73 protein-coding genes, 2 tRNA genes and 2 pseudogenes (1 of these 77 running past the window's edge) are annotated in these 54,353 nt (G+C 41.9%); 50 read left to right on the top strand and 27 right to left on the bottom strand.

What is annotated here, in order from left to right; translation table 11 throughout:
- Nucleotides 1-915, top strand: the 3' portion of a protein-coding gene (locus GYY70_RS09985) for a U32 family peptidase (RefSeq protein ID WP_174832321.1). It extends 9 nt beyond the left edge of the window; the window shows 915 of its 924 coding nt (coding positions 10-924); its start codon lies beyond the left edge, outside the window; the stop codon is at nt 913-915.
- Entirely contained in the window at nt 902-1,339 is a 438-nt protein-coding gene (locus GYY70_RS09980) for an SCP2 domain-containing protein (protein WP_025331468.1), read from the top strand. Before GYY70_RS09985 ends, GYY70_RS09980 begins: the two co-directional genes overlap by 14 nt.
- 75 nt (nt 1,340-1,414) lie before the next feature.
- Here GYY70_RS09980 and ubiG read toward each other — a convergent pair whose 3' ends face one another.
- The 4 genes from ubiG to GYY70_RS09960 form a co-directional block, all read right to left on the bottom strand.
- Nucleotides 1,415-2,164: a bifunctional 2-polyprenyl-6-hydroxyphenol methylase/3-demethylubiquinol 3-O-methyltransferase UbiG gene (gene ubiG, locus GYY70_RS09975; protein WP_174832259.1), complete on the bottom strand. Its 750-nt coding sequence runs from the start codon at nt 2,162-2,164 to the stop codon at nt 1,415-1,417.
- A gap of 5 nt (nt 2,165-2,169) precedes the next feature.
- Nucleotides 2,170-3,792 (bottom strand): glycosyltransferase family 39 protein, encoded by a 1,623-nt coding sequence (locus GYY70_RS09970; RefSeq protein WP_238791927.1) that lies wholly within the window; start codon nt 3,790-3,792, stop codon nt 2,170-2,172.
- Nucleotides 3,793-3,946: 154 nt separating this feature from the next.
- Nucleotides 3,947-5,359: an amino acid permease gene (locus tag GYY70_RS09965; protein WP_370521211.1), complete on the bottom strand. Its 1,413-nt coding sequence runs from the start codon at nt 5,357-5,359 to the stop codon at nt 3,947-3,949.
- 310 nt (nt 5,360-5,669) lie between these two features.
- Nucleotides 5,670-6,740 (bottom strand): metallophosphoesterase, encoded by a 1,071-nt coding sequence (locus tag GYY70_RS09960; RefSeq protein ID WP_174832257.1) that lies wholly within the window; start codon nt 6,738-6,740, stop codon nt 5,670-5,672.
- A 306-nt stretch (nt 6,741-7,046) separates the two neighbouring features.
- Between GYY70_RS09960 and GYY70_RS09955 the strand changes: the two genes are divergently transcribed.
- Nucleotides 7,047-7,122 (top strand) — tRNA-Arg (locus GYY70_RS09955).
- Between the two features lie 314 nt (nt 7,123-7,436).
- On the top strand, nt 7,437-8,330 hold the full coding sequence (locus GYY70_RS09950; protein WP_174832256.1) for a DMT family transporter: 894 nt from the start codon (nt 7,437-7,439) through the stop codon (nt 8,328-8,330).
- Between the two features lie 95 nt (nt 8,331-8,425).
- Here GYY70_RS09950 and GYY70_RS09945 read toward each other — a convergent pair whose 3' ends face one another.
- The 3 genes from GYY70_RS09945 to GYY70_RS09935 form a co-directional block, all read right to left on the bottom strand.
- Entirely contained in the window at nt 8,426-8,749 is a 324-nt protein-coding gene (locus tag GYY70_RS09945) for a rhodanese-like domain-containing protein (RefSeq protein WP_041880359.1), read from the bottom strand.
- A gap of 789 nt (nt 8,750-9,538) precedes the next feature.
- Nucleotides 9,539-9,766 (bottom strand): ChaB family protein, encoded by a 228-nt coding sequence (locus GYY70_RS09940; protein ID WP_025331461.1) that lies wholly within the window; start codon nt 9,764-9,766, stop codon nt 9,539-9,541.
- A gap of 337 nt (nt 9,767-10,103) precedes the next feature.
- Entirely contained in the window at nt 10,104-10,760 is a 657-nt protein-coding gene (locus tag GYY70_RS09935; protein WP_174832255.1) for a protein-L-isoaspartate O-methyltransferase, read from the bottom strand.
- 588 nt (nt 10,761-11,348) lie between these two features.
- Here GYY70_RS09935 and tpiA point away from each other — a divergent pair.
- The 4 genes from tpiA (at nt 11,349) to GYY70_RS09915 (ending at nt 13,711) form a co-directional block, all read left to right on the top strand.
- Entirely contained in the window at nt 11,349-12,104 is a 756-nt protein-coding gene (gene tpiA, locus GYY70_RS09930; RefSeq protein ID WP_174832254.1) for a triose-phosphate isomerase, read from the top strand.
- Between the two features lie 14 nt (nt 12,105-12,118).
- The gene (gene secG, locus GYY70_RS09925) at nt 12,119-12,481 is read left to right on the top strand and encodes a preprotein translocase subunit SecG (protein WP_174832253.1); all 363 of its coding nucleotides are present in this window, start codon (nt 12,119-12,121) and stop codon (nt 12,479-12,481) included.
- A gap of 19 nt (nt 12,482-12,500) precedes the next feature.
- A tRNA-Leu gene (locus tag GYY70_RS09920) sits at nt 12,501-12,586 on the top strand.
- 93 nt (nt 12,587-12,679) lie between these two features.
- On the top strand, nt 12,680-13,711 hold the full coding sequence (locus tag GYY70_RS09915) for a site-specific integrase (protein ID WP_238791922.1): 1,032 nt from the start codon (nt 12,680-12,682) through the stop codon (nt 13,709-13,711).
- On the opposite strand, the gene GYY70_RS09910 is transcribed toward GYY70_RS09915, so the two are convergent.
- From GYY70_RS09910 to GYY70_RS09830, 17 genes are all read right to left on the bottom strand, one after another.
- A complete protein-coding gene (locus GYY70_RS09910; RefSeq protein ID WP_084552645.1) occupies nt 13,700-13,969 on the bottom strand; it encodes a hypothetical protein in 270 nt (89 codons plus the stop codon). The two genes, GYY70_RS09915 and GYY70_RS09910, sit on opposite strands and share 12 nt — an antisense overlap.
- A gap of 87 nt (nt 13,970-14,056) precedes the next feature.
- Nucleotides 14,057-14,491, bottom strand: coding sequence for a hypothetical protein (locus tag GYY70_RS09905; RefSeq protein WP_174832252.1), 435 nt, complete (start codon nt 14,489-14,491; stop codon nt 14,057-14,059).
- A gap of 23 nt (nt 14,492-14,514) precedes the next feature.
- Entirely contained in the window at nt 14,515-14,970 is a 456-nt protein-coding gene (locus GYY70_RS09900; protein WP_084548097.1) for a hypothetical protein, read from the bottom strand.
- Nucleotides 14,971-15,156: 186 nt separating this feature from the next.
- Entirely contained in the window at nt 15,157-15,831 is a 675-nt protein-coding gene (locus GYY70_RS09895) for a hypothetical protein (protein WP_174832251.1), read from the bottom strand.
- A gap of 53 nt (nt 15,832-15,884) precedes the next feature.
- Complete coding sequence (locus tag GYY70_RS09890; RefSeq protein WP_174832250.1) at nt 15,885-16,187, bottom strand: hypothetical protein; 303 nt, start codon at nt 16,185-16,187, stop codon at nt 15,885-15,887.
- 159 nt (nt 16,188-16,346) lie between these two features.
- Nucleotides 16,347-16,772, bottom strand: a complete 426-nt coding sequence (locus tag GYY70_RS09885; protein ID WP_174832249.1) for a hypothetical protein — start codon at nt 16,770-16,772, stop codon at nt 16,347-16,349.
- A gap of 123 nt (nt 16,773-16,895) precedes the next feature.
- A complete protein-coding gene (locus GYY70_RS09880; RefSeq protein WP_174832248.1) occupies nt 16,896-17,363 on the bottom strand; it encodes a single-stranded DNA-binding protein in 468 nt (155 codons plus the stop codon).
- On the bottom strand, nt 17,364-17,978 hold the full coding sequence (locus tag GYY70_RS09875) for a lambda exonuclease family protein (RefSeq protein ID WP_202984467.1): 615 nt from the start codon (nt 17,976-17,978) through the stop codon (nt 17,364-17,366). It abuts the gene before it with no gap.
- A complete protein-coding gene (gene bet, locus GYY70_RS09870; protein ID WP_084548102.1) occupies nt 17,962-18,732 on the bottom strand; it encodes a phage recombination protein Bet in 771 nt (256 codons plus the stop codon). The genes GYY70_RS09875 and bet overlap by 17 nt, the downstream gene beginning before the upstream one ends.
- Before the next feature lie 67 nt (nt 18,733-18,799).
- Complete coding sequence (locus tag GYY70_RS09865) at nt 18,800-19,711, bottom strand: recombination-associated protein RdgC (protein ID WP_174832246.1); 912 nt, start codon at nt 19,709-19,711, stop codon at nt 18,800-18,802.
- A gap of 67 nt (nt 19,712-19,778) precedes the next feature.
- On the bottom strand, nt 19,779-20,009 hold the full coding sequence (locus tag GYY70_RS09860; RefSeq protein ID WP_174832245.1) for a hypothetical protein: 231 nt from the start codon (nt 20,007-20,009) through the stop codon (nt 19,779-19,781).
- 37 nt (nt 20,010-20,046) lie between these two features.
- Nucleotides 20,047-20,364 (bottom strand): hypothetical protein, encoded by a 318-nt coding sequence (locus GYY70_RS09855; protein WP_174832244.1) that lies wholly within the window; start codon nt 20,362-20,364, stop codon nt 20,047-20,049.
- Between the two features lie 139 nt (nt 20,365-20,503).
- Nucleotides 20,504-20,740: a hypothetical protein gene (locus GYY70_RS09850; RefSeq protein ID WP_174832243.1), complete on the bottom strand. Its 237-nt coding sequence runs from the start codon at nt 20,738-20,740 to the stop codon at nt 20,504-20,506.
- Nucleotides 20,741-20,785: 45 nt separating this feature from the next.
- Nucleotides 20,786-21,136, bottom strand: a complete 351-nt coding sequence (locus tag GYY70_RS09845) for a hypothetical protein (RefSeq protein ID WP_174832242.1) — start codon at nt 21,134-21,136, stop codon at nt 20,786-20,788.
- A 131-nt stretch (nt 21,137-21,267) separates the two neighbouring features.
- On the bottom strand, nt 21,268-21,489 hold the full coding sequence (locus GYY70_RS09840; RefSeq protein ID WP_174832241.1) for a hypothetical protein: 222 nt from the start codon (nt 21,487-21,489) through the stop codon (nt 21,268-21,270).
- A 478-nt stretch (nt 21,490-21,967) separates the two neighbouring features.
- A complete protein-coding gene (locus GYY70_RS12240; protein WP_174832240.1) occupies nt 21,968-22,705 on the bottom strand; it encodes a helix-turn-helix transcriptional regulator in 738 nt (245 codons plus the stop codon).
- 110 nt (nt 22,706-22,815) lie between these two features.
- On the bottom strand, nt 22,816-23,550 hold the full coding sequence (locus GYY70_RS09830; protein ID WP_174832239.1) for a S24 family peptidase: 735 nt from the start codon (nt 23,548-23,550) through the stop codon (nt 22,816-22,818).
- Between the two features lie 162 nt (nt 23,551-23,712).
- Between GYY70_RS09830 and GYY70_RS09825 the strand changes: the two genes are divergently transcribed.
- The 12 genes from GYY70_RS09825 (at nt 23,713) to GYY70_RS09770 (ending at nt 28,725) form a co-directional block, all read left to right on the top strand.
- Nucleotides 23,713-23,934 (top strand): YdaS family helix-turn-helix protein, encoded by a 222-nt coding sequence (locus GYY70_RS09825; RefSeq protein ID WP_174832238.1) that lies wholly within the window; start codon nt 23,713-23,715, stop codon nt 23,932-23,934.
- Nucleotides 23,935-23,946: 12 nt separating this feature from the next.
- Complete coding sequence (locus tag GYY70_RS09820) at nt 23,947-24,156, top strand: helix-turn-helix domain-containing protein (protein WP_174832237.1); 210 nt, start codon at nt 23,947-23,949, stop codon at nt 24,154-24,156.
- 23 nt (nt 24,157-24,179) lie between these two features.
- Nucleotides 24,180-25,028, top strand: coding sequence for a helix-turn-helix domain-containing protein (locus GYY70_RS09815; protein WP_174832236.1), 849 nt, complete (start codon nt 24,180-24,182; stop codon nt 25,026-25,028).
- Nucleotides 25,028-25,669: a hypothetical protein gene (locus tag GYY70_RS09810; RefSeq protein WP_174832235.1), complete on the top strand. Its 642-nt coding sequence runs from the start codon at nt 25,028-25,030 to the stop codon at nt 25,667-25,669. Before GYY70_RS09815 ends, GYY70_RS09810 begins: the two co-directional genes overlap by 1 nt.
- Nucleotides 25,670-25,683: 14 nt before the next feature.
- Nucleotides 25,684-25,944: a hypothetical protein gene (locus tag GYY70_RS09805; protein ID WP_174832234.1), complete on the top strand. Its 261-nt coding sequence runs from the start codon at nt 25,684-25,686 to the stop codon at nt 25,942-25,944.
- Complete coding sequence (locus GYY70_RS09800; RefSeq protein WP_174832233.1) at nt 25,937-26,287, top strand: hypothetical protein; 351 nt, start codon at nt 25,937-25,939, stop codon at nt 26,285-26,287. The genes GYY70_RS09805 and GYY70_RS09800 overlap by 8 nt, the downstream gene beginning before the upstream one ends.
- Complete coding sequence (locus tag GYY70_RS09795; protein WP_174832232.1) at nt 26,217-26,564, top strand: DUF1064 domain-containing protein; 348 nt, start codon at nt 26,217-26,219, stop codon at nt 26,562-26,564. Before GYY70_RS09800 ends, GYY70_RS09795 begins: the two co-directional genes overlap by 71 nt.
- Nucleotides 26,565-26,566: 2 nt before the next feature.
- Complete coding sequence (locus GYY70_RS09790) at nt 26,567-27,166, top strand: DUF1367 family protein (protein WP_174832231.1); 600 nt, start codon at nt 26,567-26,569, stop codon at nt 27,164-27,166.
- Nucleotides 27,167-27,168: 2 nt separating this feature from the next.
- Complete coding sequence (locus tag GYY70_RS09785; RefSeq protein WP_174832230.1) at nt 27,169-27,462, top strand: DUF1364 domain-containing protein; 294 nt, start codon at nt 27,169-27,171, stop codon at nt 27,460-27,462.
- A 9-nt stretch (nt 27,463-27,471) separates the two neighbouring features.
- Nucleotides 27,472-27,750 carry a hypothetical protein gene (locus GYY70_RS09780; protein ID WP_174832229.1) on the top strand — a complete coding sequence of 93 codons (279 nt, stop codon included), beginning with the start codon at nt 27,472-27,474 and terminating at the stop codon, nt 27,748-27,750.
- Nucleotides 27,751-27,768: 18 nt separating this feature from the next.
- Complete coding sequence (locus tag GYY70_RS09775; protein WP_174832228.1) at nt 27,769-28,293, top strand: hypothetical protein; 525 nt, start codon at nt 27,769-27,771, stop codon at nt 28,291-28,293.
- 150 nt (nt 28,294-28,443) lie between these two features.
- Nucleotides 28,444-28,725, top strand: coding sequence for a hypothetical protein (locus GYY70_RS09770; RefSeq protein WP_174832227.1), 282 nt, complete (start codon nt 28,444-28,446; stop codon nt 28,723-28,725).
- Nucleotides 28,726-28,784: 59 nt separating this feature from the next.
- Here the strand turns inward: GYY70_RS09770 and GYY70_RS09765 are convergent, their stop codons facing one another.
- From GYY70_RS09765 to GYY70_RS12360, 3 genes and pseudogenes are all read right to left on the bottom strand, one after another.
- Nucleotides 28,785-29,033 (bottom strand): helix-turn-helix domain-containing protein, encoded by a 249-nt coding sequence (locus GYY70_RS09765; RefSeq protein ID WP_174832226.1) that lies wholly within the window; start codon nt 29,031-29,033, stop codon nt 28,785-28,787.
- Nucleotides 29,030-29,455: a type II toxin-antitoxin system HicB family antitoxin gene (locus GYY70_RS09760; RefSeq protein WP_174832225.1), complete on the bottom strand. Its 426-nt coding sequence runs from the start codon at nt 29,453-29,455 to the stop codon at nt 29,030-29,032. The genes GYY70_RS09765 and GYY70_RS09760 overlap by 4 nt, the downstream gene beginning before the upstream one ends.
- 97 nt (nt 29,456-29,552) lie before the next feature.
- Nucleotides 29,553-29,668: pseudogene (locus tag GYY70_RS12360) on the bottom strand (type II toxin-antitoxin system HicA family toxin); the annotation flags it as partial.
- 463 nt (nt 29,669-30,131) lie between these two features.
- Between GYY70_RS12360 and GYY70_RS09750 the strand changes: the two are divergent.
- The 30 genes and pseudogenes from GYY70_RS09750 to GYY70_RS09605 form a co-directional block, all read left to right on the top strand.
- Nucleotides 30,132-30,977 (top strand): hypothetical protein, encoded by an 846-nt coding sequence (locus GYY70_RS09750; RefSeq protein WP_174832224.1) that lies wholly within the window; start codon nt 30,132-30,134, stop codon nt 30,975-30,977.
- Nucleotides 30,978-31,053: 76 nt separating this feature from the next.
- The gene (locus GYY70_RS09745; protein ID WP_202984466.1) at nt 31,054-31,602 is read left to right on the top strand and encodes a terminase small subunit; all 549 of its coding nucleotides are present in this window, start codon (nt 31,054-31,056) and stop codon (nt 31,600-31,602) included.
- Nucleotides 31,595-32,938 carry a PBSX family phage terminase large subunit gene (locus tag GYY70_RS09740; RefSeq protein WP_174832223.1) on the top strand — a complete coding sequence of 448 codons (1,344 nt, stop codon included), beginning with the start codon at nt 31,595-31,597 and terminating at the stop codon, nt 32,936-32,938. Before GYY70_RS09745 ends, GYY70_RS09740 begins: the two co-directional genes overlap by 8 nt.
- On the top strand, nt 32,935-34,488 hold the full coding sequence (locus GYY70_RS09735) for a DUF1073 domain-containing protein (protein ID WP_174832222.1): 1,554 nt from the start codon (nt 32,935-32,937) through the stop codon (nt 34,486-34,488). Before GYY70_RS09740 ends, GYY70_RS09735 begins: the two co-directional genes overlap by 4 nt.
- The gene (locus GYY70_RS09730) at nt 34,439-35,242 is read left to right on the top strand and encodes a phage minor head protein (RefSeq protein WP_174832221.1); all 804 of its coding nucleotides are present in this window, start codon (nt 34,439-34,441) and stop codon (nt 35,240-35,242) included. The genes GYY70_RS09735 and GYY70_RS09730 overlap by 50 nt, the downstream gene beginning before the upstream one ends.
- Nucleotides 35,239-36,357 carry a DUF2213 domain-containing protein gene (locus GYY70_RS09725; RefSeq protein ID WP_174832220.1) on the top strand — a complete coding sequence of 373 codons (1,119 nt, stop codon included), beginning with the start codon at nt 35,239-35,241 and terminating at the stop codon, nt 36,355-36,357. The genes GYY70_RS09730 and GYY70_RS09725 overlap by 4 nt, the downstream gene beginning before the upstream one ends.
- A 10-nt stretch (nt 36,358-36,367) precedes the next feature.
- A complete protein-coding gene (locus tag GYY70_RS09720; protein WP_174832219.1) occupies nt 36,368-36,844 on the top strand; it encodes a hypothetical protein in 477 nt (158 codons plus the stop codon).
- A gap of 11 nt (nt 36,845-36,855) precedes the next feature.
- The gene (locus GYY70_RS09715) at nt 36,856-37,857 is read left to right on the top strand and encodes a DUF2184 domain-containing protein (RefSeq protein ID WP_084551436.1); all 1,002 of its coding nucleotides are present in this window, start codon (nt 36,856-36,858) and stop codon (nt 37,855-37,857) included.
- 53 nt (nt 37,858-37,910) lie between these two features.
- Nucleotides 37,911-38,222 carry a hypothetical protein gene (locus GYY70_RS09710; RefSeq protein WP_174832218.1) on the top strand — a complete coding sequence of 104 codons (312 nt, stop codon included), beginning with the start codon at nt 37,911-37,913 and terminating at the stop codon, nt 38,220-38,222.
- Nucleotides 38,223-38,231: 9 nt separating this feature from the next.
- On the top strand, nt 38,232-38,639 hold the full coding sequence (locus GYY70_RS09705; RefSeq protein ID WP_174832217.1) for a DUF4054 domain-containing protein: 408 nt from the start codon (nt 38,232-38,234) through the stop codon (nt 38,637-38,639).
- A gap of 1 nt (nt 38,640) precedes the next feature.
- Nucleotides 38,641-39,222, top strand: a complete 582-nt coding sequence (locus GYY70_RS09700) for a hypothetical protein (protein WP_174832216.1) — start codon at nt 38,641-38,643, stop codon at nt 39,220-39,222.
- On the top strand, nt 39,209-39,589 hold the full coding sequence (locus tag GYY70_RS09695) for a hypothetical protein (RefSeq protein ID WP_232335968.1): 381 nt from the start codon (nt 39,209-39,211) through the stop codon (nt 39,587-39,589). Before GYY70_RS09700 ends, GYY70_RS09695 begins: the two co-directional genes overlap by 14 nt.
- Nucleotides 39,559-40,065: a hypothetical protein gene (locus GYY70_RS09690; protein ID WP_084548132.1), complete on the top strand. Its 507-nt coding sequence runs from the start codon at nt 39,559-39,561 to the stop codon at nt 40,063-40,065. The genes GYY70_RS09695 and GYY70_RS09690 overlap by 31 nt, the downstream gene beginning before the upstream one ends.
- 8 nt (nt 40,066-40,073) lie before the next feature.
- Entirely contained in the window at nt 40,074-41,540 is a 1,467-nt protein-coding gene (locus GYY70_RS09685) for a DUF3383 domain-containing protein (protein WP_174832215.1), read from the top strand.
- A 90-nt stretch (nt 41,541-41,630) separates the two neighbouring features.
- Nucleotides 41,631-42,149, top strand: coding sequence for a phage antirepressor N-terminal domain-containing protein (locus GYY70_RS09680; RefSeq protein ID WP_174832214.1), 519 nt, complete (start codon nt 41,631-41,633; stop codon nt 42,147-42,149).
- 16 nt (nt 42,150-42,165) lie between these two features.
- The gene (locus tag GYY70_RS09675) at nt 42,166-42,615 is read left to right on the top strand and encodes a hypothetical protein (protein ID WP_174832213.1); all 450 of its coding nucleotides are present in this window, start codon (nt 42,166-42,168) and stop codon (nt 42,613-42,615) included.
- On the top strand, nt 42,615-43,022 hold the full coding sequence (locus GYY70_RS09670) for a hypothetical protein (protein ID WP_174832212.1): 408 nt from the start codon (nt 42,615-42,617) through the stop codon (nt 43,020-43,022). Before GYY70_RS09675 ends, GYY70_RS09670 begins: the two co-directional genes overlap by 1 nt.
- A gap of 8 nt (nt 43,023-43,030) precedes the next feature.
- Nucleotides 43,031-43,231, top strand: coding sequence for a hypothetical protein (locus tag GYY70_RS09665; protein ID WP_025330135.1), 201 nt, complete (start codon nt 43,031-43,033; stop codon nt 43,229-43,231).
- Nucleotides 43,212-45,716 (top strand): CHAP domain-containing protein, encoded by a 2,505-nt coding sequence (locus GYY70_RS09660; protein WP_174832211.1) that lies wholly within the window; start codon nt 43,212-43,214, stop codon nt 45,714-45,716. Before GYY70_RS09665 ends, GYY70_RS09660 begins: the two co-directional genes overlap by 20 nt.
- A 44-nt stretch (nt 45,717-45,760) precedes the next feature.
- Nucleotides 45,761-46,288 (top strand): hypothetical protein, encoded by a 528-nt coding sequence (locus tag GYY70_RS09655; protein ID WP_084548138.1) that lies wholly within the window; start codon nt 45,761-45,763, stop codon nt 46,286-46,288.
- Nucleotides 46,289-46,427: 139 nt separating this feature from the next.
- Nucleotides 46,428-47,369, top strand: a complete 942-nt coding sequence (locus GYY70_RS12010) for an SHOCT domain-containing protein (RefSeq protein WP_202984470.1) — start codon at nt 46,428-46,430, stop codon at nt 47,367-47,369.
- 648 nt (nt 47,370-48,017) lie between these two features.
- Nucleotides 48,018-48,749: a Rha family transcriptional regulator gene (locus tag GYY70_RS09645; protein WP_174832210.1), complete on the top strand. Its 732-nt coding sequence runs from the start codon at nt 48,018-48,020 to the stop codon at nt 48,747-48,749.
- Nucleotides 48,750-48,843: 94 nt separating this feature from the next.
- Nucleotides 48,844-49,470: a phage baseplate protein gene (locus GYY70_RS09640; protein ID WP_174832209.1), complete on the top strand. Its 627-nt coding sequence runs from the start codon at nt 48,844-48,846 to the stop codon at nt 49,468-49,470.
- A complete protein-coding gene (locus GYY70_RS09635) occupies nt 49,467-49,745 on the top strand; it encodes a hypothetical protein (protein ID WP_174832208.1) in 279 nt (92 codons plus the stop codon). The genes GYY70_RS09640 and GYY70_RS09635 overlap by 4 nt, the downstream gene beginning before the upstream one ends.
- Nucleotides 49,735-50,631, top strand: coding sequence for a hypothetical protein (locus GYY70_RS09630; protein ID WP_174832207.1), 897 nt, complete (start codon nt 49,735-49,737; stop codon nt 50,629-50,631). The genes GYY70_RS09635 and GYY70_RS09630 overlap by 11 nt, the downstream gene beginning before the upstream one ends.
- Nucleotides 50,609-51,319, top strand: coding sequence for a Gp138 family membrane-puncturing spike protein (locus tag GYY70_RS09625; protein WP_174832206.1), 711 nt, complete (start codon nt 50,609-50,611; stop codon nt 51,317-51,319). The genes GYY70_RS09630 and GYY70_RS09625 overlap by 23 nt, the downstream gene beginning before the upstream one ends.
- Nucleotides 51,316-51,669: a hypothetical protein gene (locus tag GYY70_RS09620; protein ID WP_084565025.1), complete on the top strand. Its 354-nt coding sequence runs from the start codon at nt 51,316-51,318 to the stop codon at nt 51,667-51,669. The genes GYY70_RS09625 and GYY70_RS09620 overlap by 4 nt, the downstream gene beginning before the upstream one ends.
- The gene (locus GYY70_RS09615) at nt 51,666-52,862 is read left to right on the top strand and encodes a baseplate J/gp47 family protein (RefSeq protein ID WP_174832205.1); all 1,197 of its coding nucleotides are present in this window, start codon (nt 51,666-51,668) and stop codon (nt 52,860-52,862) included. The genes GYY70_RS09620 and GYY70_RS09615 overlap by 4 nt, the downstream gene beginning before the upstream one ends.
- Before the next feature lie 20 nt (nt 52,863-52,882).
- A complete protein-coding gene (locus tag GYY70_RS09610; protein ID WP_202984465.1) occupies nt 52,883-53,491 on the top strand; it encodes a DUF2612 domain-containing protein in 609 nt (202 codons plus the stop codon).
- A pseudogene (locus tag GYY70_RS09605) lies at nt 53,488-54,353 on the top strand (hypothetical protein); the annotation flags it as partial. The gene GYY70_RS09610 and the pseudogene GYY70_RS09605, both read left to right, overlap by 4 nt.

Here is a 54,353-nt window from a genome sequence, read left to right as displayed (position 1 = left end):
GGTAAACTGGCTATATCGTTAGGGCCGATTCTGTTTTTCTGGCATAAGCAGCAGATTGTGGATTTTTACCGGCAGATGGCTGAGCAGCCACTAAAAACGGTTTATATGGGTGAGACGGTATGTTCCCGCCGGCAGGAGCTGAAAGTAGCCGACTGGATTGATTTGGCTCATGATGTGGCTGCCAGCGGGCATGAGGTGATTTTATCTTCACAGGTGCTGCTGGAGAGTGAATCTGATTTAAAGCGGCTGCGTAAACTGACAGAACAAGCTGATTTTCAGGTAGAGGCTAATGATCTTGCTGCGGTGAGGCTGCTGCATGCAAAGGGAATTACTTTTGTTGCGGGGCAGGCACTGAATATTTATAACGAGCAGACGCTGGCATTGATGCAGTCGCTGGGGGCTTATCGCTGGATTGCTCCGGTTGAGCTGGGCGCAGAACGGCTGGCCAAGATGATTGCGGCAGTGCCGGATATGACCTGTGAGGTATTTGGCTGGGGAAAATTGCCGTTGGCTTATTCTTCACGCTGTTTTACCGCACGGCATTACAATCTGAAAAAAGACAGTTGTGAATTCAAATGTCTGGAACATGCTGATGGTCTGCTACTGAATACACGCGAAAAACAGGCTTTTCTGACTATTAACGGGATTCAGACAATGTCTGCCGGCTATCATTCTTTACTCGCCAGTTATCAGCAGCTGATGGCTATTGGTGTGAAATATTTAAGAATTTCTCCGCAAAAAGAGTATATGGCGGAAGTGATTGAATTGCATCAGCAGGTTCTGGACGGGGCAAAAAAAGCAACTTCTGCTTTATCTGAGCTCAAAATGCATGCAGGTAATGTACTGGTGGATGGTTACTGGCATGGTAAAGCCGGAATTAATCAATGCGAAGGGATGATACATGCAGGTGCCTGATAAAGTAATGCCGGTATTTTTGAAAAAGATAATTTCAGTACTGCCGGCAAAACCACCGGCATGGGTATTGGTTAATACCTTAAATCAGTTACTCAGAAGAGAGATATTACTGGCAGATATGTCTTTGCTGGCCGGACGTCATTTCCGGATTGTGGTATCGGATTTGGGGCTGGATTTATGTTTCAGTGCCGACAACGAGCGTTTTATGGCTGCTGATGCTGCTGGTGTAGTGGATTTGTGTCTGAGTGCCAATACCGCCGATTTTATGAAAATGCTGTTGCGCCAGGAAGATCCGGATACGCTGTTTTTCAATCGCCGGCTGAAAATCGAGGGTGATACAGAACTGGGATTGGTGGTAAAAAATCTGCTCGACAGTATTGACTGGTCGACTGTTCCTGTTATGAAGTCACTGGTAGGGCAGTAGCTACAGGCGGTGATTCAGGAACTGTTACAGCAGCCGGTATCTGGTTATGATACCGGCTTTTTAAACAGGCTGTTATTAATCTAAAGGACGGCGGCAGGCAATCATGTAATTGACATCCAGACTGTCGGTAAGGTGATAGCGTCTGGTTAACGGGTTGTAGGTAAAGCCACTGCTACCCAGCCATTCCAGACCAGCCTGACGACACAGGCGTGCCAGTTCTGCCGGTGTGATGAATTTGCGGTGATCATGGGTGCCATGCGGCATCAGTTGCAAGATGTATTCTGCTGCAAAGATGGCTTGCATATATGATTTGATATTGCGGTTGATAGTGGAAAAACAAACTACGCCGCCAGGTTCAACTAATTGTGCGCAGGCATGCACTACACTGCCCGGATCGGGTACATGTTCCAGCATCTCCATACAGGTAACTGCTCCGAAGCCGGCCGGCATTTCTGCGGCTAAATCTTCTACACTGACCATACGGTAGCTTACGTTGCCGACATGTTCCTGCATAGCGTGTAACTGGGCGATTTTCAGGGATTTTTTGGCTAAATCGATACCAGTAACGCTGCTGGCACCGGCTTTTGCCATGGCTTCGCTCAGAATTCCGCCGCCGCAGCCTACATCCAGTATATCTTTACCGGCCAGCCGGGCATAACTATCAATAAAACTGAGCCGCAAGGGATTAATGTCATGCAGAGGTTTAAACTCGCTCTCTTTATCCCACCACTTATGTGCCAGCTGGCTGAATTTGTCGATTTCGCCGGCATCGACGTTGGCGGGTGTGGCCGGCAGACTGGTTTGTTGCTCTACTGGAGTATTCATAATTGTTATTCCTTTGTTGCAGTGGATTTAACCCACAAGGCGATGATGTTGTTTTTTTCACGCGGACGGGCACCAGACCAGATTTCATGCCATTCAGGCGGCGGAGTGGTTTTGGAGTCTCTGCTGATTAGACGATAGTTACAGTGCGGATTATCCGGCAGCAGAGGAATCCAGCTATATTGCTGCCATGCAATACGCATGCTAAAGCTATTCTGGTTAACACTGATGCAGTCATGCATATTAATAAAAGCCTGTTGTTGTTCTTCGCTCAGACTGTTTTGCATTTGCTGGACAACCGGCCGGGCGGATTTGGCTGCATCCAGCCATGGTAAGAACAGAGTAAGCAGCAGTGACCACACCAGTAATACGCCGGCAGCCCAGTTAGTGACTGCCTGTCTGCCGCGGATATGCTGGCGGGTAATGGCCCATAGCCATAATGGTGTCAGTACGCAGGCAACAATTACCGGAAAGTAGTTTACATCGTAGCGGTAGTACGGGCTGAAATAAACTGCACGTTCGGCCAGTTTGGCCGGCCAGCCGTAATTCATGGCAATAAAGCCCAGCCAGAGAAATACAGCCAGAAAGCCGAAAGCCATAATGCCGAACCAGTTGAGAAATGCTATGGCGTTGCGACGCAGAGCATCCAGCTGTGCTGCTCCTAATACAGCCAGCGGTGGCAGGAGAAATACTAATAAATCCTGATATTGCTGTGGCAGCAGAGCAAATACAAGCAGAGACAGGCTCAGCCAGATAATACCGAGAATACCCCAGCGCAGATTGTTCAGTTTGCAGCGTGTGGCTGTCCAGATGGCTAATGGCCATGCAGGGAAAGCAAACCAGATAAGATTTTTCAGGTAATACCCAAGTGAGAAATGTGCCTCAAAATGGCGGAAACCGCCGAATGGTGCGAGGGCATGGTATTGCCACCACAAATTGAATATATTGGCAGCGGTCTGATGTAAGGCCAGTGGCCAGATCAGCATCAGCGGTAAAGCACAGAGCAGGGAGATGAGTAATACCAGATGGTAGCGCCGGCTTTGCCATTTCGAATGCAGCAGCAGACTGAATGCGATCAGAATCAGCAATAGTGGCCAGAGTAAACTGCCGGTTAAAGACAGAACTGCCAGACCGCCGCCGAGCATCATGCTGGCCATCATAATACGCCGTTCCGCCAGCGCAAAACCATACCAGCACATGGATGCACCAAGACAGAGAATCATGCTGTCGTTAATAAAGTGTGCCGGTATCAGCAGACCGGTACATCCTAATAAAATCAGTACCGCAATCCGGCCGTAGCCTCGCCCGAGAAATTCTCGCGCAGAACCGCCAATACAGGAAAACGTGAGTACTATAAGGATAACATTGGTAAGACGGGTGGCTTCATAGACATCCATCTGTTTCGGGCTGAATAAGTGCTGACATAAGACTGCCAGCCATGTATATAACGGAGAAGCTTCCCAGTTTATCTCACCAAAAATAGTCGGAACTGCCCAGTTTGAAGTTTGCCACTGACTGACGGTAGTAAACAGATAAGGTTCACCCGGTGTCCATAAATCATGATGCAGTACACCCGGCCACAGCCACACAAATACCAGTAACAGCAGCAGCCATGAACGTTTTTTGTTCATGTGAGGTGAACTGCCGGATTTTGCGGGGGTATAGGTAAGCATGAGATTCTGACTGCAATAAATGATAAATCAACGGGCTTAATGTTAGCTGAAAATGCAGCAGGCAGCCAGTTGTGGCTGCCTGTAGTCTGTATGATTAATGTAAATACCGGTTTTAATCGATATGTTTGCTGAGATTCACCTGGTCGAGAGGTACTTTGCGAGTATGGTAGCGTAACTTGTGATACAGATAGAATGCTGCGAATACCGGCAGCCCCATATAGGTGATGGCAAAGCGCTGCCATTTAAAATCACCATGCAATAGTAACTGACTATCCTGTCCGATTATCACCAGAATACACAGTAAAAGCGCCAAAATGGGGCCGAACGGAAACCATTTGGCACGATAAACCAGAGAATTCACATCATTACCCTGCCGCACAAAAGCACGCCGGAAACGATAGTGGCTGATGGCAATACCCAGCCAGGCAATAAAACCGGTAAGACCGGATGCCGCAACAATGTATTCGTATGCACCTTCATCGACACTTTCCAGCAGGAAAATAGCCAGTACGACAATTGCTGTTGCCAGCAGTGCCAGTACAGGTACACCGCGACGGTTTACTTCAGCAAAAGTGCGGTGAGCCATGCCGTCTTTACCCATTGCATACAACATACGGGTAGATGCATAAAGACCGGAATTGCCGGCAGAAAGAATAGAAGTCAGAATCACAGTGTTCATTATGGCTGCGGCAAAAGCCAGACCGGCACGCTCAAATACCAGTGTAAAGGGCGATTTTGCAACCTGATCCACATCTGCACCAAGCAGAGCATCGCTGTTATAAGGAATAAGCAGACCAATTACCAGCATGGCCAGAATATAAAAAATCAGAATGCGCCAGAAAACCTGTTTGATTGCTTTGGGAATACTTTCCTGCGGGTTTTCTGACTCACCGGCAGTAATACCGATAAGTTCTGTTCCCTGAAATGAGAAACCGGCAATCAGAAATACACCGAGTACGGTAAAAAATCCGCCCGACCAGCCATGTCCGAGAATCGGTGCATCGCCGATAGTGAAATTACTTAAGCCTATATACTGACCGCCAAGAATACCGAAAATAGTCAGTACACCCACGCCCAGAAACACAATTACCGTAACTACTTTAATCAGAGCAAACCAGTATTCTGATTCGCCGTAGGCCCGTACAGATAAAATATTCAGCAGAAACACGAGAGAAAAAAACAGCAGACTCCAGCTCCATGCCGGCATAAAGCGCAATGGTTCCCAGTAGGTAATGACCAATGAAGCTATGGAAATATCGGCTGCAACGGTAATCACCCAGTTAAACCAGTAGTTCCAGCCCAATGCAAATCCCAGTGACGGATCCACAAAACGGGCGGCATAGGTAGAGAAGGAACCGGAGGTAGGCAGATAAGTTGCCATTTCCCCGAGCGAGGTCATCAGGAAATACACCATAACCCCGATAGCCATATAGGCGAGCAGTGCTCCTCCCGGCCCGGCATCGTGAATGGCACTGCCGCTGGCCATGAATAATCCCGTACCAATACTGCCGCCAATGGCAATCATTGACAGATGGCGGGTTTTCAGATGGCGTTTAACTTGATTGGAAGAGGAGTTGGCGTCTGTCATTCTGGTATTGAGTAAATAATCTCTGGTATACATGAATGTATGGCAGTATCCGGCATACATTCATTACTCTGATACCGGCATAATGATGCAACGGCACCATCTGAAACAATGTCCAGTGTGCTATACCAAAGTGGATTGCAGATTAATGTATAAACAGCATTTGCCGGAGTTATTATCCTTTTTGCATATACTGTTTTGCTGTAAAAACATTCATTATAACAAATGTATTGCTGACTGGCAGGATTATTCAGCGATTGCGTTCAGCAGGGCAGTATTTACCACTATTTAACATGATGAGATTTTCCGGCCAGCGCAATGCGGCCAGATGCATCCGGCTGTCTGCCGGTAAGATGGCATTTTTGCGCTCGCGCCAGCGGGCACCTATGGAAAAATCCACACAGAATACCTGTTGCTGCTTACCCAGCCAGTGAGTCGGCGGTTCCGGAAACAGATCTTTGCGATGTTCGGCCACGCCTGCTGTACCATACCAGCTGCGCCAGTAATGCCCGATAATTACCGCCACCGGATCAGTATATTGCTGCCACCACGGTTTTCTTACCGTGAATCGCCAGCGGCCGTTTATATAAAATGGTTGCTGAGTTAAAGCCTGAATACCGCTGGTCAGTGCACGTATGGGATTATGGCAGCTACGTAATAAATCATAATGAGCAACACCGGGCTGAAATGGCATGGTGTAGTTTTCATCTTCCAGTTCTGTTTTTAGCTGCTGTGTTTCCTGTATATAAGATTCGTACCATTCAGTCTGACGGAAATCATCAAAAAAACGGCTCTCCCAGTAGTGATACTGTTTAATCAGAGATTTTTCACCACAATGAATCAGTTTATCAATGCTTTCCGGCAGCCATGCGGCATGAACAATGCGTAAATCGTCGCGTTGCAGAATCAATGGCCATTGTGCCATGGTTTCCTGTAGTTGCCTGCGCTTGTCTTTCGGATAATGCTGCCATGGTGCAAAACGTGTTTCGTCCTGCGGACGGTTGTCAAAATACCAGCCCGAACCGTCTTTAGGATCATCAATCAATAAATTCAGTTCATGATTGCCAATAATGGTAAATGCATTTTCAGCTGCGACTGCTTGAATTACCCAGTCTAGTACAGCCGGACTATCCGGTCCGCGATCACATAAATCGCCGACAAATACCAGTTTTCTGCCATGTTTATGCCGTCCGTTCTCATCATAACCGAGAAAGTGCAATAATTGCTGTAAAGCTTCCCACTCCCCATGCACATCACCAATAATATCCAGTGCAGTACTGGCAGGAAGAGGACGGATAAATGAACATGAATCAGAATACATATATGTGGCCTGTTAAACAGACCTGACAGCTGTCTGTAGGAATATTTCTTTGTTATAAAACAAAATTTAATGCACCAAAGTTATTAAACATAGCACAAAAATTTTACGTATGCCAAATTTACTGCAATTAATCTCTCATTTTGTGTGATTATTACCAGTATGAATAAAAATATGAATAAAATATTTAATTTCATATGGTTGCTTTTTAGAAACAGGCAGAGGATAATTTTTATGTTATATGGGTATAGATTGCTTTTGCCAAACTGTCTGATTTGGGCTAAAATCTGCCACTCTTAATATTTATCAGCATCCATAGCTCAGTTGGAAGAGTGTCGGTTTCCGAAGCCGGAGGTCACAGGTTCGATCCCTGTTGGGTGCACCAGAATTTTTTTAAGGGCTTTTAGTTTTACTAAAAGCCCTTAAATTTTATGTGTATCAATTATTTTTGTTGATAAAGATATTTGATTTTAAATAACCTGTTACATTCTTTAATCATCAAATTATAATTGTTGCTATCATAATGTATTCATAATTATTTATCATATTGTTACAAAGACATTGAGTAATACATTCTGAACCATTTGCCTTACCGGAAAAAATTTATTAATTATTTAATTTAATATCAATAAAAGTTCAAACTGTTCTGGATAAAAAAATTCTGATGGTATTTGATTTGTCTAAATAGAGAGATTTTTCATGCTAGTGTCAAAAAAAGCCCAAGGGCATTTGATTGCGTTGTTTACGATATTTATCTGGGGAACAACCTATATTTCCACCAAGGTTTTACTGACAGAATTCAAACCTATAGAAATTCTATTTTTCCGATTTATGCTGGGTTACTTTACTCTGTGGATTCTGGCTCCTCATTTTTTGAGCTGGCAGGGCATCAGGAAAGAGCTTTTGTTTATGGCTGCCGGTTTTTGTGGAGTCACCTGCTATTTTTTATGTGAGAATATTGCATTAACTTATACAACAGCTTCTAATGTGGGTGTAATCGCCAGTCTGGCTCCGGTATTTACCGCCATTTTAGCGATGTTCTTTTTAAAAGCAGAAACACCTTCTCTGCGTTTTTATATTGGCTGTCTGCTGGCAGTTTTTGGTGTGGTCTTAATTAGTTTTAATGGTAAGTTTGTTCTCTCTCTGAATCCGCTCGGTGATTTTCTGGCAGTTGTAGCCTGTCTGTTCTGGGCTGGTTATTCGATTTTAACCAAAAAAAGCAGCAGTTTTGATTGCAATATTATTTTACTGACCAGACGCTTCTTTTTTTATGGCTTGATTCTGATGTTGCCTGCATTGTATTTATTTAATTTTGAATGGGGACTGGTACGTTTTTACAAGCCGGTTAATATGCTTAATATCCTGTTTCTAGGAGTAGGTGCTTCTGCAATCTGCTTTGTTTCATGGAATTATGCGGTTAAGTTAGTCGGGGCTGTTAAAATCAGTATTTATATTTATTTAGTTCCTATTATTACAATAATCAGTGCGGTACTTATTTTGAAAGAACCATTTAACTTAATTGCTGCTGTGGGTACATTGCTGACACTAAGTGGTGTGGTATTGTCACAGGGTAAGAGGAGTAAAAAACAGTAATTACTATGTATTCTGATGATGATTAGAATTTTACTGTGCCAAAAAAAGCTCCGTGAATTAAGGAGCTTTTCAATTTAAATTGTCAATGCTGATAATTAATAGGTTGGTACACTTGCATCTACATCATGTGACCATGCATTGATACCGCCGTTGAGGTTATAGAGATTTTCAAAGCCAGCTTCCTGCAGATATAAAGCTACCTGCATGCTGCGCATACCAAGGTGGCAATATAAGACGATGGGTTTATCATCCGGTAATTCATTCTGGCGTAAGGGAATCATATTCATCGGAATATGTATAGAGCCGGGTATGGCTGCATACTGAACTTCATTATCTTCCCGAACGTCAAGTAAGACAAAATCCTGATTTTGCTGTTGCCATTGCTGCAATTGAACAGCGTTCAATGTTTGGATACTCATATTATAAACTGATGTGTGAAATGTCATTTATGGTTTAAATTATAGAAACTGATTTATTTCTGAGATTCTATTCGTACGTATTCAACCATAAAATTGGATAAGTTATCTACCTTAATATATTCTCTTACTATAGTAAGAGTAATTTAAGCGTTTAGATTATTACGATTATATTGCTTAATCAAAAATCTTCCGTTTGTTTTTTGTCTTAAACTGAGTCAGCATTCATAATTTAAAGCTCTTGCTAAAATGGTGATAAAAATCTTCATTTGAAAGTTTCTGACAAACCATCTTGAAACTCCATCATGGTTTTATCTCTTTTCAGTTTATTCTGTCTGACTTTTTAGTATGTCCTATTTCTAATAAGAAATTCACTGTCTCAGTATGTGGTTTTAGAGGAAAGTAATGCCTATACCGCGCTAATTACGACAATGTTTTGTTAAATGGCATATATATAATCACTATAGTTCTAGTGATGGTTGATAGTAATCAGACGATAACTGAAAGAGGATAAGACCAAAGCAGGTTTTGGTTTGATACATAAAATGTAATATTGACTAGTGCTTTATCTAGCAGGAAAAAGTCTAGCGGGCAGGATGGTAAACGCAATGTGTTCTTATAATTATCATTTGATATACACACTATGCTTTGGAAAAGAGACTTACACCTGCATCCCGACAGTGTAATTAAAATAGAGTCAACAAATTGATTGCCTTAAATACAGGTTTGCGCTGCTTTTTTGTCGTTTACTTTTGCAGATTATTGCTGGTGGTATTAAGGCAATCTCATAGATTATTTCGGCTGCCACTTGCCATCTTTACCTTTATGGTAAGTTTTTTCTACTGCCGCCCACGCAACTTTATATGCAATGGTTTCGGCATCGCTGTTATCACGGCGTTTTTTCGGATCCTGATATTCCTGAATTGCGTGATTAAAAGCTTCTTTGAAAATATCCTGTGCATGTTCAGGCAATGCCTGTTTTACTGCTGCCGGTAAATCTGCACGAGTTTGATAAGGCATGATTCTGCTCCTGAAGATAAAATTATTTTAAATATTACCAGAGCAATGAAATAAGTATTCGAAATTTCGGAATATCTTTTTTATTTTACAGTTTTTAAAACAATGTGTTGCTGTTTTTCAATATACCGGCTTATGGTTGCCGGGATTGCTATTTAAAGTAGTATCAGACAAAAAAATAAAAAATAAATTTATCTGTTAAATACTGATATTAATTAAAGTTTGCGGATGATTATTGATAGCCTGTCAGGTGTATATTGTCTTAAAAAAAAGAATTTTCTGATAGCAGCACAATTTTCAAAATGATAAATTGTGCTGCTTATTTTGAATTAAAGCTTGTTCAGAATTTAAACTGACTTGGTGCAGGTATTTCTAAGCTATGTAGAGCTGGTGCTACAGTTTCAAATAAAACAGTTTCTTTAAGCTGATTATTCTGGCGTTCAAATAAAATAGCACGCATTACCGGTGCTTCACCGATAATAGCAACCATGCGCCCATCCTCTGCCAGCTGATCCAGTAATAAATCAGGTAGTTTTGGTAATGAACCACCAACATAAATGGCACTGAATGGTGCACCGGGGAGTTTGTCCGCCAATCCATCACAGGTTTTATAGCTGATATTAGTATAGTCCATATCGCTAAGTATTAACTGGGCGCGCTGTTGTTGTTCAGCATCAATATCAACACTGATTACTTTACCGGCCATTTTTGCCAGTATGGCTGTAGCATAGCCGGAACCTGTGCCGATTTCTACTACAGTATCGGTCAGATTAAGTTTCAGTGCCTGAATCATTCTGGCTACGACTTTGGGTTCAAGCATTTTGCCACCGTTAGCCAGCCCGAGAGCCTGATCTGTATAGGCTACTTCCTGCTGCTGTGGCAGGACAAAACGTTCACGCGGAATGTCGGACAGGACATCCAGTAAATCAAAATCTAATACGTCCCAAGGACGGATTTGCTGCTCAACCATGTTATAGCGGGCGGTATTGAAATCCATGTCTGCTCCGAAATGCTGATACCCGCCGGGCGGGTGGAATAGTAAGTAGGTTCAGAAAAGCAATATGCTCTGTTATTAGGCTATTGTATACGAATATAGTTTAAGTGAATTATAAAACTATTTACGGTGCGGCAGTAGGGTATTGGTTAATCAATTCTGCTGTTCAGATTAAAGGTAGTCTGACAGAATCATGTCTGATGCTTTTTCTGGTATGGAAAAAATCATACGGCTATTTATTCAATACGATATAAGATAATTGTTTTTAATTTGTTTTTATCTGTTTTTTTGCAGATAAGTAGATTTCCTTATGGCTGTTTTCTATTATTTTCTTTCTATTAGAAGATATAAAGAATAAATCTGGTCAACAGAATTATTTTGATGAAGTTAAGACAATATTTACCTTGGGTTAAATGTATATAGTTGCAGTTAAACATGTGCTTAATTCTGAGTAATGACAAGGCACAAATGGTAATTTTCCGTTACAATGCCGCCATTTTAAAGCTGAAGCTAATTTATGGCATGAATAATAGCTTTCTGTCATAGCCATACGCTCAGGTTTGGCATGTTATTTGTCTTAAGGGAAAATATATGTGGCAGCAAAAGTGGGTAATAGGCAATTGGAAAATGAACGGCAGTAATGCAACTAACCGCACGCTGCTGCAAGAATTGCTTCAACCTGTAAACGCAGCTGCGGCACAGGTATATTGTGGTATTGCCGCCCCGAATGTTTATCTTGCCGGTATCAAAGAATTTGCTGCCAATACAGCACTGGCTGTAGGTGCGGAAGATGTCAGCCGGTTTGCTGTTAATGGTGCTTTTACCGGTGAAGTAAGTGCACAGATGCTGGCTGATGTCGGAGCACAGTTTGTGCTGGTCGGACACTCGGAGCGCAGACAGTATTTTCAGGAAGATAATACTATTCTGCTGGAAAAGATGCAGAACAGTATTGCAGCAGGATTGCTGCCTATTTTGTGTGTAGGCGAAACACTTGCCGAACGGGAAGCCGGACAGGAAGAGCAGGTAGTAGCTGCACAGTTGTCATTGCTGGCAGAGGCGGGTCTGAGTGAAGTGGTGGTGGCATATGAGCCGGTATGGGCAATAGGGACGGGGAAAGTTCCGGTTACAGAACAGATTGCCGCCATGCATGAGTTAATTTACCGGCAAATCTTGTCTTTATGTGGTAAAGATGTTAAAATCCGCGTCCTTTATGGCGGTAGTGTCAATGCGGGCAACGCGGCTGAAATTCTGGCTGTGTCACATGTTGACGGTGCTCTGGTTGGCGGTGCCTCATTGCAGGCTGACAGTTTTGCCGCTATTATTCAGGCTGCATATGCGCCTGCTTGATAAAAGTTGATATCATGGAAGCATTTAAAACCCTTATTTTAATCGTGAATATTTTTGCGGCGCTGAGTGTTATTGTGCTGGTGCTGATGCAGCAGGGCAAAGGTGCTGATGCGGGCGCGGCATTTGGTTCCGGTAGTGCTCAGGGTGTTTTTGGTGCAGCCGGCAATGCAAATTTCCTCAGTCGCAGTACAGCAATTGCTGCTACTGTATTCTTTGTTACCTGTTTAGCCTTAGGCTATATTTCCACACACCGGCACAGCGGGCTGGATTTTAGTAATGTGAAACCGAAGCAACAGGTAGTAGTACCGGCAGCCACACCTGCCAGTGCGCCAGCCGTACCGGCAAAACCGGTACAAAAACCGCTGATACCGGAATAAACAGTTTTTACAGTTAATTGCCGACATGGTGAAATTGGTAGACACGCCATCTTGAGGGGGTGGTGACCTCAGGTCGTACGAGTTCGAGTCTCGTTGTCGGCACCATATATGTTATTAGAAATAATAACTTACAAGGGTATTGTGACAAATTTGTGACAATACCCTTTTTCTATATAGCAACTTTCAAACGTCACTGTTTTGGGTTATGGTACGCCCTCTTTATTCAGTTTCTTTAATTCTATGGCTTCTATCTTCAAACGTGGGCAAAAATTTACAGCACGTGTTCGCCTTAAAGGCAAAGAAATAACTAAAACGTTTTCTTCTAAAGCAGAGGCGCGAGAGTGGGCGGCGCAAGCTGAATCAGATATCAATAACCGCCGCCTAGGACTTACTCCTAAAAATATTACAGTCGGCGACCTCATCAGACGCTATCTGCAAGAAGTAACGCCCTCCAAGCGCGGAAGCAGAAGTGAGACGCTTAGACTAAATAGAGTTTTAAAAACAGATTTAGCCAATGTTCTTGCTTCGGAGCTTATGCCCGTTCACATTGCCCAATGGCGTGATGATCGTCTGAAGCAGGTTCAATCTCCCAGCGTTGCTCGCGAATTAACCACTATTTCTAGTGTATTTAAATATGCGATGAAAGAGTGGAATCTGATCAATGATAATCCGGTAACTAAAATAACCCGTCCGCCCTCAAACAAGCCACGCACCCGGCGACCAACAGAGGAAGAAATAAACCGTATCTGTATGTGGTGCATGTATGACGAAGATACGCCGCCAAAATTAACAATACAGCGTGTTGCATTGGCTTTCTTGTTTGCAATTGAAACAGCTATGCGCGCAAACGAGTTATGCAGTCTGGTCTGGGATGATATAGATTTTAGTCGACGAGTTGCGCATTTGGAGGTGACAAAGAATGGTTATTCTCGCGATGTCCCGCTATCCAAAAAAGCAATAAAGCTACTTTATCAACTTCAATCTGTTAATTTGCTATCTGTGTTTGACCTTAGTGCTGATTCATTAAGTACGTTATTTCGGCGCGCCCGTGATTCTTGCGGAATTTCAGATTTACATTTTCATGATTCTCGGCGCGAGGCATTAACTAGAATGTCGAAAAAGGTTAATGTAATGGATTTAGCCAAAATTTCCGGGCATAGAGATATAAAGATTCTGCTTAATACATATTATGCTCCAGACGCAGCTAATCTGGCGGATTTACTTGATTAATTGCTTACGCTTAGCATAAGCCTTTACCTCTGTAGGAATCCATAGAGAGTAGGCGGTTTTATTAACTTTAACAGGTGGCGGAAAATCAGGTTTACAGGCAATGCGGCTTTTGAAGTGACCAACTGAACAGGAAAAATATTGTGCGCATCTATCTGCATTCCATAAATTGCTATTATCATTCTGGGCATTAATGAGCATGTCTATCTTGTTTAAAAGTGTAGTAAAAAAATCACTTATATCATTTTGTGTAGTTTGCATTTTGTCACCTGCTAATAAAAAACCAGCTATTGCTGGGACGTGTTCATTAATAATGCTTAATTAAAAAGCCGCTTTTAGCGGCTTGGTTCATAGATATTTTGTATATTGTTCTCTGGTTAAGGTTATTACTTCGATAAATTTTCCTACCCTATAATAACCGGTCGTATCAATTTTCTGATCTAAGAAATCGTTAATTAGTTTTCTTAATTCTTGGATTTCTTCATCTGTTAAATCAAACAATTCAGCATCTTTAAAATCAGGGCTTAACATCTCATCAGATTGATCTAGTAAATCCGTTATCGCATCTTCATCAAAAGCGTTGCATTCGCTTGGCTTGAACAAGTCCCCCCGTTCACAAACTGCAATTTTTACTTCTGATGGTGAATCTTTTTCTGAAAAAGGCATTGCAGATAATGCATCAGCTATTGTGTTGTAATAGGTATTTTCATATACATCTTTTTCATCCCTACGACAAACACCATACATATATTTATCTTGGTTATCTAGATAATCGTTATTCATAGTAATCTCCATTAAAAAAGCCGCTATTCAGCGACTAGGGTTTTTTGACTGCTTTTAAGTACTTGGTTAAGCCATTCTCTTAAACGCTCACTAATTCTTTTAGTTTCATTAAAGTAATCTATATCTTCCGGCAGTATGGCTATTGGAGTATGTACAGTACGTCCATTTATGAGCAAATTGTCGTTGTTGTGGTTTTTAGCTATTAAATCTAAGACTTTTTGTAATACTTCCATTGCTTCTGGGGTTATGCGCTCTGTATAGTAATTCTCTTCATCAATGTAACCCTCTTCATATAAATACCTGTCCGCCTCATCAATAATATCCGTCGCTGAGAGAGGGAATTTTGTAAATCCATCGAATTCAACAGCCTCAAGAATATTCCCAGCTTCTGAATCAAATACATAATCGTATAATGTGTCATAAGTATAATTGGTATTTTTTGTTCTGAATAAGATAACAGTTTGTCTATTTGTTTCCATTGTTTACTCCATGTTATAGATATAAAAAAATCCGGAAGTGGTCCGGTATATTTTAGATTTAATATATTGATTAATATAAATATTTATATGTTTCAAGCTAGAAAAAGGCGGAATTCCGGTCCCGCACTAATTTACATGTTTTCTTCCTTTTCGTTAGAATTAACTAGCCAGCGGTTAGCTGGCTAGTTATTGTTTGTCTGGTTCAGGTTTTTTCGTCGTATCTGGTATTGGCGGGTTAATTAATTGCCTCATTGCTGTACTTGCCTGTATAGCTTCATATATATCAGGGTATAAAAGCCTATAATTTAATAAATGTTCAAATTCTTTAGTGTAAACAATAGATTTATATCCATATTTCGATGTAACATCAGCCAAGTATACAGTGGTGCCATCCTGTGGTGCTTTAGTAAGAGGTTTAAAACGCTTTCTTGCTGCCTCTCTCCTTAGAATTTGTATTATGCTTTTAGAAGCTTTGACTGCTAAATCTTCGGTTACAAATACAAGATGATTTTTAAATAGTTGTCTATGCGGATTCCAAGATGAATCATATTTAATAAGGCTCACAAACTCGGGACTAAGAAGGTCACTAACCCAGACGTATTCGCCATCTTTTGGCTCCTCTGTTATAAAATTAAATTCCTCTTTATTTGAATAAAGATGATTAATAATTAACTGGTTAACCCGTTGTACTTCTCTTATTTCAGAAAATACAACATTCAGAGATGCATCTCTGAGATTTTCTGGGGAGTTAAGCCATGTAATTTCATCGTAACCAAGCTTATTGGTTAAATCTAAACGATAATAGGCTTGACCAACAAGGTAAGATGACCGTAAACATATATATTCAAGTTCAGTATCCATTTTAATTCTCCAATAAAAAAGCTACTATTTAGTAGCTAGTTTCAATTTAATAGTTAATCATCATAAGGTTTGTAAACGTCTGCTTTTTCCTGAGCCTTTTTAACTCTGATAGGTTGTGAATGAAACTCATGCGGAATGCGCTTCCATCTTGAAAAACGCCAAGCTACTTCATAATATAAATCTTCACCTACTTCTAAAATAGAGGCAGTAATAGTGTGATAGGTATAATTTTCATTAATTTCCCGCTTACTAACTTCCTTAAAATTTTCAAGTAAAAAGATAATTTCTGATCTCGTTAATTCTTCCTCATTAATTAATTTCTCTGCAATTCGCTCTTTTTCATTATCAATATCCATCTATGAATCCTTCAAAAATAAAAGCCAGCTAGGTGCTGGCTATGTCTTATCCGTATTGTTTAAAACGGAATATCGTCATCGATATCATCTACAGGAGCAGTAGCTGAATCATCCATAACAATAGTAACTAAATTACTGTTTTTATTTGTAAATATTTTTTTATTTACTATTTATTTTTATTAAAATATATCTATCTTCATAAGTTTTAATTTCAAAAATACCCAAATCTCGTGGTTCTGTATTGGTTATACTTCCACCCCGACACAAACCCGCTTGCCCGGATTCTTTAATTTGTAATTGTATATGTGTTTCATCAATTTTTTTAAAGGTACCGCTCGAATGATAAAAACAATCGTTACCACATTCAGAAGTGGTCGTTGAATAGAAAGTACCATCAGGATTAAGATATAAAATTGGAACAAAAGAACCCTCTATTTTATCTTTAATTATCATATATGAATCATCTTGATCATTTATAACGGTACTAATTCCCCGAGAGCCATCGCCATATTCCCAAAAATTACTTATTTCACTTTGTGCGAAACAGGTAATTGGAAGCAATAATAAAAAAAGGATTTTTTTCATAATAATAAAATTTATATATTTATAATATTACAATCACATTGCTTGGAGTATACAAAAACCCTTTAAATATTTTAGTATTTAAAGGGTTTAATCTTTTTGATTTTGATCAACTTATTTTTTTAATCAAAACGGAATATCGTCATCAATATCATCTATTGGCGCGGTTGTTGATTCATGTTGAGGTGGTTGCCGGCGTGGTGCCGCTGGTGGTGGGTTCGATGTAGGCGGTGCAGCGTTATTATTGCCAGAATCGAAACCATCATTACGATTGCCCAGCATTCTCATTTCATTGCCGATAATATTGTATGCAGTGCGTTCGATACCATCGTTACCGGTATATTTACGGCTCTGAATTTTGCCCTCAATAAACACTTGGCTACCTTTTCTCAGGTACTGGTTAGCTACTTCTCCCAGTTTGCCGTACAGGGATACGTTATGCCATTCAGCACGTGTCTGTCGTTCTCCATTACGGTCACGCCACTGTTCATCAGTAGCTAGCGAGAAATTCGTTATAGCGTCGCCATTGGGCATATATCGTGTTTCAGGGTCGCGCCCAAGGCGACCAACCAGAATTACCTTGTTAACTGACATTTATGCCTCCATAACAATATCCAGCTCAGCAATTTGTTCATCAAGTTCATGCAAAAATTTTTGAACTTCTTCTTCAATTTCCTTAATTCGTTCATCATCACGATAGATGCGCACCATCTGAAAAGATAAATGTTCCTTAAGTCTGTCATCATATGAAACAAAATCACACCATTTCCGGCCTGTACAAGCCATTTGCCAGAACATTTGTAATAAATATTCAGGTTTGGGTTTTTTGGTACGTAAAAATTCCAAATGTGTTGCAGTGTTAGGACATTTGATTTCAATAAGCCCGTCTTCTCCGACTAAACCATCAGGTGAAGCACCGGACATATTGATAGTAGGGTGATTAATAAATCCTGTTTCCTCAACTAGCTCACCAGTTTCCAGCATATATCTTGCACGTGCTTTTGGCTCAATGTCGTTACCTCTTTGCATAGCTGCAGTTTTAAAGCTCTCTTCTCTGTTACCTGTTAGGCGTTCGCATATTAATTGAGCCATATAGTTTTTACGTGTAGCACTGTAACCGGATTTGGTTTTACTTAGAACATCATAAATCCGACTGGCTGTTACTTTACCAAGGCGGGCTTCAAACCATTCATCAGTTCGTTGTTCCATCATTAACCTCCACTGCATCCGCCTCAATTGTTTGATCAGCAATTTCTTTTGCGATATTTGAAAGACGAAGCATTTCATCGCTGCCTATGATATTTCGCGATGCTTTATCTAATGATTTAAAATGATTACGGAGTAAATCGATATCACCTTTTTGTGCAATAATTTCAGCCTCTTTAATCAATTTATCCCGATCCGGATTATCTATATCGCCCCTGAATGGGTTTAGCTCATCAGGTTTAACACCTTCTTTGGCATCCTTGATTCTTTCTGCTTCGTCTTCATCATAAATACCGGCAAAGCCGAAAGCCAAACGTGCTGCCTGAATCATCGCTTTATGCCGTAACATTCTTTTTGGGTGTGATTTCCAAGGCTGCGTATTGCGTTTACACTCGTCCATGAATTCTGTGACAGAAACAGGGTGTGTACGATCTTTGCGGTAAATGCGGCATGTACAGCTTTCTGTATCTTGTTCAAAATCCATCCCGTCAAATTGTGGATTAGCATTAATAATACGAGCCCATCCATCTACACCCACAACCGGAGTAATGCCACCGTTACTGGGGAATGCATAGATTTCAGAAGTCCATGGATTTAATTTATATTGATTAGCGACAATCAATAATGCAGCCATTTGTTCATCAGTTACTGCGCCTTTAAAGGCTGTTTTTTTCAATGTTTCAATCAAGCCTTGTCCGTCTGCTAAATCAAGTGATTTAGCTAAATTATTTGCTAATGCAACTAATTGTGTACTCATTTTAAAGCTCCATAAATTAAAGCCCATTAATAAATAGGCTTTAGGACTGGTTAAAATTTCTGATAATTTATTCTGGGATTAAGCCACCTAAATGATCGATTAATTCTGTAATTAGCTCGCTTAATGCCTCTGCCATCAATATTTGTGAAGCAAACGTGAGGCTTTCTATATCATCTCCCTGTGATGCTGCCTCTTCTTGTATTACATCCAGAAACTGAATGCGTTTTAGAGTGAAATTCTGTGTGAGAACAAAACGTACTCGATCCCGCCAACTTAAACCTAGCTGAGTAACAATTTTGCCGCTTCTGAGTAAATGGTTAATTTCTTCAACGGTTAAATCATGACGGCTAATCCTAACCACCGGCGCAGCATCACCGAATCCCATAAGTTCACAATCACAGTCCAGCTCAAAATGTCCTGCCGCGCTACCTCGTAATAACCATTCGGTTATCAGATTGCCAGGAGATTGCTGAGTGCGTGGCTGCTTCGCCTCCAGTCCGCCTAGTGCCTCACGTAATTTCGTGAGCAGTATTTCAGCGCGAACACTACTGGCCTGATTAATCAGTAAAAATCCATACTTAGCATCGATAATAGCTTCAGTTTTACTGCTTTTGGTAAAAGCGCGCGGCAACAAATCATCGGTGATAGTTTCTTTCAGTTCTATCTTCTCCTTACGCCCGACATTCCGTCCCTCAGTTTCACGAATCTCATTAATTTTTTCGTCAAGAATATCCCGCACCACAGCTGCCGGTAATACTTTTTCTTCTTTTTTTAACGCAATGCGCCATGTATTCTGTGCTGGAAACACTATATTTGAGCCAAACGGTACAGGATTGGAGAAACCAACACTATCCCAATCCAATCCCATGCATGGCACAAAAGCGACTTCTTGTAATTTTTCTGCCAGTATTGCTAAATCCGGCATTTTGTCTTTGTTTAGAATATACAAACTTAACTGTTTAAAATATGGATTATTCATATTGTTTTCTCGCAATAATAAAGCCAGCTTTTAGCTGGGCAGGAATATCAACGACCATTACCTAAAATTATTTAAGCTCTGCATCACCTTTCATGCGCTCGCTATCACTCATGCGCGCATATGCATCAGCTATCCGTTTTACTTCCAGATCTGCCTGGTACTCTTTCTGCTGCATCTGTCTGGCTGTATAACTGCGTTGCATCTCTAATTGCTCCTTATCAGACAAAGCAGGGGACACTGAAAGAGAAGCAGACATTAAAAAAACTGCAATAAATGCAGTTATAGAATTTTTAATCATGTACAACTCCCTCGTTGTTGCTGTTACATGGTTTAATTTATTGAGTAGGGATACCTTTAAATCGGAAGTATTTCATTTTTGGTTTGTCTGTTTTTTCATTGATAATGACTTGGCCTTTTTCGTTTTTCACTCTGTCTAATTTAGCAATGTATAAACACCTGACCTCTGGGTCCGATTTTGCTAATTCAATAAACTCTAAACACTGTTCTTCAGATGAAAACTCTGGAGATATCTTATACGCCCCAGTATCTTTCTTAAACGCCCGCATTGCAGTTTCATCTGATATTTTGTATTTGCAACATCTATACTTTCTGGTTCTTTCTTTTTGTAATGATTTTCCATATACAGCAAACATATATCACCTCTATAGCTAATAAAAAAACCAGCTAATGCTGGCATGTCTACTAATCCACACAAGCACACTTGTTTAAATGTGCTTGGATTGATTAGCCTAAGTTCAAAATTAAAACCGTACAAAGTTTTCAAATTTATACTTATATTTCCCAGTAAAGGACTTGCTTAGGATAAATTTGCCCGTTGTACTTTATTGCTAATGTTGATAGTTTCGTTTTAGTTCCGTCATCGCATTCTAATTCTGTTTCTGGGTTAAGCTCTTCCAAGCATGAACAATCATTATCTTTAAGATATTTTTCTAGGTAGTAGAAATAACCGATAAAAATTTCACCGTTACTAAGCTTATAAAATTTAATATCTGTATTAGCTTTATCCATTTTTATTCTCCAATAAAAAAACCAGCGTTTTGGCTGGCTTTTGATTTAATTAGCATGCGTTAAAACATAATCAGTTACTATTTTTTCTGCTTCTAATGACAGATTGCTTAATAGTTCTCTTACTGTCATATCTTTATGGCAGCCCAATACAAGTGCCTTAACTATTTCATTTGTAAGCTTGTCCGCTTCATCAGAATATTTTGTGCTATACAATTCACCAAAAGCTTCCGCTGCAATATCTATCAGTTTATCGTCTTCAAGCTTTTCCAGTATTTCTTGTTTCTTTTCTTCGGCTTCGTCGCTTGCTCTTTGCAAGGCTTCTTCATACTGCATCATTTTTCGGTATCCGACAGGTTCTGGGTTGGTGATATTTCCATTACTGTAAGCTTGTAACATTTTTCTTACTCCTTTGATTTTTATAAGCTCAAAAACTAAAACGCACTCAATTTACTAATTGAATGCGCTGCGATTTTTGGGCTTTACTGGATTGCTTAGTGTGATTTTGTATTATTGATAATGGTATTGTCTTAGCCTGTGATTTTAATATCGACCTGTTCCCATTCTTCACGATTGTTACAAGATAACTCAGTAAAGTAAGCTTTACCTTGTTCTATTGCATAATCCGGACCACAATCAATAACTATTCCATGTTGTTCAGAAAAGAAAATAACAACAACTCCAGTTAGGCGGCCTTTGCGACCAACCGGATATTTAATTTGTTCCTCAGACCACTCAGTAACTTCCAACATAACCAACTCCTTTCAAATATATCTAAGTGATAGCAGTGTTTAAAATGACTGCTACGAGTTTAAAAACTAAAGCGCACTTACTATTGATAAATGCGCTACGATTTTTAAACTCATTAAAAGATCAATAAACAATACATTTTGCTATCAACTTATGAAGCGTGGCGACCTAGCCTGTATTTCCTTTTGCTTCCTTTCCCCAGTTCTTTTTCATACTGAGGTCATCGGTGTCTGTGTTTGTTCAATGGTTTAATTATACCTAAGGTTAATAAAAGTGCAATAGAAAATAGTCTAAAGGTTTAAATTTTTACATTGATTTTGTACCAGATTTGCTACTATTTAAGAAAATACTGTGGTTAATTTTTCACAAATTAAGTTTTATTTAATTGATTTCTATGATTAATTTAACTTATGGATTAATTTTAGGTATATAAAAAAAAGTGCAACCTTTTTGGATGCACTTTTTTGAGAAAGAGATATTTTAGAAGCGGCGCAATGACCAAACCCTTTTTACTTTAGCTAATACTTGTAAATTTGCTTTATCTTTAACTGCTATTTTTTGATTCGAGTATTTATCATTATCATTGATAATATGTATTTCGTCGAAAACCATTTGTAATCTTCTTATCCTGATATTTGATGAACCTGATAACAGATATACGCCATCATTTATAAATTCTTTTATTGAAGTATCTACAAATAAAACATCGCTTTCATTCAGTGTAGGAAACATGTTATCGCCAAAAACCGTAACAAGAGCAATATCATCTAGTTTCAAACCAAGATGTGTAACTGCCCAATTTCGGTTTATGTCTACGAGTTTAATGCTCTGGTTATTGATATCCGAGGATTTACTAAGTAAGTGCTTTTCAGTATCTAGTAACCGAAATTGTACGGACTCTGCTGCACTATGCTCTTGCTTGACCTGATAAGCAGGTGTTTTGGTGAGTCCTGATTGAATTGAATATTTAATAAACTCACCTTCCTTTACCGGCTGATCAAACCACCCGCACTCCAAACCTAGCAATTGTTCAATTTGTCTGATTGCCTTTGTTACCTGATGCCAGGATATCTTATTTTCGTCACCTGTTTTTAAACTATTAATCCAGTCTTGTATTAAAACAGCATGTGAATTAATAACCTCTGCCAACTTAGTTTGCCCGTATCTTTGCACCAGCATTTCCAGCCGCTCTGCATATGTTTCCTGTATTGTTTTCACTGAATTGCTTTCTTGATCATGTCAGAGAGCGGAGTATAAAAACTAATATGGTGAAAATACGTATACAATAAGTTTATTTTCGAGGTGATACAAAAATTAATAACAGTTAACTAAATAAATGCAGACCACCAAAAAATACGGCCAATTATACTGATATCTTCCAAGTTAACTTCTTCATCAGGATAAGCGTTAGTGTTATAACTTTGGAGTAAAACACTGTTACTGGATTTTTTTCTTAAAATTCTAATTTTCAAAAGTCCATTATGATTTATAGCGTACAGCATATCATCGCGAAGGATTTTATCCTCGCAATTTATGCCAACAGTCGCACCATTAGGAATTGCAGGCTCCATGCTGTTGCCATCTGCTAAAATACAAATAGCATAAGACGGATTAATATTATTTTTGCTAAGTACAAGACGCGAAAACCGCAATTTTTGATTGTTGTAATTCTGAATATCTTCTGCAAAGCCATTATTAGCTTTAAGTCGAATATCAGTATAAAAGGGTAATTCAACTTCATTTTTATTTAACAGGATAGTTGCATCAGCTGATTCAATTAATCCGATAGACGACTGAATATTATCTATATTGTTTGAATCACCTGCATTTTTAATTTGCGTTTCTTGGTCATTGATTTTTGTTATAGGAATATCAAACCAGCCAATACCAAGTTCAAGTGTTCTCTCAATATTTAACGCCAATGCATCTCCAATTGGCTTGCGTTCTTTTACTAGAGCATTTACTTGAGCATTTGATCTATTTATTGCTTGTGCAAATTTAGTCTGGCTCCCCCCAAAATCCCTTTCAATTAAATATAAAAGTCGTTTAGTTCTATTATCCATTGGTAATCCATTTAATCCAAAGAGTAAATTATACATTGTTTACCATTGATAAACATCTATAAGTTTATTTTTCTTTTATTTAAACCTTTAGTTTACTTTGTTTAAAAAATTCATTATTATTTTAATCTATAGTATATTTATATTAGACTATGAGGTATATAAATGGAACTTAAAGCCTATCTTTCCAAAGAACGTGGACGAAGTAGCAAGATGGCGAGAGCTTTAAATATAAGCCCTGGATTTATAGCGATGATAGCAAACGGGAAAAAGGCTGTTCCTCCTAAACAGGCTGTAATCATTGAGAAATACACCAGCGGACAAGTAACAAGAAAAGATTTGCGCCCGTTAGATTACGCCAAGTTCTGGCCTGAATTGGCTGATTAAAAAGGATTAATAATGGATTCCCAATCAGAACAAATCCTGAAATACCTACAGGCAGGAAACGCTTTAACGCCCTTAGAAGCCATGCGCAAATTCAATTGCCTGAGACTGGGTGCGCGTATCTACGATTTACGACAGAAAGGCTATGTCATTAATTCATTAATCATAAAAGATGACATATCAGGGAAACGATACGCACGTTATTCACTGGTTAGCTTAAATTAAGGTGAAATATGAGTATTAAATTAATGTCCAAGGCATGGGAACTGGATTTATCGCAAGGTGAAAAACTGGTTTTATTAGCCTTGTGCGACCATGCGAATGATGATGGCGTTTGCTATCCAAGCCAGGCATTTCTGGCAAGCAAATGCAGCATGAGTTACCGCTCTGTAATTAATCAAATTAAGCGGCTTGAAAGCTGCGGTATTTTAACGTCTGAACGCAGGCAAAAATCTGGTAGCAGACAGAGTAACTCATACACAATCAATTTGAATAATTATAAAAGCCAATGTGAAAATTCTGCACATGCAGAATCTGCACATGCAAATTTTGCACATGCAAATTCTGCACCTGCCAATGTGCAAAATACGACAGAGTTATGTGCAAATTCTGCACATTCCTTTAAAGAAGAACCATCAATTAACCATCAATTAGAACCATCAGATATTAGTGACGGGGTTACACCCGCGTCACAGGCAGAGTTGCCGCAAAAGAAAACAGCGCAGAAAAAATCGCAAGCTAACCCTGATAATGTTGTTTGTTGGGAATCATACGCAAGAGCCTATCGCAATCGGTACGGGGTGCTACCAGCCGCTAATCAAAAAACCCGTGGGCAGGTCGCAATGCTGGTTAGGTACGTTGGCAAAGAGGTTGCGCCATCGCTGGCTGAATATTTTCTATCGCACAACGGGAGCTGGTTTGTGCAATGCCGGCATGAATTTGGATGTTTACTCAAATCCTATCAGCAGGTGTTGACGGACATGCAGAGGGGTGAGCAGATGACGCAAATCAAGGCTAGGCAAACTGAGAGCACGCAAAGCAATTATGAGGCTGCCAGGAGCGCGCTAGCCAAACTGCGAGCAAAAGGGGTGGCGTAATGAATGATGAAAAAATCATGCAGGCAATTGCCGTGACCGCCGAACTAACTGGCACGCAATTATCTGATAACGCTATGCTTGTGATGGCTGAAGACCTGCTGGCTTATCCGCTGGATAAAGTTTTAATCGCACTAGAACGCTGTCGACGAGAGCTAAAAGGCAGATTAACACTGGCAGCAATACTGGATCGCGTAGACGAAGGCTGGCAATCCGCAGAAGAAGCATTTAACACCTTGGTTGCAGGCTGGGAAAACGAACACCTGTCTATCCTAACAACTCACACAGCTATGCATGCAGCAGAAAGCGCATCAGCATTATTCAACATAGGGGACAAATACCGTGCAGGGCTTGCGTTCAAAACCGCATATGAGCGCATCGTCAGTGAGAAGAAAGCAAAAGGTATACAGCCAGACTGGTACGTTAGCGCAGGGCTTGATAAAGAACAGTTAGCACAACTGGTCACAGAAGCGGCGGCAACAGGGAAAATTACAAACGATTATGCCTTGGCTTTACTGCCGGCAGGCGAAGAGCGCATGAATATTGAAGCCGGAAATCTTCTAACCGATAAACAAAAAGAAGAGGGCAAAGCCCGGTTAGGAAATCTGCTTAATTTAATAACGCAAAAATGCGCGCTGAATTAACAGGAGATCACATCGTGTCTGAAAATACCTGTATAGCTTGCCGTCACTGGATACTGAGAGAAAAAAATAACAAAGGCGAATATGTCCCCCACGAAATGGCGGCACTCGGATTTGGCATTTGTGCTCATGATGAAAAATGGCACTATTTCCCCGGTCGCAGAGAATGTGCAAACAACAAATTTGAGCCTATAGCCGAAGACCTGAGAATAAAGCGCGAAGAGTGGGAAGCCCGAAATAATAAGCGGAGTAAGTATGTCAGGAGGCAGCATGGATAAGCAGCCGGATGATTATGTTGAATCCCCTTATGAACAATATCACGCATGCAGAGCCTTATGGGGAATGGTCATTATTCAGGCATTGCAGGATGCTACTGAAGCTATAGGCGATTCCAGAGATCTGGATAGGGCAGTCAGGCTGGAAATGGGTTATTTCAGGAGTAGAGGTTTTCAAGAAGTCTGTGCCCTCGCGGAAATCGATATAAGCTTGAAATACATAGAAGCAGAGATACGTAAATTAAGAAACTGGAAAAATAAATACTGGAGAAAAGATGTCAAAAAATTTTTACGCACTTGGAAGATTAAAAACCGGACAAAAAAACAAAACAGAGCAGGCATATGAGCTGGAAGTATTAAAACCAGCTATGCAGGACGGATCATTAAGCTGGTACCGGTTTGAAGGCGTAAAACTCAGGCTGGCAGATAACACCTTTTACACGCCGGATTATTGCGTTATGCGCAGTGACGGCACTATGGAAATACACGAAGTAAAAGGCTTCTGGCAGGATGATGCAAGGGTAAAAATTAAAGTAGCCGCTGATATGTACCCGCTTAAATTTATTGCGGTAAAACGCCAAGCCAAGAAGAACGGCGGAGGCTGGAGCATTGAGGAATTTTAATCATGGAATTAGTAGCAGTTAAGGCAGTTGATAACAGCTTGCGGCCAGTTACAGCAATTGATGCCGATAGTCTCAAAAAAGTTAAGGTTGGCCAAGCGGTAAAGATACAAGTAACAAGACAAAAAGACCGGAGCCTGCCTCATCACCGTTTATTCTTTGGCGGCTTACTGCCTTTGGCTTTTGATTACTGGCAACCGGCAGGCGGAGTTATCAGCCCTAAAGAACGGGATGTGGTGCTGTGGATAACTAAGAGGCTGGATAAGTTTGCCGGTAATAAAGGCATTATTGTTAAAGCCGCAGAGGAAGCACTTAACTTACTGGCTAAAAAGCGCGCTGAAAAACTACCTGTTATAGACAAAGACATTAATTCATTTCGTCGCTGGCTAACTATTGAAGCCGGATATTTTAATATTTGCGTAACACCGGCTGGTGTGGTGAAAGAGCCTAAATCAATCAGTTTTGCCAGTATGGATCAGGACCAGTTTAACGCCTTTTATAAAGCCTGTTTCACTGTTTGCTGGAACATGATTTTATGCAACCGCTTCTCCAGTAAAGATGAAGCACAGCAGGCTATTGATCAGCTTTTATCTTTAGGGAATTAATCATGAGCAAAATCACCCGATCAGCACAAGGGCAGCAATGTCAGGTGCGCATGCCTGGTATTTGTAACGGCAATCCTGAAACAGTGGTTTTCGCTCATTACAGGTTGGCAGGCAGTTGCGGTACCGGAATTAAACCCAGTGATCTATTAGGCGCATACGCATGCAGTGCCTGCCATGATGAGGCAGATAGAAGAACAACGATACTGGATGTAGAAACTGCGCACCTGTATCACGCAGAGGGCGTACTAAGGACGCAACTGCTATTGAATGCAAATAATCTGATACAAATGAACTGAGGTAGAAAAATGGAATTTAAAAGAGTTGACTTTACGCACACCGGCTGGTTTTTGTTTTGCCCTATATACATCAATCCAAATTTTGAAAATTCGGAAATACACCATAGATATTACCTTTCATGGCTGCTGGATATTGCTATCGTAATATTTAACAGCCTGATCGTACCTCTGTATGCATTAAAGGCTCAGTATTCAAAGCAGCCTGTATGGGTTAATCCTATATGCGGAATAAAAGAATTAAAAAAGCCAGTAACGTTTTTCGTAGAGAAAGATGCAGATGCAAGTTAAGCCGGCCATGGAGAAAACATGTATACATCAATAGATCACATGCTGTGTGAAGTGTTTTTCATAAAAAATACGCTAATCATGGGTAAAAGTAATTCAGCACGCATTGAGGAATGGATTAAATCCAGAGGCGTAGTTGACAGAAGTAAATCAGGGCTAAGCCAGCATGATATGCATGCAAACAGCTCTATGCTGTTAACCCGTGTAGAACGTATTTTAAATGATATTGAATGGACGCTGATTAATGCAGAATACGGCTATAACCTGTCCGGCATTATTGATTTAACAAACTACGTATTAGCCAGAGATTCATATATTCAGCCGTTAGAGTGCGATACCTTGCTGGAATACCTTTTTACTAAAAATAAAACCTATATACAGCTACAGGATAAATTCGACTGGGGAGCGCAGAGGCTGAACAGGAAGTTATCCCATGTTAAAACCATCATTAACAAGCTGCATTGTGACTGTATAGATAAGCTGGAAGTCGGAATGAGTGATATTTTAGTTAAATTAGGTAAAAATTTGGAATATTCAAGCTTTTAGCATTGAAAAAGCGGGAGTGAAAATTTATAATTATGCTATGGTTCGGATAAGACGTTAGATAAAGATATATAAACCTTATTCGCGCGATTCAGTATCCATATTAACCAGCCAAAAGGCTGGTTTTTTATTGCCTAAATGAAAGAGGGTAATATGCCTGTACTAAGAACACCGCCGCCTAGAATTATATATAACTATAATATCGACGCGCGCGTTAATGATGCTGGTATAGTTGAACACATAGATATTGAAGTGAATGTCGGTGATAAATTGATAGCCTCATATAGTGAAGAGAGAGGCGAAGGGCATAAAGAAATTAAAATGAATTTTAATGATTCACATTCACTTGATACGATGGTTGGCAAAGTTAAATCAATGCTTAAGATGTGCGAGTTTAATAAACTGCCAACGCAAGATGGTTATGACGATAATTAGTAAGTTTGCGAGATTTAATCTAAATGATAAACCAGCCCGAAAGGCTGGTTTTGTTATGTTCAGCAATCCAGTTGTTCAGGATTAATCCCTAGTGCAGTAGCCAGTTTATTTCTTGTGGTTTTGCGTGGGTTGTTTGATGTTTCTAGCTGAGAGTATGCCGCCTGAGATATTCCTAACTTTCTGGCGCACTCTTCCTGAGTAAGCTGTAAGTATTCACGCCATGCACGGGCTGGCGTAAAGCCATTATCAAAAATAAGGCTTACGACTTCGCTGGGAATAGCATTTTGAAGATTTATGCCGGATATCATTTAGCTATGCCGGTATTTTGATTAGCACTATTAATTCTCTCAAGTGCGGCTTTGGCAAGAAAGTTAGAACGTGTATCGTGGGTTTGTGATACGTAGGTATCAACCTTGTTCAAAAGGTATTTAGGCCAGCTAACATTAAATCGTTCTGGTTTAAGGGTTAGGTGATCAATATTCACCTCGATACCAAACCATTGTGCACCTGCATACTCAGGGGTATCAATGAGAGTGGCAAGGTCGGGCTGATTTGTTTCAGGTTCTATGCCATCTTCAAGTAAACCCTCGATATGAAATAAGATGGCTTGTTTAGATTCTTCAATAGCCTTTTCTAAAGTATCACCATATGAAAAGCAGCCGGGTAAAGAGGGCACTGTTACACCGTAACCGGTGTTTTCATCTTTGTGTATAGCAATGTAGAGAAACATATGCACCTTTCTGAGTTAATAGCAGTCGGTGTTATTTAAGACCGGCTTGTTTAAATATATTTTTTACTGTCCCGAGTGGTAAATCCTTTTTAGGGTGGGGACGGTAACACGACCTGATTTTTCCGGATGTTTGAATTGATGATGGCTGCCTCTAACGGCTACCTCATACCACCCATCATCAAGCAGTCTTTTAATAACCTTTGAGCTATGCATAATCCCCTCTCTAATCAGTGTGTATTATTACACACTAAGAAGAAAAGATAAAGAAAATGTGTATTTGTGTGTATAGAGTATTAATAAGGGAATTGTTATGCTAGATTTTTATGATGATAATTAATTATGAGGATGCTATAAGCCCACGTTAAATATTTTAATAAATAGTTATTGCATCTAGTTAAATTTGACTGTATATTTAGATCCATCAGTTTAAAGTAGTGCTTCTAATTATCGACATTACCATAATGTTGAGTGTTTAAAATTTACCACGCCGGTATGCATCGCCGCGCCGGTAAAATATGAAACAGATTACTACAAACTAATAAACCAGCTAAAAAAGCTGGTTTTTTTGTTGGGTTAAGTAGCAAATTACTTATATTACATATGATATTTATTTATAGCGGGTTGGCTAGTAGCTAATCCGCTTTTTTGTTGCCTTTAATTGGAATAAACGGTAATTATGGTTAGCAGTTCAGTAACAAAGATATTCAAACAGTCACCGTTGCCCTTTACTGGGCAGAAAAGATATTTTATTAAGTCATTTTGTGAGGTATTAAATGACAATATTCAAGGATTAGGTGATGAGTGGACAATAGTCGATGTGTTTGGTGGCTCAGGCCTATTGTCACACCATGCAAAGAGGTTAAAACCACATGCAAGAGTGATATATAACGACTTTGATAATTATGCGCAGCGGTTAAAACATATTGATGATATAAACAGATTAAGGCAACAACTGGCTGAGGTTTTAAAAGGAATTCCAAGGAAAAACAAAATAGATCCAAAAACGCATGCATTGATTATTGAAACAATTAAAAATTTTGATGGATTTATTGATGTTGATTGTGTTTGGGCTTGGCTATTGTTTTCCGGAAATCAAGCAGAAAGTTTGAATCAAATTTACACACAACCTGTTTTATATAACAGGCTACGTAAAAGTGATTATCCGGATGCAAAGGATTATTTAACGGGTGTTGAAGTAGTATCAAAGTCATTTGATGAACTGTTACCCGAATATGTCAACAATGAAAAAACATTATTGGTACTCGACCCGCCGTATTTGTTTTCTGAACAAATAAGCTACCGTAAGAGTAAGGATTTTGGATTGGTTAGCTTTATAAAACTAATGGAATTAATACGCCCGCCATTTATTATGTTCTCAAACTATCGCAGTGAAATATTAGATTATTTTGATTATCAGATTAAACGTAATGACGAACGATTTTTAAACTATAAATATACATCAATTTCAGCACCGTTAAACAATGTTGGTTTTTACAGAGACAATATGATTTATAAGTTTTAACCCGCTGGTGTATGCATATTAACCGGCAAAAAGAGACAAGCCTACGCGCGCGTGGGCTTTTTTATTGGAGATTGCCATGGTGGATACCAACAACTCCGCCATGAGCGGATTAACAGAAAAACAGCAGCGTTTTATAGAAGAGTACCTAATAGATTTTAATGCCACACAGGCTGCAATCAGGGCAGGATACAGTGCCAGAACGGCGAGTGCAGTAGGGCATGAAAACCTCAGAAAACCTGACATTGTAAAGGCACTGAACGAAGCAAAGCAGAAACGCTGCATGCGTACACAGATTAATGCTGATTATGTTCTGCAGCGTCTGGTTGAGATTGACCAGATGGATGTGGCGGACATTCTTAATGCTGATGGCTCGGTATTGCCGGTTAAGGAATGGCCGGAAGTGTGGAGAAAGACATTAAGCGGCTTTGATGTGCTTACCATGATGGATAAAGAAGATGGCCAGAGTATTCTCAAAAAGATTAAATGGCCGGACAAGGTGAAGAATCTTGAATTACTGGGCAAGCATGTAACTGTACAGGCGTTTAATGAAAAGACCTCTGTATCAGGTGAGTTAAAAATAGAAACGCGCCCGATCAGTGCGATATTTGAGCAGGCAGATGATTAGTAAACACTTTGCCAGATTTGCCAGACCAGCACGTTACAAGGTTGCGTATGGTGGTCGCGGGTCGGGTAAGTCGTGGATGTTTGCAGAGCTGGCAATTGAAATAGCCAGACGTACAAAGACGACTATCCCGTGTGTACGTGAATTACAGCTATCAATTGCTGATTCAGTACACAAGCTACTCTCAAATACTATTTCCCGCCTTGGCTATGATGATGAATTTGAAGTACAGAAATCAACCATTATCCATAGAGGCACAGGTACAAACTTTATCTTTTTCGGGATTAAGAATGACCCGGGAAAGATTAAATCACTTGAGGGTGCCGGCGTATGCTGGATAGAAGAGGCGGAGAGTATCACTCAGGAGATGTGGGACACCCTGATTCCTACAATCCGGACGCCGGGCAGTGAGATATGGGTTTCTTACAATCCGAAGAATATGCTGGACGATACGCACCAGCGTTTTGTAATCCGTCCTCCGGATAATGCAATTGTTATTAAAGCCAACTATTACGATAACCCGAACTTCCCCGAAGTGCTGCGAATAGAAATGGAAGCATGCAAGAAACGGGATTATGAGCTGTACCGGCATATCTGGCTTGGTGAGCCGGTGGCAGATAGTGAGCTGGCTATTATTAAACCGGCATGGATTGAGGCGGCAACAAATGCGCATACCCGTCTGGATTTAACCGCAGCAGGAAAACGTATTTTAGGGTTTGATGTGGCAGACGAGGGCGAGGACGCTAACGCAACAGTTGGCCGGCATGGCTCGATTGTGTTCTGTATGGATGAATGGCGCGGGCAGGATGTCATCTATTCCGCTGATAAAGTCTATCAGGACGCAATGGAGGCCAATATTGATAAGGTTATATTCGACAGTATTGGCGTCGGTGCCGGCGTCAAGGCTCAGTTTGCGCGTAAAAAAGGCCGCATTCAGACAGTGGGATTTAATGCCGGTGGCAAGGTTTATAAGCCTGAATCGCCGTATATGCCGGCTAAAAAGAACAAAGATATGTTTGCCAATATCAAAGCGCAGGCATGGTGGCATGTGCGTGACCGGTTTTACAAAACGTGGCGTGCAGTTGAGAAAGGCGATAACTACTCTGCGGATGAGCTGATCAGTCTGGACGGAAGTATCAGGGATATTGAATATCTCAAGGCTGAATTAAGCCGGCCGCAGGTAGCGTATGACGATAACGGGCGGGTACGGGTAGAAAGTAAAAAGGATATGAAAAAACGGGGCATTCCGTCACCTAACCGTGCTGATGCCTTAATCATGGCTTTTGCTCCGGTATCCGCTGGTTTAAATATCAATCCTAACAGTCTGAATAATTTATGATGAAATTCTGGAAACGCAACAAACTGAGAGAGTGTGAGCTGGCTGCGCAGGAAGAGGCTAACCGGCTTAAAAAGCTTGAGCTGGAAGCCAGGCATAAGCAAAGTATAGCCAATGAGCGGGCAATTGCCTTTATGCAAGAAATGCAATCAGCGAATACTCCACCACAAGGCTACCAAATGCCTGATATTCCTGCCGGTGTGGTACCGAAAGGCAGAAAGCCGGCTATTGCTCAGGACAGTCTCACCGCTTCATATGCTTTTGATATTAACGCGCCTCACTTTTACCCTTGCTTTATCGGGTATCAGGCACTGGCCAGCATGTCCCAGTCTACGGATTACCGCTGCGTTTATGAAGCCACAGCGCAGGAAATGACCCGCACATGGGGCGAAGTCAAAGTCGCCAGTGACAGCAACGATAAAGACTACCGCGACAAAATCAAAAGCATTGAAGCGCGTATGGAAGCACTGAATATTCGTGAGCTGATGCGCCGCCATATTGAAAATGAAATGATTTTCGGGCGTTCGCAAATATTCATTAACATCAAAGGGCATGAAAACCAAAAAGACATACCGCTACTGATTGATAAGGCGGTACTGGGTAAAGGCTGCCTTAAAGGGCTTAAACTGATTGAGCCGATCTGGACAACGCCAAGCTTTTACAACGCCAGTGATGCAACTGCTGCGGATTTCTTTAAGCCGTCAAAATGGTTTGTTATGGGCGAAGAGGTGCATGCAGACCGTTTGCTAACACTGGTTATGCGTCCGGTGACGGATATGCTTAAACCAGCCTATAACTTCAGTGGTATATCCATGCTGCAGCTTATGCAGCCGTATGTGGAAAGGTGGCAGCGCACAGTCGACAGCGTGTCTGAGCTGATTCATTCGTTTTCACTCACCGGCATTAAAACCGATATGAGCAATATTCTGGCCGGCGGTGATGATGGTGTTACTCAGTTATTGCTGCGCTCCAAACTGTTTTCGCAATTACGCGGCAATCAGAATCTGATGCTGCTGGATAACGATAATGAAGAGTTTTTCCAATTCAACACACCGCTATCCACGCTGGATAACCTGCTGCAGAAATCACAGGAACAAATGGCCGCACCAAGCCGTACGCCGCTGGTTAAATTGCTGGGGATTACACCAAGCGGATTAAATGCCAGCAGTGATGGTGAGATTCAGGTTTATCATGAGTACATCTCCGGTATGCAGGAAGCGCATTTGCTGCCGCAGCTTACTGCCATTATCAAACTGATTCAGCTTGATCTGTTCGGGGAAATAGACCCGCAGATTGTGTTTGTGTTTAAACCGCTGGAGCAGTTGAATAAAGAACAGGAAGCCAACACCGATAAAGTTAAGGCAGAAAGAGACAATGCACTGATTAGCGCCGGTGTGCTTTCTCAGGAAGAAGTACGCGCGCGTCTGGCTAAAGATGAAAGCGGCGATTACTCAGGTATTGATGTGGAAGACGTACCGGAACAGCCGCAGTGGGATTTTAATCATGGCAATAATCAGGAAGAAGCCGGCGACACTGCCGGCACTATGGCCTAATGCCGGCATAGAAAACAGCTACCGCAAAGCACTTATTAAACTGCTTAATCAGATTTCCGATGAAGTGAATCAGGTGCTGGTGACAGAATTTCGCAAACGTGCCGCTCAGGAAAAGGCTCAGATGGCTATGGACGGAATAGTCGACTGGGTTGCCCACATAGTTGATTACCTGGCGTCTGAATGGTCAGACAATCTGGACAGGCTGGCGCCGGAAATTGCTGAGGCATTCGTCAGTAAAACCGTAACCAACTACGAAAGCCTGTTAAAAACACACATGCGCAAAGCTGGCTTTACTGTCCGGTTTCAGATAACACCATATCAGCGTGAAGCATTACAAGCGACAATTGAAACTAATGTCGGGGAGATTAAATCCATTGCTTCACAGTATCTGGAGCGGGTACAGAAGCAGGTATGGCAGTGTGTTACCAGCGGTTACGACCTTTCAGGACTGGCGACAGAACTTGAAAAAAATTATGACATCAGTAAACGCCGTGCTGAACTGATTGCAAGAGATCAGGGGGCAAAGGCGCATGCGGTCATTGAATGCGCCAAACGGCAGGAGCTGGGTATTACCAAGGCAATCTGGTTGCATTCACACCGCAGCAAAAAGCCACGGCAATCACATTTACAGGCAAACGGTAAAGTATTTGAGGTGAGCAAAGGAATGTATCTGGACGGTGAATGGGTACAGCCGGGCATGCTGATTAATTGCCGCTGCGGCAGTAAAAGCATTATAGACGGGATAGGACAATGACCGAAAAAACTCTGGCCATGGATAAATCCATGCGTTCTTATGATGGTAACGGACATTTACTGGTTGAACGAACAATTATCAGTAAGGCTGCCGTTAATCCGTATTTCGGGCGGGAAATACCGGATTACGAAAGGCTGCAACTGCAACCGGACAAAATCTATTACCTGCTACGTGACAAGGGAGAGCTTGAAAAAGCTCTCCTTTCTTTTAACGGGGTGCAATTGCTGCTCAGGCATACGCCGGTCAGCGCAGAAGAGCCGCATAACGATATTACGGTAGGAACAGTAATTAACCCGCAGCTAGAGGGTAACGATGTTTATGCCAGCTTGCGTATTTTTGACAAAGAAGCCATTGCACTGATTGAAAACGAAAAGCTGAACGAACTGTCTGCCGGATATGCCTACACCGCAGATATGACTTCGGGCGAATTTGAGGGACAGAAATATGACGGAATTATGAGGAATATCCACGGCAATCATGTGGCTATGGTTGAACGCGGACGGATAGGAAGAGATGCAGTTATTGCAGATGGTTTACCAATCGGACTTATGGAGAATTCAATGAAGCTGAAACAAGGTGCAATTGAGGCTGTAGCAGAAGTGCTAAAGCCTCTTATGGGCATGGATGGCGATATTACGCCGGATGTCGTCGAGGGAGTGATTAAAACGGTTGCAGACAATATGCTGGTACCCGCTGCCAGTGACACAGAAGAGCCGGCAAAAGAAGCGGAAGACGAAGATGAAACAGAAAAAACCGCTGAAGATGAGGAATCTGATAACAAGGAAGAAAAGGCAGAAGACGAAGAACCGGACGATAAAGAAAAATCCAAGCCGGCTATGGATGCCGATTCAATCCGTGCCGCAGCAGTAAAGGATGTTACTGAGCTTTTTGAAGCACGCGAACGGGTTAAGAAGCTGGTTGGTGTGGTGGCTATGGACAGTGCTGAGGCGGTTTATAAATATGCCTTACAGCAAAAAGGCATAAATATTAATGGCGTGCACCCTAGCGCATACAAGGCAATGGTTGGAATGCTGATTACGGAGACACCCAAACCCACTGTGGCGATGGATAGCATGTTGGCACCTGCGGATAAGCTTACAGAACGTTTTAAATAAAGGATTAAAAATGGGATTTCAAACACATTTAAATAATGATCTGCCGGTTGGTGTTGAGGGCGATTTTGCCTCTACCAATCCCTATTACTCTGTACTTGCAGGTGAAGGACAAATCAAAGCTGGTGAAAAAGGCGTAATTGTTGGCAGCTTTGCATGGTTCGATCCTGAAACAGGATTGGCAACTAATACCAAAGTTGCCAATGGGTTAATCGGGTTTGTGCGCCGAGATAATACCGCACTCCTTAATGAATATCTGGCTGAATCCAGTTTAATTATTCCAAAAGGTTTTATCGTAACGCTATATGATGGCGGCGATTTTTGGGCGCGTTTCGCTGGTGGCGCAAATATTGGTCAGAAAGTTTTTGCCAGTACGGCTAATGGCAGTGTTGTTGCCGCCGATACCGCTCCTGCCGGTTACGAAGAAACAGGCTTTATTGTGGCCAGCAAAGCAGAAGCCGGTGCATTAGCCAAGATTTCAAAACATTAAAAGGATTTAAAATGGAATTAAATTTTAATACTTTAAATCAACGCGCAGGGGTTGTATTTGCAACAGGCAAAGCTCCCGTAGAGCTAACGGAGAAAAGTCGAATGGCACTGGCTATGGATAGTGCCAGCACCCTGCAAACTTCGCCAAATGCCGGCATTCCTGCTTTGTTTACAACTTATGTTGATCCAAAGGTTATTGAGGTATTGGTAACGCCAATGAAAACGGCAACTGCATTCTCTGAATGTAAAAAGGGTGACTTTACCTCGACAACAGTGACATTTCAGGTACTGGAAAGCACTGGTGAGACTTCGTCCTATGGTGATTTCAATAACAACGGGCTAAGTGATGCGAATGTTAACTATCCGTCTCGTCAGCCCTATCACTACCAGACATTTATTCGTATTGGTGAACGGGAATTAGCAATAGCTGGTGCCGCCGGACTGGATTGGGCAAGCCGTAAGCAGATTGCGGCTGCCTTGACTTTAAATAAATTCCAGAACAAGAGCTATCTCCGCGGAATTGAAGGCTTGCAGAATTACGGCTTGATAAATGATCCTCGACTATTGCCGTCAATAGTAGATTCATCATGGGAGAACATGGACGGACAAGAGGTTTATGATTCAATCCAGCGGCTTTTCGCTCAACTCATAAAACAAACGGACGGTTTGGTTGATCTTGAAACACCAATGACTATGCTGTTGTCTCCAAATGCATCTGTACAACTAACGAAAACCAATACCTACAATGTAAACGTGACCGATCAGGTTAATAAAAATTTCCCGAATCTGAAAATAGTCACAATACCGGAATATAAAACCGAAGCTGGCGAACTAGTTCAGTTAATTGTAGACGAGTACGAAGGTCAGCCGACAGTAGAACTGGGATTTACCGAAAAAATGCGCGTACACCCGCTGATTCAGATGTCATCAGGTTATGAGCAGAAGCGGTCACAGGGAACACTGGGGGCTATTATTTACCGGCCGCTGTTTATTGCAAGCATGCTGGCTTCTTAATTTTTATATAAAGACGACCACCCTCAGGGGTGGTTTTTATTTTAGGAGTTCATATGTCGAATGACACAGTTACTATTGGGTGCAAGATAGCTAATGGCTTGCTTTTACAGGTTGATGATAAAACCGTAAAAATTAACGGGTTTAATACATCTAATGTTATTGGCGGGCATGGTATTACCGAAAATGTTCCGGCGGATTTCTGGCAGGCATGGCTGGCCAGAAATAAGGATCGCGATATTACTAAGAACGGACTGATTTTTGCGCACAGCAACACCAAAGACACTACGGCAGAAGCTAAAGAGAAACGCAAAACTAAATCGAGCACAGAGCCTATTTCGCCACCCAAAAACAACGAGCTGGAATAAGGTGCAACTATGAGCGGTATTGTTCAGTTTAACCTCTTAAAGTTCCGGAAACTGTACCCGAAAATTAGCGCAACTGATGATCAGCTTAGTATGTTTTTTGTTGAAGCCTGCATGCAGTGCAATAACACCGATAAAAGCATTATTAAAAATCTTGATGAGCGTGAATTGCTGCTGTTTCTGCTGGTGGCGCATATTGCCACCTTACAGCAGCGTACAGACAGCGGTAACGAGGCAGTCGGTCGTGTTGCCAGTGCTTCTGAGGGCAGTGTGTCTGTATCACTGGATAACGGTCAGACTACCCAGTCGGAAAAGTGGTACCAGCAGACACCATACGGGGCGCGCTACTGGGCATTGATCAAACAATACCGCTCATTCTTTTATGTGCTCGGCAAATTTCCCATGCCGGTTAGGCGTTAGTATGAAAAAAATCGGTGATTTATCGGATGCACTGAAAAAATACACAGCCGGCAAAAACAAAAAGGTGCGGGCAGGTATTTTTGAAGAATCCACCTATGCACAAACCGATGGCGAGCCCTTGCCCGTTGCGCAGGTGGCGTTCTGGAATGAGTACGGCGCACAAATTCAGGTTCCAGAACACCAGATAACCGTTTACCGGCTGATTAGTGAAAAAACCGGGGATTTCCGGCTTAACGGTCGTTTTGTTAAACAGTCTAAAGCCAATTTTGCCACTACTCATACCGTACCGGCGCACACAATCAACATTCCGGCGCGCTCATTCTTTCGTAAAACAGTACGGACACATAAGGGCGAATGGATTAAGGCTTTACCGGGTTTGGTCAGCCAGCATGGCGCGGTTAAAGGACTGGAACTGGTCGGCGAGGCGATGAAAGGCGATCTGGTTGAATCAATCATGACATGGACAGACCCGCCTAACTCTAAAGCGACTATTGCCAGAAAAGGCAGGGACGCTCCATTGCGTGACACCATGCAGATGTCCAGATCTATCGGTGTAGAGGTATCAGATAATGATGAATCTTAGAGGAATGGCTAACAGCATTATTGCTGGGGTTAATCCTAATCAGGAGGCAGTATTAAAAATCAATTCCGGCTCAGCAGTAGATGAATCCGGTGCCGTTGTGCCATGCTTTGAGGAAAAGCCTATAACTATTCAGTTGCAAAGCATTTCCTCTGCCGATCTCGAGCACCTTAACCTGATTAACCAGCAAGGGCAGTTTATCTATGCCTATCTAACCGGTCAGATAGCTGCAATCCGCCGTTCACAGGGCAAAGGTGCGGAACGGGTAATTTTTACCGCATACGGCGAAAATGAAACCTCAGAATGGATGGTTAAACAGGTGCTGGAATCCTTTCCGGCATGGTGCAAGGTGCTGCTATGGCGACAGTAACGCATAAACAGATTTACACAGAAGTCCGCGCATATCTGCTCGGGCTTTTTTTATGCCCGCCTGAATCAGTCATACAAGGTTACCAGAATGATGCACCTTTACCTGATCAGGCGATTGTTATGTCAATTCTGTTTGAGCAGGCACTGGATGTCTCCGCGCATTATTACGAGCCGGCAGACAATCAGACCTTTGTACAGCAGTCAGTTGAGATAACCATGCAGATTGATTTTTATGGTGCTGATTCAGGCGATAAAGCGCGCAAGTTGTGCAATCTCTGGAAAAGCCACTATTCCACAGCGCGGCTTATATCTTGCCAGCCGCTTTACTGCAAAGACCCTGTACAGATGACGTTTATCAATGAGCAGTCACGCTATGAGCAACGCTGGATGGTCGAACTGCTTTTGCAATACAACCCTGAATTTTCGCATGAACAGACTTATCTGGACATGCCGGTTATAACTTTGAAAAACCTATAGGAAATATTATGTTACCTTCAATTCCTGCAAGTAATATTGTTACCGTCAATCCGGCGGTAATCGGTACAGGCGGTGATGCGCTGGACTTAAATACCGTCGTACTGTCAGACAGCAGTGTGTATCCGATAAATCAGTATGCCAGTGCCGCCGATGTGGGTGCTGTATACGGTTATAACAGTAAAGAGTATCAGTTTGCTCAGTGTTATTTTGATGGTTATGTCGGTTCAACTATCAAGCCCGCAACCCTGTTTATCGCCCGATACAATCAGACTGATATTAATGCACGGCTGATTGGTGCCAGTGTTAAATCATTGCAGTTGCATGAACTGCAAGCCATCAAAGGGGAACTAACCCTAACTATAGATGGTACGGTAACCACAGCAACAATCGATTTAAGCAAAGCCAAAAGCTTTAGTGATGCAGCGGTAAAAATCAAAGAGGCTTTAACTAACGATGTTATCTTTGATACGCAGTTACAGGCATTTATTATCAGTTCGCCGTCCGCCGGCGCAGGTTCGGCCATTTCCTTTGCTAGCGGAGCAGCAGCAGAAGCCCTCTGCTTAACTGAAAATACCGGGGCGATTGCTGATAATGCCACTAAGGCAGACAGTCCGGATTCTGTAATGGAGCGTGTATCAGGCTATACCCTGAATTATGCTGTTATTACTACCATCGGCGATGCATTTACTCAGGATGTTCTGAAAGCACTGGCTAAGTGGAACAGTAAACAGAACAGCCGTTACTGGTTTGTTTATTATGCGCAGGAGCCAACCGCCCTGATTGCCAACAATACCAACTGCTTTGCCTCATGGCTGAAAGAAAATGCCATATCCGGAACGACAGCGATTTACGGCACACTCGAACAGGCGGGGCTGGCTTGCGGTTATGCCGCCTCCATCAACTTTAGTGAAAGAAATGGTCGCTCGACTATGGAATTCAAGCGGCAAAGTGGTATCGCCGCTTCTGTCACCGCCCTTAAAGATGCCACGGCACTGGAAAGCAACGGCTACGCCTATTATGGCGCGTGGGCAACAGCTAATGAGCGGTTTATCTTTTTCAGAAATACCAGAGTAAGCGGCGATTTTGCCTGGGTGGATACTTACCTGAATCAGGTGTATTTCAACGCTCAACTGCAACTGGCGTTTATGAATATGCTTATCAGCTATAAAGCTATCCCGTATAACGCGGAGGGCATTGCCATTCATCGCGCAGCCGCACAAGACCCGATTAATGAAATGCTGAATTTTGGCGGCATTCAGCGCGGGGTAAACCTTTCCGAAGCGCAGAAATCGCAGATTAATTATGAGGCTGGTTTTGACGCGGCCCGGCAGATTGAAACAGCCGGTTACTGCCTGCTGATAAATCAAGCTTCAGCACAGGTACGCGGTCAGCGCGAATCACTTCCGTTAAAGCTCTGGTATGCAGACGGCGGCAGTGTTCATACTGTGAATCTGGCTTCTATCGCGGTGCAATAACACTGAAATCAAATAAGGGAACAACCCTGAAACCACCCTGAAAACCCGTACAAAATGTACGGGTTTTTATTTATTCATTCGGAGTTAAACATGGAATATTTAAACGTTAATTTTCTTGGTTCAGAAATAATGGTTATTAACCATGATGGTGAGCCTTATGTAGCTATGCGTACGGTTGTTGATGGCATGGGGCTGGATTGGGCTGGTCAATTTGTGAAGATAAAACAGAGGTTTAAATCAACCGTTGTGGAGATCTCAACGGTTGCCAATGATGAAAGAAATCGTTCAATGCTTTGCCTTCCATTGAGAAAACTTTTTGGCTGGCTGATGACCATTAACCCAGACAAAGTTGCCTCACATAAAAGGCAAACCATTATCCGCTATCAGAACGAATGTGACGATGCATTATGGCAGTACTGGACTAACGGCATAGCCAATCGTGAAAAAATTTTGCAGGAAATGGAACTGCTAAAAAAGCAGCAGGCTGAATCTGCGGCACGCGGCAGCGCAGCAGGTAAAGCCTTAAATCAGCGCAAATTAGAAAAACGGCAGCTTGAAATGCAACTGGATGCAATTAATCAGCTCGACCTTTTTAAACAGATTGATTAAGTAAAAGGATTAAATCATGCCAATGGGACATAACCCGCTAACGATTACATCAGCCAATTCCGTACTTATGTTGCGCTGCACAGGTGTATACGACAACTATATTACGATGCAAGGCTTTCAGGCGGATAACGCCTGGGGCTTTGGTGATGCCAATATCGCAGAAACCCGCATGGGTGTGGATGGTAAACAGTCAATAGGCTATACGCCGCACGAAGTGGAATGGACGCTGCATCTAGAAGCAAACAGCCCGTCAATCGAGCACATGGAGAATATCCGCAAAGACTTCAATGCCAATATGGAAACACGCCCGATTGATATTGTGGTTGAAATTCCGTCTGTAAAAAAACGCTACAGTGCTACTGGTGCATTGGTTAAATTAACCGGCGGGGCTTCCGGTCAGAAATTACTGGCAGGTAGCCAGTACACATTCAGATTAGTTCTGAATGGCGCAGAGGAGACTAACTAATGGCACGTAAAACAAAAACAATTCAAATAGATACCGGTCGCGATAAAGGTAAAACCTTTCTGATCACCGAAATGCCGATTATGCAGGCGGATAAATGGGCACAACGCGCCCTGTTTGCCCTTGCCGGAAGCGGCATTGATACAGCGGGTATCAATCCAAACGGCGGCATGCTGGAAATGGCAAAACTCGCCATTGGTGTTATCAGCAAGATAGACCCGCAGATAGGCGGTGAATTGCTGGATGAACTGCTTACCTGCGTGCAGATAGTACCCTCTGGCGGACTGGCGCGCAGTCTGGACATAGAAAGTGACATTGAAGATTTAAAAACACTGTTTGAATTACGCAAAGAGGCTTTACTGGTGCATATCGATTTTTTAACGAACGGCAATCTCCCAGATACGAACTAACGGCGGGATTGCCTTTCCGTGAAGGCGTACTTGCACAAACAGTGAATGTCTCTTCTTTAGCCAGTCAGGTTATTACAGCCGGACTGGCTTCTTACGTTGAGCTTGATAGTGTGTTGGGGCTTGAGGATGTGCTGAATATTCTTGAGGTTTATCAGGTTTCTGAACATAACAAAATGCTGGTGAATAAGTATGACAACGAATATAGTTGAACAAATACTTGTCGAGCTGATGCTTGATACGTCTAAATTTGCCGCACAGGCAGATAAGGCAGAAAAGAAAAATCAGGCACTCGAAAAGTCTCTGGATAAGACCGAAAAAGCCTCAAAGCAGGCAGGAAAGGCTAACGAGGAACTAGCCAAGAAATATCATTCCTCTATCGAACAGACAGCAAAATTCGGTCAGACCATTGCAAAAGTAACTAAGGAGCTAACCGGATTTTTTGCTGTAATCATCGGCTCAACAGGGCTGTTTAAACTGGCTAATGATGCTGCGCATGCCAATATGGAAGTGTCAAAGCTTTCCGGGCAGCTAGGTATGGCTACTGCGAGTATTACAGACTGGCAGAATGCGGCAGGCGCTTTCGGTGGCAGTGCGCAGGGTATGACAGCCTCTTTAACCGGCATTAAGCAGGCTATGAACGGGCTGGTGATGTTTGGTGACGCCAGCATGCTGCCTTATTTCAATGCCTTGGGCGTCAGTGTTGTTGATGATGCCGGTAAGGTTCGCAAACTGGATGATGTAATGCTTGATCTGGCTGATTCATTCCAGAAAATGCCAAAGGAACAGGCTTATACAATCGGCAAAAAAATGGGCTTTGATGACGGCACAATCAACGCCTTAATTTCTGGTCGCAAAGAGTTGCAGGAAATTCTGGATATTCAGAAAAGAATGTATCACTCAGACGGGGAAGCCATTGCCCGTAGTCGCGAATTGACCAAACAGCAAGCGATATTGAGCGCACACTGGCAAAGCATGAAGCAGTTGGTGGGTGATGCATTAACACCGATACTGCTTACTCTGATTAAGGTAGTAAACAGCTTCTTTGAGTTTCTGCAACGACATGAAAAGGTTGTTAAAGCGGTATTCCAGACCGCAGCCATCGTAATCGGCACGCTGCTGATTCCTACCTTACTTAGTGCCGGACGTGCGCTGCTAGGGTTTGTTGCTCCGTTTGCACCGGCAATTGCTGCGGTAACTGCTCTGGCAGGTGCTTTTGTACTTCTGTACGACGATTACGACACTTGGGCTAAGGGCGGTAAATCTCTGTTTGACTGGACAGCCTTTGCTAATGGCATTAAAAACAGCAAAATAATGATTGATGCACTTGGGGAGTCGTTTAAAAAATTAAGCGCATCATTTTCTGATATGGCTACCGAAATGATTGCCAAAGCGACGGGTGAGAAAAAAGAGGATATATCCGATTTCATCGGTGAAAGTGCGTATCGTTTATTTCACGGAGGCAAAACGTATGAAGAAGTAAACGGCTCTTATACACCACCAACTAAGCCCATTGTGATTGGAAAGAAAGGTGCTTCTAACGGTGCTCCTGCGGATACAGCAGTGAAAGCAGCGGATTACGCCACCGGACATGCTTTAAAGGCTAGTGCGCAAAAGTGTGCTGAATATGTTAATAACGCATTAAGAGCACAGGGTATTAAAATCTGGGGACATGGGCGCGATGTAGCAGGTAATTTACTTAAAACAGGAAAATTTCAAAGTATTGCCTACAATGGTAAGTATATTGCCCAGAAAGGAGACGTTATGTCTATACCAAGCATAGCAGGACATCCGCATGGACACGTTGCAATATTTAATGGTGAATATTGGGTTTCAGATTACATTCAGACTAACAAAAGAGGGAACACTGCTGCTCCTGGAGATGATTATTTTGCTGCGATCAAAGCAGGTAAAATTACGCCGGTTATTGCACGTATGAAATCATCAGAAACACCAAACCAGAAGAAAACGGCAACCAGTGTACCTGTAAAAGGAAATATGAATTATGCTCAGCAAATCTATGCATCTCTTCGTGAACACGGTTTATCCGCACAGCAAGCAAGAATAATGACTGCTGAGATTGGTCGGGAAAATTCATTTAATCCGGATTTTCTTTTTGGTTCGCATACAGATCCGAAAAATGGTGCAACAAATATTGGACTGATTTCTTGGCAGGGAATTCGGGCTAAAAAGCTAATTGCGGAATTAACAGCAAAGGGTTTATATAAAAACGGGAAAATAACCAGATCAAAAGCTTCACTTGATGAAATGGTTAAGTATATGCTGTCTGAAATATCCAACAACCCCGCGTACTCCAAAACCAAAAAAGAATTTTTGGATAATCCGAATGTCGCATACGATAAAGGGCACAAAATATTAGGTGATAATTATATTATCTGGCGACAGGATGACCCAAAATACAAGAGCGGGCATGACAGACGGGATGCTTTTTTTAAACAGACCGCTAATATGGAAATGGTGTATAACGCAAATCGAATATCAAAAGGAGTTAGCCAAAGCAATCAGTTAGCTGGAGGCAATACAGCAACACATACAGACAATAGAAAATATGTTAATGTTAATATACCAAATATGAATGTTAACACTTCATCAAATACTGTTAGTGGAAATGCTGTAGCAGCGATGAAAGAAGTACAAAACTATACGTTTAATCAGCTTGGAGTATCGATGACATAACTTAGTTAAATAAATATTTTGAAATTTTTATCAGAAAGAAAAAAATGAAAAAAATACTTTTTGTCTTATTAGGTTTATTTATTGGTGCATGTGCAAATGCGGAAAGTCCTCAAGTACAGTACATAAAAGGGATGTATGAATTAAACGCATCTCTAGCAAAAGGAAGCATAACAGAAGATAACGATCTAAATATTTATAACGATGTTGATCAATCTTTCTTTTTGGATTATCTAGATAGTAATATCAAAAAAATCTACGCAAGAAATGATGAATACCAAGAGGCAACTGGAGATATGGCTTGTATAGACCATAATGTTTTATGGCAGGGGCAGGATTTAAATCCGTTTGCTAAACTAACATTTACTGAACCAAGCGCAGACAGGGTTAAAGTAACAATAGGTGCTACATGGGACTTAGAAGAGCGTTCTGTCACTTATCAGGTTAAATGCCAAAAAGATGGCGATTGCAAAATTACAGAAATCTTTGAATATGGTAAGCCTTTCACTAAAGTAACCTCAAAATGTCTTGATGACTTTTACCGTACTGAAATCAAAAAGCATCGAAATAAATAAACTATATGTTTAACCAGCTTGGAATTAGAAGAACATGAAGAAATTTATTTTATCCGGAACAGCATATTTGAAGTTTTGTTCATCTTGATTTGTTTGTAGTAACTTAGATAAAAACTTTGATACTGCATAAGGATTTTTTATGTCTAAACCATCATTAACAAATGAACTTACACGCTTGTATGAATTACTGGAAAAAGGGGCAATAACTCAGGAAGAGTATGAAGAACACAAAGCTTTATTACTAAACCAAGCCCGTAATACATCTTCCCATAATGGGTATGGTGATCCAGTTCAAACAAAGCCAACTGAGGCAAAGCCGCAGATTATCATTAATCAAAGTGCATCTGCGGCTGCATCATCTAGCGCGACTGCTGTAGCTAAAAATGGTGGCTGTTTAAAAAGTATCTTGGCGGCAATTGGTTTCTTGGTTGTAATTAGCGTAATTCTGAAAGCATGCTATGGCGAAGAAAAGACAGCAGCAAGTACGCCCGCAATAGAGCCGGCAGCTCAAACTGTTACCAATACAGATAGCCAAGAGGATACTCAGGAAAATATACAAGCATCATTACAGAGTGCAAAACAGGAGAATGCAGCAGCAAATGACGAGATAAATACCTTATGGACAAATATGGATGTTGATGTGCGCAACCATTTAAAGCCTGAACAGCTTGCATGGAATCAACAAAAGAAAAAGCAGTGCCAGTCAAACCAATATCCTACGCCGGAGCAGAATCAAATTGAGTATTTAAACTGTGAGACTGAATTGACGCATAGCCGTATTTCTGAACTTCAAGCACAGCAGGATCAAGTTTATGCCAACGTAAAAGAAGCAAAGCTACAGAAATTAAAGCAAGAAGCAGATGATTCAATAAAAACACTAGAAACAACATGGGATGCTATACCAGAATCAATTAGAGACCAGTTAAGCTCAAACCTTAAAAGTTGGACTAAGAGTGCGGATAATGAATGCAATTCAGAAAAACCGGCTGATACGGAGGTGCAGACAAAAATTAACCGGTTCAACTGTAGAATAAAGCTGATAAAAGCCAAAACCAAAGAGCTTGAGGGATATAAACTTTAATCTTGATTCTGTTACGCAATCAACCACTCTTCGGAGTGGTTTTTATTCAAAGAGTGCATATGAAAGCTATTAATTTCACACCCAAAGAATTACGCAAAGCCATGTGGACGGCTGCGTTCATTATTCTGATGATTATAATTGCGTGGAGATTACCTGAGATTATCAGCGCAATTAGATAATCGATTAAAAGTTATTTTGATTCGCCAAGATGGGCGAATCAAAACTGGTCGGAGTGGAGATAGGAAGCAATTGTATTTACACGTAAGTAATTGATTTTTCCTAGGAGCCGAATTTTCGGCCGCTAGGGAGATAAATGTAGGTTATTGATTATTTCTAGAAACGTAAAATTACGTTTCTAGGAGTAAGTAACTACTTTAACGTTCTAATTGACAAACTGGTTGAGACTTGGCAATATTGAATTAAGAGGTGTAGAAACCTTGAAAAGCCGCATCACGACGGATATCGTGATTTTTTGTGTCCATGATTCTATCAATGTCTACTAATCCAATTGACATATGATTCCTTTATGGCCGAGAGGGCGAAGAATACAAGACCCGCAAGGGGAATAATTCCAGCCTTACTTTTCAGGTTTTCTAACCTCTTGGCCACCCATTAGGGTTAATTTAGAAAATTGAAAAGGAATCTATCATGAATGCAGTAGCTATCGACTTTGAGCAATTCGTTCAAATTAACCATTCAGAACCAGTAACCACTAGTGAATTTGTAGCCAAAGCTTTCGGCAAAGCGCATAAGCATATTTTGGCTAAAATTGAAGAGATTTTCACGCAAGTGCCTGATTCTTTCATTAAACTTAATTTTAAGTTGATTGGGAAAGAGGTAAAAAGTAATCTTGGTAATGGCACTTATAAAACCAACTTATACGAACTAACAAAAGATGGTTTTATATTATTGGTAATGGGTTTTACCGGTAAGAATGCTATGTCAATCAAAATAGCTTACATCAATGCATTTAATGCTATTGCGGAAAAGCTCAGACAGATTCAGGCTAAACAATATATAACCACCAGTAACCAGAACAGTAAACCGGACGGCCGCTATCCAACATTGAATAAACGGCAGCAATATTTGATTAGACAGGCTGTACTTGATAACGTTGCCGAAACCGCCAATACATTTCATTCCGTGTATAAAAAACTCTATACTAGATTTAATGTATATAGATATCAGGATATTTTAGCCAAAGATTTTGATGAGGCAATTGAACTTTTAGGCGGTGTCGTTAATCCAATCGATAACCTACCCGTATTACCTAACATTAATCAGAATGGACGCTGGTTATTAGTTGTCAGGAATAATCAGATAGCCGAGGTTAAGAGTTTAAAAGACTATATCTGTGTAAATAAATACAGATGCATTTAAGAAGCTTATTATTTGATTGTGTAACAGATTCAAGCCAGCCATGCGCTGGCTTTTCTATTGCAGCCTTCGGGCTGCTTTTTTATTGGAGTAAACTATGCTGCCAATCGAAGGTATTCCTAACATACCAAACTTTAAAGGCTTAAATACAGCAGGTACTAATGCCCTGATCAGTCTGGGCGGTGCAGCATTGATAAATGCCGTATTCGGAAATTACTGGGGTGTATTTAACGAGTATGGAATACCCATTCTGCTGGCTGATAACGTTACCTCTCTTAAGTACAGTAATTCAGCCAAAATAGCACAGGCACCGGTTGAAAAAGGCTCATTCGCCTGTTACAACAAAGTCGCCAATCCGTATAAAGCCACTGTACAGCTTACCAAAGGCTCAGGAGGCACTTTAATGCGCGGCGTGTTTCTCGGACAGGTTGAAACACTGGCGGCCAGTACACTGCTGTTTTACATCATTACACCTGAATATGTTTATACCAATGCCTGTATTGTTGGTTACGACACCGCACGTGAAGCGTCAGACGGTGCACAACTGATTAAAGTAAATCTCCATCTAGAAGAAGTGCGCGAAGTGGTAGTGAAATACGATACCGAAGAGGTAAAAAATCCTGATGATGCAAAAGAAAGCGACGGCGGAGAAAAACAGCCAGAAAAACCCGGGGAATCTTTGCTATATCAGGCAGTAAACGCTATTAAAGGGTGGCTTAAATGACAACAGTAACCATACCGCTGGATGCTAATCCTAATCAGAATATATCCTTTGTAATTAACGGCAGTCGCTGGCATATCCGGTTGTTTACGCGGCTCGGGCAGCTTTTTGCCAGCGTAGAAAACGACAAAGACGGCGTACAGGTACAAAACCGCGTCTGTCTCAACGGGACACCGATAACCAGAAATCTTGTATTCATAGATACCCATGGCGACGATAACCCGACTTACACCGGCCTGAATGGCCGTTTTTTTTTGGTATATACCGATGAAACGTAAACAGATAAAAGTAACCGTTACCCTGCGGGACAAGGACAAACAGGGTGAGCATATTGTTTTTGCCGGCAATCATAACCAGATCAGCGCAACAGGCTTTCGTGTGATGTGCAATATCATGTTCGGTTATGGCTCAGTAATGCCGGTAGCACAAATACGAATCTACGGGCTGGCACTGGAGAAAATGGCCAAACTGTTCCGTGTGCACTGGAATACGCTTGATGCACTGATGAACAGAGTAAAAGTTGAAGTCGGAGAAGAGGGTGACCAGCTGATTACTGAATTTGAGGGCAATATTACTTTTGCGACAATGGATTTTTCTGTGGCTCCCGATGTCTGTCTGGTTATTGAATCGCAGGCGGCCATGCTGGAGTACAAAAAACCGCAGCCGCCGTATGAAAAAGAAGGTGAGGTGGATATTGCCGATGCAATCAAAGATATCTGCGACAGTATGGGTTATCAGCTTGAGAATAACGGCGTATCTGCAATCACCAAAAACCTAACCTTAAACGGCTCTAATCTGGATAAGCTTAAAACGCTTGAACATGATTTTGAGTTTGATATGTACATTGAGAATAACCTGATTGCGGTTACACCGAAAGGCGGTTCACGCAACATAAAAATTCCGGTCATTACGCCCGCCTCAGGACTGATCAGCTATCCGGTACCTGATATACGCGGCGTGACTTTTAAATGCCTGTACGACCCGTTATTGCGTTTCGGCGGTATCTGCAAGATACAGGATAGCCAGGTTGAAGTATGTAACGGCGAATGGCGCATATACGGCATGCATAAAAGCCTTGAATCCAATCAGCCGGACGGAAACTGGTTTTGTGATATAGCCGCAACATGGAGAGACAGCAAAGATGCAGCAATCAGCAGAATATGAAAATCTGGACAACCTGAATATCAATCATTCACTGGGCGGAGCAGCAGAATTTAACGCGGTTATTTCCAATCTGATATCGCGGGTGCAGACAGTGACCCTTGTCAAAGTACTTGCGGTTTCAGGTACCGGTGTCAGTCCGGTAGGTGAAGTAAACGTACAGCCGCTGGTACAGATGCTTGACGGTGCCGGCAATGTCTACTCACCCGGCAGAATATTCAGCGTTCCGTATTTCCGCTTACAGGGCGGCAGCAATGCGGTTATCTGCGATCCGGTCGCAGGCGATATCGGTTTATGTGCTTTTGCCTCACGCGACATATCCGCAGTTAAGCGCAATAAAGCCGAATCCGCACCCGGCAGTCGCCGCCAGCATGACTGGAATGACGGGCTGTATATCGGCGGATTTTTAAACGGTACACCGCAGCAGTACATTAGTTTTTCAGACCGCGGCATAGTGATTCACTCACCGACCAGTATCACGCTGGAGGCACCAACAATCAGCATGCAAGCTTCAGCGGTAACTACTACGACAGGCAGCTATGCAGTTAATGCTTTACAGACAGCGCAGTTTACCGGTGGCGGCGGTATCAGTGCCGATGGAGATATTAAAGCCGGTTCAGTCAGTCTGCAAAATCACACTCACAAAGGTGTAACTACCGGCAACGGCAATACAGGGAAGCCCAATTCATGAAAACATTATTTTTAATGCCTGATACATGGGATCTGGTGCTTGATGCTGATGGCAATATCGCTGTTGCTGAAAGCACCTATCAGCAAGCTCAGGACATTGCCAGTGCCTGCCGTACCATGAAAGAAGATATGTATTTTAACCAGCAGGAGGGAATACCGTATTTAACGCGCATTCTTGGCAACGGACGCTATCCGCTGGCTTTATACCGCAAACATCTTCATGATGCCGCGCTGAGCGTCCCCGGAGTTGTTACAGCTCAGGCAGAGTTAATGCTTGACGGTGACCGGATTATCCGCGGACAGATTAAATTCACTAACAGCAATCATAAAACAGGAGTGATTGGTTTATGAGCATTCCGCAATTACAGGTGACTGATAAGGGGATTATTGCACCGTCTGCAGATGAGGTAATCAATGGCTTATGGGAGCTGTTCAGAAATGCTTTCGGGCAGGATCTGAATACTGCCATGAACACACCGCAAGGGCAGTTAGTAACTTCTCTGGCAGCCATTATCACCGATGAGCGCAATCAGATGATAACCCTGCTGAATCAGTTCGACCCGCGTTATGCGCAGGGTATCTGGCAGGACGGGCTGGGCTATATCTATTTTATGACCCGCAAGCAGGCTACGCATTCCAGTGTGATGCTGGTGCTAAATGGGCTGGCCGGGGTAACTATTCCTGCCGGTACGGTATTTAACGACGATAACGGTAATAAATGGCAGTTAACTAACGAAGCAACCATTGCTCAGGACGGCAAAGTAAGCGTGCAGGCGCAGTGTGTATCTGCGGGCAATATCAATGCCGCACCCGATACGATTACCGGTATCCCTAAAGCAATTACCGGCTTAGATCGGGTAACCAACCCATATACAGCCGTTGCCGGTGTTGAAGAAGAAAGCCGTATGGATTTTGAAAAACGCCGGCGGGCATCAGTAGCAATTAATAGCAAAAATACCAATGCCTCAACTTATGGCGCAGTAGCTGATTTAGCCGATGTGAAAGATGTGTATGTTATCGACAACCCGACAGATGAGACCATACAGGTTGGTACCACCAATTATCCGGTGATCCGTAACAGTATTCTGGTTTCCGTAGTGGGCGGAGAAGATGAGACCATTGCCCGTACCATTTTGAATAAAGCCGGTTCGGGCTGTTCTTTTAATGGCAATACAGAATGCGTGATAGCAGATACAGAAAATTTCCCCGTCAGACCGCCGACATACACCGTAAAATTTTTACGACCGGCTTTTGTGCCGGTTTTTTTTCAGGTTATGGTTGATGATCCTGATTTGCTGTCATATCAGGATAGCGAGGCTGTAAAAGCGGCCATTATTACCGGTTTTACAACCGGAGCCGCAAAGGCCGCAATCGGACAGCCGGTTATCGCTTCTAAATTCATCTGTCCGGTTGCTGCTGCCATTCCTCATTTAAGTATTGTGTCGCTGCGGGTGAGTAAGGACGGTAAAAAATGGGCAGACATGCTCGAAATCGGCGTGGATGAATACCCGGCAGCCTCAATTTATCAGATTAAAATATCATGAAAAATATTCAAGACACTTTAATGTCACAGTATGCAAACAGTCCGGTTATCTGCAGTCTGATTGAAAGCATGAATGAATGCATAGACCCTGCCGGATCAATTGATGATTTTTACCGGCTGGCTTTCAATGTGAAAACTGCACAGAGTTTCGGGCTGGATATCTGGGGGCTGATTGTAGGGGTGAATCGTAATATCAGCATTCCGCCTGATGATATCGATACATTCGGATTTAAAACCAGTCCGCAGGCTTTTGCGCCGTTTAATAACCGGCCGTTCAGTGCCTCCGGAGCGCGGTTTGCTGCTTATAAATTATCGGATGAACATTTCCGCCTGCTTATTATGATTAAGGCGGCAGCCAATATTCTTCATGCAACGGCACCGAATATTAATAAATACCTGCGCATGATATTTCCGGAAAAGCGCGTGTATTTTTTAATTACCGGCCACATGAAAGGGCGGTATTTTTTTGAATTCATACCCAATAAATTTGAAAGGCATATTATCTATAACCTGCAATTATTACCGCGCCCGTCCGGCGTCTTAATTGATTATCGTGAATCCCCGCCCGCGGGGATTTTTGGTTTTTCCGGAACAGGTTTTCAACCATTTAACCAGGGAAGTTTCGCATGAGTAAAAATCCAGTATTAATCCCGCAGGCATTTGCGGCTAACGGCAGTAAAAACAATATTCAGAACACCCGGCAGCCCGGACAAGATCCGGAGGATGCAACATGGAGCGACGGTTTCCCGAACGTAACCATGCAGCCGGTAGAATCAGGCGGCCTGCCTCCTAAGGGTATGGACTTTAACGGCATTCTTAACGCCTTATCCGCCACTATTGTACATATGCAGAAAGGCAATCTGTTCTATTTTGATAAAGCCTACTGTGATGCTTTTGGCGGGTATCAGAAAGGTGCGATATTGCTGGCTGATGATGGTACGAAGGTATTTGTCTCAGTCGCAGATAAGAACACCAACAACCCTAATCAGAATCCCCAATACTGGGAGGTTATTGCCGGCATAGGAATTAACGCTGCTTCAGCCTCAAAATTATTTGAGGGACGCAATATCGGCGGGGTTTTCTTTGACGGTACACAAGACATAGATCTGCCCGGCGTGAATACCAGAGGTAACCAAGATACAACCGGTAATGCTGCGACTGCATCTGAATTATTCAGCCCGTGCAATATAGGCGGCGTACCGTTTATCGGCAGTCAGGATATCCATCTGCCAGTTTCTGGCGGATATATTGCCACAGAAAAGTATGAGGCCGGGGATTTGGTTAAAGTTGATGGTGAATGGTACGAATGTTATCACCCTGATGGATGCCGGGGTATAGATCCGAGGAACCCTGTTTACCGGCCCGGCGGATGGCAGAATGCAGACCAGACCAAACCATATTATTGGTTAAAAATTGGCCGGTGGTTGTCTTTCCCTGAAACCGGCAGTCCAATTTATTTGCCTGCAACTACCATTCGTGAAGGACTGATTAA

Origin of the sequence: Snodgrassella sp. ESL0324 (assembly GCF_013344955.1) — a bacterium.
Taxonomy (GTDB): Bacteria; Pseudomonadota; Gammaproteobacteria; order Burkholderiales; family Neisseriaceae; genus Snodgrassella; species Snodgrassella alvi.
Note: the sequence above shows the minus strand (reverse complement) of the source record. Positions and strands in the feature narration are given on the sequence as shown.

What these genes read in the sequence shown, in the direction of transcription:
- GYY70_RS09820 (WP_174832237.1), top strand. Translation starts at nt 23,947, where the DNA reads ATGGATTCCCAATCAGAACAAATCCTGAAATACCTACAGGCAGGAAAC.
- GYY70_RS09780 (WP_174832229.1), top strand. Translation starts at nt 27,472, where the DNA reads ATGGAATTTAAAAGAGTTGACTTTACGCACACCGGCTGGTTTTTGTTT.
- GYY70_RS09645 (WP_174832210.1), top strand. Translation starts at nt 48,018, where the DNA reads ATGAATGCAGTAGCTATCGACTTTGAGCAATTCGTTCAAATTAACCAT.
- ubiG (WP_174832259.1), bottom strand. Translation starts at nt 2,164, where the DNA reads ATGAATACTCCAGTAGAGCAACAAACCAGTCTGCCGGCCACACCCGCC.
- GYY70_RS09730 (WP_174832221.1), top strand. Translation starts at nt 34,439, where the DNA reads ATGGCAATAATCAGGAAGAAGCCGGCGACACTGCCGGCACTATGGCCT.
- GYY70_RS09905 (WP_174832252.1), bottom strand. Translation starts at nt 14,491, where the DNA reads ATGAATAACGATTATCTAGATAACCAAGATAAATATATGTATGGTGTT.
- GYY70_RS09660 (WP_174832211.1), top strand. Translation starts at nt 43,212, where the DNA reads ATGACAACGAATATAGTTGAACAAATACTTGTCGAGCTGATGCTTGAT.
- GYY70_RS09765 (WP_174832226.1), bottom strand. Translation starts at nt 29,033, where the DNA reads ATGATATCCGGCATAAATCTTCAAAATGCTATTCCCAGCGAAGTCGTA.
- GYY70_RS09840 (WP_174832241.1), bottom strand. Translation starts at nt 21,489, where the DNA reads ATGTTGGAAGTTACTGAGTGGTCTGAGGAACAAATTAAATATCCGGTT.
- GYY70_RS09825 (WP_174832238.1), top strand. Translation starts at nt 23,713, where the DNA reads ATGGAACTTAAAGCCTATCTTTCCAAAGAACGTGGACGAAGTAGCAAG.
- GYY70_RS09935 (WP_174832255.1), bottom strand. Translation starts at nt 10,760, where the DNA reads ATGGATTTCAATACCGCCCGCTATAACATGGTTGAGCAGCAAATCCGT.
- GYY70_RS09980 (WP_025331468.1), top strand. Translation starts at nt 902, where the DNA reads ATGCAGGTGCCTGATAAAGTAATGCCGGTATTTTTGAAAAAGATAATT.
- GYY70_RS09680 (WP_174832214.1), top strand. Translation starts at nt 41,631, where the DNA reads ATGGAATATTTAAACGTTAATTTTCTTGGTTCAGAAATAATGGTTATT.
- GYY70_RS09815 (WP_174832236.1), top strand. Translation starts at nt 24,180, where the DNA reads ATGTCCAAGGCATGGGAACTGGATTTATCGCAAGGTGAAAAACTGGTT.
- GYY70_RS09950 (WP_174832256.1), top strand. Translation starts at nt 7,437, where the DNA reads ATGCTAGTGTCAAAAAAAGCCCAAGGGCATTTGATTGCGTTGTTTACG.
- GYY70_RS09970 (WP_238791927.1), bottom strand. Translation starts at nt 3,792, where the DNA reads ATGAACAAAAAACGTTCATGGCTGCTGCTGTTACTGGTATTTGTGTGG.
- GYY70_RS09710 (WP_174832218.1), top strand. Translation starts at nt 37,911, where the DNA reads ATGTCGAATGACACAGTTACTATTGGGTGCAAGATAGCTAATGGCTTG.
- GYY70_RS09630 (WP_174832207.1), top strand. Translation starts at nt 49,735, where the DNA reads ATGAAACGTAAACAGATAAAAGTAACCGTTACCCTGCGGGACAAGGAC.
- GYY70_RS09845 (WP_174832242.1), bottom strand. Translation starts at nt 21,136, where the DNA reads ATGTTACAAGCTTACAGTAATGGAAATATCACCAACCCAGAACCTGTC.
- GYY70_RS09720 (WP_174832219.1), top strand. Translation starts at nt 36,368, where the DNA reads ATGGGATTTCAAACACATTTAAATAATGATCTGCCGGTTGGTGTTGAG.
- GYY70_RS09655 (WP_084548138.1), top strand. Translation starts at nt 45,761, where the DNA reads ATGAAAAAAATACTTTTTGTCTTATTAGGTTTATTTATTGGTGCATGT.
- GYY70_RS09960 (WP_174832257.1), bottom strand. Translation starts at nt 6,740, where the DNA reads ATGTATTCTGATTCATGTTCATTTATCCGTCCTCTTCCTGCCAGTACT.
- GYY70_RS09695 (WP_232335968.1), top strand. Translation starts at nt 39,209, where the DNA reads ATGATGAATCTTAGAGGAATGGCTAACAGCATTATTGCTGGGGTTAAT.
- GYY70_RS09700 (WP_174832216.1), top strand. Translation starts at nt 38,641, where the DNA reads ATGAAAAAAATCGGTGATTTATCGGATGCACTGAAAAAATACACAGCC.
- GYY70_RS09675 (WP_174832213.1), top strand. Translation starts at nt 42,166, where the DNA reads ATGCCAATGGGACATAACCCGCTAACGATTACATCAGCCAATTCCGTA.
- GYY70_RS09620 (WP_084565025.1), top strand. Translation starts at nt 51,316, where the DNA reads ATGAAAACATTATTTTTAATGCCTGATACATGGGATCTGGTGCTTGAT.
- tpiA (WP_174832254.1), top strand. Translation starts at nt 11,349, where the DNA reads ATGTGGCAGCAAAAGTGGGTAATAGGCAATTGGAAAATGAACGGCAGT.
- GYY70_RS09690 (WP_084548132.1), top strand. Translation starts at nt 39,559, where the DNA reads ATGGTGCAAGGTGCTGCTATGGCGACAGTAACGCATAAACAGATTTAC.
- GYY70_RS09850 (WP_174832243.1), bottom strand. Translation starts at nt 20,740, where the DNA reads ATGGATAAAGCTAATACAGATATTAAATTTTATAAGCTTAGTAACGGT.
- GYY70_RS09800 (WP_174832233.1), top strand. Translation starts at nt 25,937, where the DNA reads ATGGATAAGCAGCCGGATGATTATGTTGAATCCCCTTATGAACAATAT.
- GYY70_RS09750 (WP_174832224.1), top strand. Translation starts at nt 30,132, where the DNA reads ATGGTTAGCAGTTCAGTAACAAAGATATTCAAACAGTCACCGTTGCCC.
- GYY70_RS09965 (WP_370521211.1), bottom strand. Translation starts at nt 5,359, where the DNA reads ATGATTGCCATTGGCGGCAGTATTGGTACGGGATTATTCATGGCCAGC.
- GYY70_RS09880 (WP_174832248.1), bottom strand. Translation starts at nt 17,363, where the DNA reads ATGTCAGTTAACAAGGTAATTCTGGTTGGTCGCCTTGGGCGCGACCCT.
- GYY70_RS09625 (WP_174832206.1), top strand. Translation starts at nt 50,609, where the DNA reads ATGCAGCAATCAGCAGAATATGAAAATCTGGACAACCTGAATATCAAT.
- GYY70_RS09895 (WP_174832251.1), bottom strand. Translation starts at nt 15,831, where the DNA reads ATGGATACTGAACTTGAATATATATGTTTACGGTCATCTTACCTTGTT.
- GYY70_RS09745 (WP_202984466.1), top strand. Translation starts at nt 31,054, where the DNA reads ATGGTGGATACCAACAACTCCGCCATGAGCGGATTAACAGAAAAACAG.
- GYY70_RS09860 (WP_174832245.1), bottom strand. Translation starts at nt 20,009, where the DNA reads ATGATTAAAAATTCTATAACTGCATTTATTGCAGTTTTTTTAATGTCT.
- GYY70_RS09855 (WP_174832244.1), bottom strand. Translation starts at nt 20,364, where the DNA reads ATGTTTGCTGTATATGGAAAATCATTACAAAAAGAAAGAACCAGAAAG.
- GYY70_RS09900 (WP_084548097.1), bottom strand. Translation starts at nt 14,970, where the DNA reads ATGGAAACAAATAGACAAACTGTTATCTTATTCAGAACAAAAAATACC.
- GYY70_RS09910 (WP_084552645.1), bottom strand. Translation starts at nt 13,969, where the DNA reads ATGCAAACTACACAAAATGATATAAGTGATTTTTTTACTACACTTTTA.
- GYY70_RS09830 (WP_174832239.1), bottom strand. Translation starts at nt 23,550, where the DNA reads ATGGATAATAGAACTAAACGACTTTTATATTTAATTGAAAGGGATTTT.
- GYY70_RS09735 (WP_174832222.1), top strand. Translation starts at nt 32,935, where the DNA reads ATGATGAAATTCTGGAAACGCAACAAACTGAGAGAGTGTGAGCTGGCT.
- GYY70_RS09635 (WP_174832208.1), top strand. Translation starts at nt 49,467, where the DNA reads ATGACAACAGTAACCATACCGCTGGATGCTAATCCTAATCAGAATATA.
- GYY70_RS09705 (WP_174832217.1), top strand. Translation starts at nt 38,232, where the DNA reads ATGAGCGGTATTGTTCAGTTTAACCTCTTAAAGTTCCGGAAACTGTAC.
- GYY70_RS09715 (WP_084551436.1), top strand. Translation starts at nt 36,856, where the DNA reads ATGGAATTAAATTTTAATACTTTAAATCAACGCGCAGGGGTTGTATTT.
- GYY70_RS09875 (WP_202984467.1), bottom strand. Translation starts at nt 17,978, where the DNA reads ATGGAACAACGAACTGATGAATGGTTTGAAGCCCGCCTTGGTAAAGTA.
- GYY70_RS09770 (WP_174832227.1), top strand. Translation starts at nt 28,444, where the DNA reads ATGCCTGTACTAAGAACACCGCCGCCTAGAATTATATATAACTATAAT.
- GYY70_RS09685 (WP_174832215.1), top strand. Translation starts at nt 40,074, where the DNA reads ATGTTACCTTCAATTCCTGCAAGTAATATTGTTACCGTCAATCCGGCG.
- GYY70_RS12010 (WP_202984470.1), top strand. Translation starts at nt 46,428, where the DNA reads ATGTCTAAACCATCATTAACAAATGAACTTACACGCTTGTATGAATTA.
- GYY70_RS09940 (WP_025331461.1), bottom strand. Translation starts at nt 9,766, where the DNA reads ATGCCTTATCAAACTCGTGCAGATTTACCGGCAGCAGTAAAACAGGCA.
- GYY70_RS09740 (WP_174832223.1), top strand. Translation starts at nt 31,595, where the DNA reads ATGATTAGTAAACACTTTGCCAGATTTGCCAGACCAGCACGTTACAAG.
- GYY70_RS09810 (WP_174832235.1), top strand. Translation starts at nt 25,028, where the DNA reads ATGAATGATGAAAAAATCATGCAGGCAATTGCCGTGACCGCCGAACTA.
- GYY70_RS09945 (WP_041880359.1), bottom strand. Translation starts at nt 8,749, where the DNA reads ATGAGTATCCAAACATTGAACGCTGTTCAATTGCAGCAATGGCAACAG.
- GYY70_RS09610 (WP_202984465.1), top strand. Translation starts at nt 52,883, where the DNA reads ATGTCACAGTATGCAAACAGTCCGGTTATCTGCAGTCTGATTGAAAGC.
- GYY70_RS09670 (WP_174832212.1), top strand. Translation starts at nt 42,615, where the DNA reads ATGGCACGTAAAACAAAAACAATTCAAATAGATACCGGTCGCGATAAA.
- GYY70_RS09615 (WP_174832205.1), top strand. Translation starts at nt 51,666, where the DNA reads ATGAGCATTCCGCAATTACAGGTGACTGATAAGGGGATTATTGCACCG.
- GYY70_RS09775 (WP_174832228.1), top strand. Translation starts at nt 27,769, where the DNA reads ATGTATACATCAATAGATCACATGCTGTGTGAAGTGTTTTTCATAAAA.
- GYY70_RS09640 (WP_174832209.1), top strand. Translation starts at nt 48,844, where the DNA reads ATGCTGCCAATCGAAGGTATTCCTAACATACCAAACTTTAAAGGCTTA.
- GYY70_RS09790 (WP_174832231.1), top strand. Translation starts at nt 26,567, where the DNA reads ATGGAATTAGTAGCAGTTAAGGCAGTTGATAACAGCTTGCGGCCAGTT.
- GYY70_RS09885 (WP_174832249.1), bottom strand. Translation starts at nt 16,772, where the DNA reads ATGAAAAAAATCCTTTTTTTATTATTGCTTCCAATTACCTGTTTCGCA.
- GYY70_RS09795 (WP_174832232.1), top strand. Translation starts at nt 26,217, where the DNA reads ATGTCAAAAAATTTTTACGCACTTGGAAGATTAAAAACCGGACAAAAA.
- secG (WP_174832253.1), top strand. Translation starts at nt 12,119, where the DNA reads ATGGAAGCATTTAAAACCCTTATTTTAATCGTGAATATTTTTGCGGCG.
- GYY70_RS09785 (WP_174832230.1), top strand. Translation starts at nt 27,169, where the DNA reads ATGAGCAAAATCACCCGATCAGCACAAGGGCAGCAATGTCAGGTGCGC.
- GYY70_RS09865 (WP_174832246.1), bottom strand. Translation starts at nt 19,711, where the DNA reads ATGAATAATCCATATTTTAAACAGTTAAGTTTGTATATTCTAAACAAA.
- bet (WP_084548102.1), bottom strand. Translation starts at nt 18,732, where the DNA reads ATGAGTACACAATTAGTTGCATTAGCAAATAATTTAGCTAAATCACTT.
- GYY70_RS09725 (WP_174832220.1), top strand. Translation starts at nt 35,239, where the DNA reads ATGACCGAAAAAACTCTGGCCATGGATAAATCCATGCGTTCTTATGAT.
- GYY70_RS09760 (WP_174832225.1), bottom strand. Translation starts at nt 29,455, where the DNA reads ATGTTTCTCTACATTGCTATACACAAAGATGAAAACACCGGTTACGGT.
- GYY70_RS09890 (WP_174832250.1), bottom strand. Translation starts at nt 16,187, where the DNA reads ATGGATATTGATAATGAAAAAGAGCGAATTGCAGAGAAATTAATTAAT.